Annotated in this window: 40 protein-coding genes, 4 tRNA genes and 2 pseudogenes (1 of these 46 running past the window's edge); 22 read left to right on the top strand and 24 right to left on the bottom strand. The window is 43.3% G+C overall.

Going from position 1 to position 57,671, the window contains the following annotated elements:
- The 5 genes from L4D76_RS12105 to L4D76_RS12125 all read right to left on the bottom strand — a co-directional run.
- Positions 1-220 (bottom strand): transposase (locus tag L4D76_RS12105; RefSeq protein ID WP_489686027.1); only part of this gene is annotated, 220 nt, incomplete at its 3' end.
- 354 nt (positions 221-574) lie between these two features.
- Positions 575-650: transfer RNA gene (locus tag L4D76_RS12110), tRNA-Asn, on the bottom strand.
- Between the two features lie 6 nt (positions 651-656).
- Positions 657-731: transfer RNA gene (locus tag L4D76_RS12115), tRNA-Gly, on the bottom strand.
- A gap of 8 nt (positions 732-739) precedes the next feature.
- A tRNA-Thr gene (locus L4D76_RS12120) sits at positions 740-815 on the bottom strand.
- Positions 816-859: 44 nt separating this feature from the next.
- Positions 860-950, bottom strand: a tRNA-Ser gene (locus L4D76_RS12125).
- Positions 951-1,518: 568 nt separating this feature from the next.
- On the opposite strand from L4D76_RS12125, the gene cspE reads away from it, so the two are divergent.
- Entirely contained in the window at positions 1,519-1,731 is a 213-nt protein-coding gene (gene cspE, locus L4D76_RS12130) for a transcription antiterminator/RNA stability regulator CspE (protein ID WP_428439671.1), read from the top strand.
- Between the two features lie 585 nt (positions 1,732-2,316).
- A pseudogene (locus L4D76_RS12135) lies at positions 2,317-2,484 on the top strand (transposase); the annotation flags it as partial.
- A gap of 53 nt (positions 2,485-2,537) precedes the next feature.
- Here L4D76_RS12135 and L4D76_RS12140 read toward each other — a convergent pair.
- Positions 2,538-2,867 carry a transcriptional regulator gene (locus L4D76_RS12140; RefSeq protein ID WP_428441159.1) on the bottom strand — a complete coding sequence of 110 codons (330 nt, stop codon included), beginning with the start codon at positions 2,865-2,867 and terminating at the stop codon, positions 2,538-2,540.
- A 229-nt stretch (positions 2,868-3,096) separates the two neighbouring features.
- Here L4D76_RS12140 and L4D76_RS12145 point away from each other — a divergent pair, with 229 nt between their 5' ends.
- From L4D76_RS12145 to L4D76_RS12155, 3 genes are all read left to right on the top strand, one after another.
- Positions 3,097-3,441: a hypothetical protein gene (locus L4D76_RS12145; RefSeq protein ID WP_428441160.1), complete on the top strand. Its 345-nt coding sequence runs from the start codon at positions 3,097-3,099 to the stop codon at positions 3,439-3,441.
- A 100-nt stretch (positions 3,442-3,541) separates the two neighbouring features.
- Positions 3,542-4,180, top strand: a complete 639-nt coding sequence (locus L4D76_RS12150) for an HAD hydrolase-like protein (protein ID WP_428441161.1) — start codon at positions 3,542-3,544, stop codon at positions 4,178-4,180.
- Positions 4,181-4,319: 139 nt separating this feature from the next.
- Positions 4,320-5,519, top strand: a complete 1,200-nt coding sequence (locus L4D76_RS12155) for a macro domain-containing protein (RefSeq protein ID WP_428441162.1) — start codon at positions 4,320-4,322, stop codon at positions 5,517-5,519.
- Between the two features lie 232 nt (positions 5,520-5,751).
- On the opposite strand, the gene L4D76_RS12160 is transcribed toward L4D76_RS12155, so the two are convergent.
- Entirely contained in the window at positions 5,752-6,993 is a 1,242-nt protein-coding gene (locus L4D76_RS12160) for a leucine-rich repeat-containing protein kinase family protein (RefSeq protein WP_428441266.1), read from the bottom strand.
- 442 nt (positions 6,994-7,435) lie between these two features.
- Between L4D76_RS12160 and L4D76_RS12165 the strand changes: the two genes are divergently transcribed.
- The 4 genes from L4D76_RS12165 (at position 7,436) to L4D76_RS12180 (ending at position 13,112) form a co-directional block, all read left to right on the top strand.
- The gene (locus tag L4D76_RS12165; protein ID WP_428441163.1) at positions 7,436-11,566 is read left to right on the top strand and encodes a hypothetical protein; all 4,131 of its coding nucleotides are present in this window, start codon (positions 7,436-7,438) and stop codon (positions 11,564-11,566) included.
- Positions 11,567-11,778: 212 nt separating this feature from the next.
- On the top strand, positions 11,779-12,093 hold the full coding sequence (locus L4D76_RS12170; RefSeq protein WP_428441164.1) for a hypothetical protein: 315 nt from the start codon (positions 11,779-11,781) through the stop codon (positions 12,091-12,093).
- A gap of 31 nt (positions 12,094-12,124) precedes the next feature.
- On the top strand, positions 12,125-12,562 hold the full coding sequence (locus tag L4D76_RS12175) for a hypothetical protein (protein WP_428441165.1): 438 nt from the start codon (positions 12,125-12,127) through the stop codon (positions 12,560-12,562).
- A 163-nt stretch (positions 12,563-12,725) separates the two neighbouring features.
- Complete coding sequence (locus L4D76_RS12180; protein ID WP_428441166.1) at positions 12,726-13,112, top strand: hypothetical protein; 387 nt, start codon at positions 12,726-12,728, stop codon at positions 13,110-13,112.
- Positions 13,113-13,237: 125 nt separating this feature from the next.
- On the opposite strand, the gene L4D76_RS12185 is transcribed toward L4D76_RS12180, so the two are convergent.
- Both L4D76_RS12185 and L4D76_RS12190 read right to left on the bottom strand, forming a co-directional pair.
- Complete coding sequence (locus L4D76_RS12185; RefSeq protein ID WP_428441167.1) at positions 13,238-13,588, bottom strand: hypothetical protein; 351 nt, start codon at positions 13,586-13,588, stop codon at positions 13,238-13,240.
- A 194-nt stretch (positions 13,589-13,782) separates the two neighbouring features.
- A complete protein-coding gene (locus tag L4D76_RS12190; RefSeq protein ID WP_428441168.1) occupies positions 13,783-14,466 on the bottom strand; it encodes a pseudouridine synthase in 684 nt (227 codons plus the stop codon).
- Between the two features lie 269 nt (positions 14,467-14,735).
- On the opposite strand from L4D76_RS12190, the gene L4D76_RS12195 reads away from it, so the two are divergent.
- Positions 14,736-15,389: a glutathione S-transferase gene (locus L4D76_RS12195; RefSeq protein WP_428441169.1), complete on the top strand. Its 654-nt coding sequence runs from the start codon at positions 14,736-14,738 to the stop codon at positions 15,387-15,389.
- A gap of 89 nt (positions 15,390-15,478) precedes the next feature.
- Here the strand turns inward: L4D76_RS12195 and L4D76_RS12200 are convergent, their stop codons facing one another.
- Together L4D76_RS12200 and L4D76_RS12205 are read right to left on the bottom strand one after the other, a co-directional pair.
- Complete coding sequence (locus L4D76_RS12200) at positions 15,479-15,868, bottom strand: VOC family protein (protein WP_428441267.1); 390 nt, start codon at positions 15,866-15,868, stop codon at positions 15,479-15,481.
- Between the two features lie 286 nt (positions 15,869-16,154).
- A complete protein-coding gene (locus L4D76_RS12205) occupies positions 16,155-18,506 on the bottom strand; it encodes an immune inhibitor A domain-containing protein (RefSeq protein ID WP_428441170.1) in 2,352 nt (783 codons plus the stop codon).
- Between the two features lie 769 nt (positions 18,507-19,275).
- On the opposite strand from L4D76_RS12205, the gene L4D76_RS12210 reads away from it, so the two are divergent.
- Complete coding sequence (locus L4D76_RS12210) at positions 19,276-20,214, top strand: HD-GYP domain-containing protein (RefSeq protein WP_428441171.1); 939 nt, start codon at positions 19,276-19,278, stop codon at positions 20,212-20,214.
- A 126-nt stretch (positions 20,215-20,340) separates the two neighbouring features.
- On the opposite strand, the gene L4D76_RS12215 is transcribed toward L4D76_RS12210, so the two are convergent.
- The 3 genes from L4D76_RS12215 to L4D76_RS12225 form a co-directional block, all read right to left on the bottom strand.
- The gene (locus L4D76_RS12215) at positions 20,341-21,447 is read right to left on the bottom strand and encodes a ParB/Srx family N-terminal domain-containing protein (RefSeq protein ID WP_428441172.1); all 1,107 of its coding nucleotides are present in this window, start codon (positions 21,445-21,447) and stop codon (positions 20,341-20,343) included.
- Positions 21,448-21,571: 124 nt separating this feature from the next.
- Positions 21,572-22,252, bottom strand: coding sequence for a DUF3334 family protein (locus L4D76_RS12220; protein ID WP_428441173.1), 681 nt, complete (start codon positions 22,250-22,252; stop codon positions 21,572-21,574).
- 178 nt (positions 22,253-22,430) lie between these two features.
- Positions 22,431-22,790 (bottom strand): glutathione S-transferase N-terminal domain-containing protein, encoded by a 360-nt coding sequence (locus tag L4D76_RS12225; protein ID WP_428441174.1) that lies wholly within the window; start codon positions 22,788-22,790, stop codon positions 22,431-22,433.
- Between the two features lie 734 nt (positions 22,791-23,524).
- Here L4D76_RS12225 and L4D76_RS12230 point away from each other — a divergent pair.
- The 3 genes from L4D76_RS12230 to L4D76_RS12240 all read left to right on the top strand — a co-directional run bounded on the left by L4D76_RS12230 (position 23,525) and on the right by L4D76_RS12240 (position 25,903).
- Positions 23,525-24,496 (top strand): response regulator, encoded by a 972-nt coding sequence (locus tag L4D76_RS12230; protein WP_428441268.1) that lies wholly within the window; start codon positions 23,525-23,527, stop codon positions 24,494-24,496.
- Entirely contained in the window at positions 24,493-25,473 is a 981-nt protein-coding gene (locus tag L4D76_RS12235; RefSeq protein ID WP_428441175.1) for a GGDEF domain-containing protein, read from the top strand. The genes L4D76_RS12230 and L4D76_RS12235 overlap by 4 nt, the downstream gene beginning before the upstream one ends.
- Before the next feature lie 85 nt (positions 25,474-25,558).
- Entirely contained in the window at positions 25,559-25,903 is a 345-nt protein-coding gene (locus tag L4D76_RS12240) for a DUF3802 family protein (protein ID WP_428441176.1), read from the top strand.
- 195 nt (positions 25,904-26,098) lie between these two features.
- On the opposite strand, the gene L4D76_RS12245 is transcribed toward L4D76_RS12240, so the two are convergent.
- From L4D76_RS12245 to L4D76_RS12255, 3 genes are read right to left on the bottom strand one after another with little or no spacing between them, the layout of a single operon-like run.
- On the bottom strand, positions 26,099-29,170 hold the full coding sequence (locus L4D76_RS12245) for an efflux RND transporter permease subunit (RefSeq protein ID WP_428441177.1): 3,072 nt from the start codon (positions 29,168-29,170) through the stop codon (positions 26,099-26,101).
- 3 nt (positions 29,171-29,173) lie between these two features.
- A complete protein-coding gene (locus L4D76_RS12250) occupies positions 29,174-30,253 on the bottom strand; it encodes an efflux RND transporter periplasmic adaptor subunit (protein ID WP_428441178.1) in 1,080 nt (359 codons plus the stop codon).
- A gap of 2 nt (positions 30,254-30,255) precedes the next feature.
- Complete coding sequence (locus L4D76_RS12255) at positions 30,256-31,323, bottom strand: efflux RND transporter periplasmic adaptor subunit (protein WP_428441179.1); 1,068 nt, start codon at positions 31,321-31,323, stop codon at positions 30,256-30,258.
- A gap of 552 nt (positions 31,324-31,875) precedes the next feature.
- Between L4D76_RS12255 and L4D76_RS12260 the strand changes: the two genes are divergently transcribed.
- From L4D76_RS12260 to L4D76_RS12275, 4 genes are all read left to right on the top strand, one after another.
- Positions 31,876-32,613 (top strand): tRNA-uridine aminocarboxypropyltransferase, encoded by a 738-nt coding sequence (locus tag L4D76_RS12260; protein ID WP_428441180.1) that lies wholly within the window; start codon positions 31,876-31,878, stop codon positions 32,611-32,613.
- Positions 32,614-32,950: 337 nt separating this feature from the next.
- Positions 32,951-33,862 (top strand): N-acetylglucosamine kinase, encoded by a 912-nt coding sequence (nagK, locus tag L4D76_RS12265; protein ID WP_428441181.1) that lies wholly within the window; start codon positions 32,951-32,953, stop codon positions 33,860-33,862.
- Between the two features lie 158 nt (positions 33,863-34,020).
- A complete protein-coding gene (locus L4D76_RS12270) occupies positions 34,021-35,262 on the top strand; it encodes a DEAD/DEAH box helicase (protein ID WP_428441182.1) in 1,242 nt (413 codons plus the stop codon).
- A 217-nt stretch (positions 35,263-35,479) separates the two neighbouring features.
- Positions 35,480-36,748 carry a GGDEF domain-containing protein gene (locus L4D76_RS12275; protein ID WP_428441183.1) on the top strand — a complete coding sequence of 423 codons (1,269 nt, stop codon included), beginning with the start codon at positions 35,480-35,482 and terminating at the stop codon, positions 36,746-36,748.
- A 77-nt stretch (positions 36,749-36,825) separates the two neighbouring features.
- On the opposite strand, the gene L4D76_RS12280 is transcribed toward L4D76_RS12275, so the two are convergent.
- Positions 36,826-37,908 carry a ketoacyl-ACP synthase III gene (locus L4D76_RS12280; protein ID WP_428441184.1) on the bottom strand — a complete coding sequence of 361 codons (1,083 nt, stop codon included), beginning with the start codon at positions 37,906-37,908 and terminating at the stop codon, positions 36,826-36,828.
- Between the two features lie 397 nt (positions 37,909-38,305).
- Between L4D76_RS12280 and L4D76_RS12285 the strand changes: the two genes are divergently transcribed.
- Positions 38,306-39,289, top strand: coding sequence for a Gfo/Idh/MocA family protein (locus L4D76_RS12285; protein ID WP_428441185.1), 984 nt, complete (start codon positions 38,306-38,308; stop codon positions 39,287-39,289).
- Between the two features lie 120 nt (positions 39,290-39,409).
- Here the strand turns inward: L4D76_RS12285 and L4D76_RS12290 are convergent, their stop codons facing one another.
- Both L4D76_RS12290 and L4D76_RS12295 read right to left on the bottom strand, forming a co-directional pair.
- Positions 39,410-40,780, bottom strand: a complete 1,371-nt coding sequence (locus L4D76_RS12290) for an SLC13 family permease (RefSeq protein ID WP_428441186.1) — start codon at positions 40,778-40,780, stop codon at positions 39,410-39,412.
- Positions 40,781-41,624: 844 nt separating this feature from the next.
- Positions 41,625-42,302 carry a SanA/YdcF family protein gene (locus L4D76_RS12295; protein WP_428441187.1) on the bottom strand — a complete coding sequence of 226 codons (678 nt, stop codon included), beginning with the start codon at positions 42,300-42,302 and terminating at the stop codon, positions 41,625-41,627.
- Positions 42,303-42,957: 655 nt separating this feature from the next.
- Here L4D76_RS12295 and L4D76_RS12300 point away from each other — a divergent pair.
- Positions 42,958-44,394, top strand: a pseudogene (locus L4D76_RS12300) (chitinase); the annotation flags it as partial.
- A gap of 102 nt (positions 44,395-44,496) precedes the next feature.
- Here L4D76_RS12300 and L4D76_RS12305 read toward each other — a convergent pair.
- Both L4D76_RS12305 and L4D76_RS12310 read right to left on the bottom strand, forming a co-directional pair.
- On the bottom strand, positions 44,497-46,185 hold the full coding sequence (locus L4D76_RS12305; RefSeq protein WP_428441188.1) for an NAD-dependent malic enzyme: 1,689 nt from the start codon (positions 46,183-46,185) through the stop codon (positions 44,497-44,499).
- Positions 46,186-46,479: 294 nt separating this feature from the next.
- Complete coding sequence (locus L4D76_RS12310) at positions 46,480-48,894, bottom strand: helicase-related protein (RefSeq protein ID WP_428441189.1); 2,415 nt, start codon at positions 48,892-48,894, stop codon at positions 46,480-46,482.
- Positions 48,895-49,113: 219 nt separating this feature from the next.
- Between L4D76_RS12310 and sbcD the strand changes: the two genes are divergently transcribed.
- Both sbcD and L4D76_RS12320 read left to right on the top strand, forming a co-directional pair.
- Positions 49,114-50,361, top strand: a complete 1,248-nt coding sequence (gene sbcD, locus L4D76_RS12315; RefSeq protein WP_428441190.1) for an exonuclease subunit SbcD — start codon at positions 49,114-49,116, stop codon at positions 50,359-50,361.
- On the top strand, positions 50,358-54,044 hold the full coding sequence (locus L4D76_RS12320; protein ID WP_428441191.1) for an SbcC/MukB-like Walker B domain-containing protein: 3,687 nt from the start codon (positions 50,358-50,360) through the stop codon (positions 54,042-54,044). The genes sbcD and L4D76_RS12320 overlap by 4 nt, the downstream gene beginning before the upstream one ends.
- A gap of 54 nt (positions 54,045-54,098) precedes the next feature.
- Here the strand turns inward: L4D76_RS12320 and L4D76_RS12325 are convergent, their stop codons facing one another.
- Both L4D76_RS12325 and L4D76_RS12330 read right to left on the bottom strand, forming a co-directional pair.
- Positions 54,099-55,931 (bottom strand): MutS-related protein, encoded by a 1,833-nt coding sequence (locus L4D76_RS12325; RefSeq protein ID WP_428441192.1) that lies wholly within the window; start codon positions 55,929-55,931, stop codon positions 54,099-54,101.
- A 222-nt stretch (positions 55,932-56,153) separates the two neighbouring features.
- On the bottom strand, positions 56,154-57,671 hold the 3' portion of the coding sequence (locus tag L4D76_RS12330) for a B12-binding domain-containing radical SAM protein (protein ID WP_428441193.1). 417 nt of this gene lie beyond the right edge of the window; 1,518 of the gene's 1,935 nt are visible here — the last part of the coding sequence; its start codon lies off the right edge, out of view — the gene reads right to left on this strand; it ends in the stop codon at positions 56,154-56,156.

Here is a 57,671-nt window from a genome sequence, read left to right on the forward strand (position 1 = left end):
GGTGGTAGTGGTTACTCATTACTGAGTAGGCACAAATATCAATGCAATAGATACTGCTGAGTTGTTTGATCTTCGCTTCAATCCACTCGCGACGGTGTTCAAAAGACGTTTCTGTTGCTTCATCGTAGCCACAGAGAAAGGTGCGCCGCACACAGCGTGAAACACAGTGGTAATAGGGTGTTGATTCCAGGCAAATCTGTTGTTTTCTGGCGGTGGTCATCAGTCACTCCTCGCTGGTTGAATAATGACCATAGCTTATGAATTGGGTTTGAAAAGGGGCTGAGGATCAGATTGGGATAAGTATTGTGGTACGGTGAAATTAACAGAATTGATGGTTTCTTAAGTGTGCCTGTCCTATATACAACGCTTGAAAGCCTTTGAAGGTAGCTCCTTTGCTATGACGCAAGTTGGTCAAACCGGTGGCTATGATTTCTCCTCAGGCTCTGTAACCGGTGGTATTGGCAGTCATTATCGCAATCACCGCTGATCTTCAGGGAGCGGGGTTTTAATGTTCAGAGGCAGTTTCAGGATAACAGGCACAAAAAAGCCGCTTAATAAGCAGCTTTTTTGTATTTGGCTCCCTCTGCTGGACTTGAACCAGCGACATACGGATTAACAGTCCGGCGTTCTACCAACTGAACTAAGAGGGAATTATTTGGAGCGGGCAGCGGGAATCGAACCCGCATCATCAGCTTGGAAGGCTGAGGTAATAGCCATTATACGATGCCCGCATAATAAATGGTGCCGACTACCGGAGTCGAACTGGTGACCTACTGATTACAAGTCAGTTGCTCTACCTACTGAGCTAAGTCGGCACACTTTATCTTTTTGTATTCACGCTTACGCCTAAATACGAATTTGGCGGAGAGATAGGGATTTGAACCCTAGATACGCTACAAACGTATGCCGGTTTTCAAGACCGGTGCTTTCAACCACTCAGCCATCTCTCCGAAGGCCGATAATAGTAGGGAACACCGATGGTAATGTAAAGATCAACCAAACTAATCGGTTAATATATAAGCGTATTTGACGCGATAGGCATAGACCGAACCAAATTTTGAGAGTGAGATCATAAATTGTTGGGGGTGGTATGAGGTATGTTTCACATGAGGATTTATAGTTCCAACTAATTTGCCCCTTTCCCCTTTTGAATGGGGCTTTTTTTTGCCTGATCAAACCTAAGTTACTGCGTAACAAATAGACCATTTAACGTAACGCGCATTTACCGCACCACAACGGAACGGAAATGGAACGGAAAGGTCGTCTCTGCCAGCCTTTCCGAAGACGGTCTGAAAATTAAGCTGTACAAAAAGTGTACAGCTGTTATTATCTCGCTCGCTCTGTTGTTCAGAGAGTTATTAAATGCAACATCAAGTACAAGTTAAACCTTCAGCTACATCTACGTTATCGTTTTGTACCTCAGTGTTTCCCTTATATTTACCGTAACATTAAATAATTCAACCGCTTAGCACGTCGCATTCTGGCGATTTATTTATTAWTTTTTATAAGGGRCAGCATATGTCTAATTCAAGTACTGGTATCGTAAAATGGTTCAACGAAGATAAAGGCTTTGGTTTTATCACTCAGGATAACGGCGGCGCTGACGTATTCGTTCATTTCCGMGCTATYGCTTCTGAAGGTTTTAAAACTCTAGCTGAAGGTCAAAAAGTTTCTTTTGACCTAGAGCAAGGCCAAAAAGGCCCTCAAGCAGCGAAYGTAGTTGCTTTATAATTARAAGACTTATCTTCTGAAAAAATGCTGGCTATGGCCGGCATTTTTTATATCTGTCGTTTAAGCATTAGTTCGGTACCCAATCAACATAACAGGCAAACAATGAATCACCGAAAGGTCGCCTCATGGCGGCCTTTCTTGTATCTATTCGAGAGTGATGTTCTTGTCACGGCGTCACGTTTTYCRGTCACCCRTAAGCCGTGGCCTAGTAGTGGTTACCCACCATTTCTGTGGATGTCGTGACATTTCTGGCAGAGCAACAGAGTGCTTATTTGYGTGACAAATGTCGCATATCCAGCACTCTTAACWGCAYTGTAASTGAAATWGGCTATATTTAATTCAGACTATTTTTAAATAGTTCTTTATATAAATTCTTCTACTATTTTTATTCTCAGGCTTACCCAGAGTGAAGGAGTCTATACTGCTACAGTTTTTATTCTCAGACTTACCCAGAGTAAAGGAGTCTATACTGCTACAGTTTTTTTTCTCAGGCTTACCCAGAGTAAAGGAGTCTATATAAGAGAGGCCGCCATTGGCGGCCTTTTTACGTTACAGGGTTATGATTTTGGTCACCTATAACATTGGCTGACAGGCCAACGAACCACAGCACATACGCGATGGGATTGTAAATACCATATTGTATTTATTCCCAAGGAAAGACAGAAAGTGATATTTGGTGCGATTAGAAAGCACCTTGGTGATGTCTTTCATGAATTAGCACTACGGCAAGGGATAGTTATCGAAGAGGCTCACTCGCGAGAAATGAAAATTTTTCGGGCCTCTTAGTCGCCACCACCAGAGGCTTATCAATTCGCTTGAATTGAAAAGAGTGCATCCTCAATAGATTCACTTCTGCATAAAGGGCACTTTCCTGGCTTCTTCAGACGCTCCCGCTTCTTAAAGACAAATCCACATTTTTTACATTGGTAAGGGGTGATAACCAGTTTCCTGTTATCCCTGTGAATTGTTTTTAAAATATACTCGAGGTTATCATAAACCTCTTTTTCCGAGATTTTAGCGGCAGTCGAAATCTCTTTGGCGGTGCAGGAACGTTCAGACAGCAAAGTTGTTATTTCCTTTCGTGTTGTCTCCTGTCTTTCAATGGGGATAAATAGAATTTTATCTTTATGCTTCATGACCATGCTCCTACTAAGGCTAATGAAAGTGTAGGTCAAAATGTCATTGCTTATCTTTCTTGTTCCAAATCACCAAATCACCAAATCACATTCTTTCATCTGCAGTCTTATATGCATCAAGTGGAATTCTTTGCTATAGATATAAAAGAGATGGCTGGAAAGACAAGATGGAAGTGCAAAGGTTATTGCTGTTACCTAAGGGCGGTAGTGTGTTTTAAATGAGGTGAAAATGGAAGTCATTAAACAAGCATTTATGCAGGAATACTTGTCCCAAGTCAGAAGTTTATATTCATCATTTGCTGATAGTTTGCTACTTGCACGTGGTAATTTAGCCGACATCGCTTTGGCTAAAAGAAAGCTAGAGTTAGGGCTAAATAAAGCAAGAAAGACATATTTGATGGCCATCGATGTGGTCTCGTCGATGGCTATTGAAGATATTATTGAAGATATTATTAATGAGAATGAGCTAGCATTGCCCACAGAAATTGAAGACATAGACCCAAAAATTAGATGCGTTCGCTGTGGTGAAAGATATGATCCAAAGGTTGGTCATTGCCCATGTGGAAGCTACTAGTATTCGATAAAGGTTGAATTGCGGCTAGCAAGGTCATCAAGGTAAAGTAAGGTGGTAGTAGCGCACACCTTATTACAGGTGTATGCCACTGGGAGGTTCAATGCATTTAGTCATGTTCGATATTGATGGGACACTTATCCAATCTTGTGAGTTAGATGCAATTTGTTTTTCTGACGCAGTAAATAGTATTGTAGGTATCGAAATTAAGAATAATTTATCTGATTACACAAATATCACTGTCTCGGGAATACTGGATGAGTTTATTGCGCAAGTAGGTTTAATGAACCAACGTGATGAAATTCATCATCGAGTTAAAGATGAATTTGTACGTAGAGTTAACTTAGAACTAAAAGTCACGCCTGTTCGTGAAATTGAAGGTGCTATATCATTCCTTAATCAGCTCAAATCTCGTCAAGATGTTGAAGTTTCAATAGCAACTGGCGGTTGGGAAGATAGTGCCCAATTGAAGTTGAAATCAGCAGGATTCGATATATCAGGTATCGCTTTTGCGTCGGCTTCAGATCACTTTCAACGAACAAAAATAATGCAAGTTTCTGAGTCTCGTTGTAAGTGCAAAAATTTCATATCAAAAACGTACTTTGGTGATGGAGTATGGGACAAGAAAGCTTGTATTGATCTTGCTTATAACTTTGTCTTAGTTGGTGAACGATTAGAACATAGTAAGCAGATTGATAATTTCTTAATACATCCTCAAATTATGTCACATATTGGAATATAACGATGAATCAAGGTGATGCGTTACACTCGGTAGTTTTATCTTGAATTAGGCTTTGTAATTACAGTGTTCAAATTAAGTTTGGTGGCCTCTCTGGTGATATCAAACATATCCAATTCAGTAGATTAGGTGATTAATCCGAATGAATAATATCTTTATCATTGAAGGAGATTTAACGAAAGCGAATGTCGATGCAATCGTAAATGCCGCTAATCCAATAATGATGGGAGGAGGCGGTGTTGATAGAGCAATTCATCGAGTTGCTGGGCCTGGCTTACGTGAAAAATGTTTCAAGGTTGAACCTGTTAATGGCATTCGCTGCCCAGTTGGAGAAGCTCGAATTACATCGGCAGGGAACCTGCCTTCAAAGTATGTAATTCATACCGTTGGGCCGAGATATAAACAAGTTGATAATCCTAGAGAATTACTTGAATCAGCTTATTTAAACTCGCTTCGGTTGGCTATTGAAAATCAATGTCAAACAGTAGCATTCCCCGCGATATCTTGTGGTGCGTACGGTTATCCTCATCAAGAGGCAGCAGAGGTCGCGCTTGGAGTATGTAGTCGCGATGAATTTAAAGCACTTAAAATTCACTTCTACCTAATCAGTAAACAGATGGTAGAAATATGGAGTGATGCAAAAAGTAACATGGATGAGGAATACACTGACCGAAACCTTGGGTGGAATATCAAAGTCAACCGAACAGAAGATTTCGTTTCGTACATCTATACAAACATCGATACTGGTGAAACCATCGAAGGTAGTTCACTTGTGTCGACGTTTGAGTTGCCATCGGAAACAATTCAAGAGCATATTGATGTACAGAATAGGCTCAAAGAAGAACGCAGTGCCGGTGTCGCGGGAAGCCAAATTAGCAGGCGCATCTTGGAGATGGTCGGAGAGTTGCACAAAAGAGGGTATGAATCTTTATACATTGATCCGACCATGGCACCGAGTGGATGTTATTGGCGTTACGAAATTGGCGTAATAGTCGAAGGCCTTTGGCCAAGTAGGGCTCTTGATATTAATGACAGAGAGATCTGCCCGATATCTGGGTCCATAGGTGGAGGCTATGATCAGGAAATTCCGTGGGGAAACCCGTCTGATTCGTTGTCAGAATTCATAGATGGTTTTCTCGCAACCTACCCACACATCTTAGAAAGAGCAAGAAATCCAAATGGTCCATACATCGAGTGGTATCAAGAAATGCTCCAAGCTACCGCCCCCGAAGGTCTGCTGATATTTTGCTCCGACTACGGCCCCTGTTATGAGTACGCTTACACTTGGGGAAAGCCAAGGGATTTCAAAATGCCCATGCCGCCAGGGTTCGTAGGGGACTAATGCCTAACAAGAGCATAATCGGCGGGAACAAACATCATTCGTTCCCCGCTTACATCTTGATTGCTTAGGAAAATAGGTTCTTCTGAGAGCCCTGTATCGCCTCACGAGTCCCACTCGCGTGAAATAAAAAATTTTCGGGATTCTTAGTCGCCACCACCAGAGGCTTGGTGTAAAAGAGTGATTAACAGGCACAGTTAGAGGGGTCTAACAATGCCTGTTTTCTACTGATGCTCTAATGAGTAATCTGCTGCTTGAGAAGGTTAAATTTCTTGCTGTGTTGATCTTCTTCGGCACAAATACTTAATAGGTCATCAATAAAATGATGAAGTGCTCGATGTTCAATCTGCTTTATTTGCTCTTGCTGTTCTTCAGTCAGCATGTGATACATCGTTGCTGCACCAAAGTCTCCGAAAATGATATTGGCTTCTTCATCAAACAGGGTGTTATGCGCGTATAAGTCGCCATGGCATACTTGGTTTGAATGTAAATGCGCAAATACATCTTCCATTTGAACAACGATTTTATCAATTTGTTCAATGGATAGAGTAAAGTCCTGTGGAAAGGTATCACGGGTGCAACTTTTAAAGCATGGTGGTAGCCCTAAGTTACTATAGTGAGGGGGTATCAAGTTCATGATTAACGCTAAATACCCTTTTTCATTCACTTGCGCCAAAGATTGTACTAGATTTGAATGATTGCCTACTTTCAAACATGCTTGCAATTCGTCTTCTGGATAACCATCGCTAGTGACCTCTCCTTTAAAGACTTTAACCGCAATATCATCAGGGAAGGTGGGTTGATGTTTATTCCAAGCAGCCTTTGAAATAACCCCTGACGCACCTTGCCCAAGTACTTTTTGTAACGTGAAGCTTGATGACGGTATTTCTGGGACTGACTGAATGCTGACATCTGACTGGCTAAATGGATTACCTGAAAACGCAAACCAAGCAAGTTTAGGTAAACCCAGTAATTGATCTGGGCACTCAGCCAGTTGGTTGGCTGAAATACGCACTAGCTCGAGGTTTGTAGACTGAGCCAAGGTTTGCGGTAGATGTGTTAAGCGATTGCCCGCTAATGCTAACTTTTGTAATCGTGGCCGTTCGCCCAAAGCGTCAGGCAAGGTTTCAATGTGGTTATCCGTTAAGATGAGCCAACGTAACTTTGGTGGTAATGAGTTTTCTGGAACCTGATTAATTTTATTTGATTTGAAACCCACCATTTCTAAGTTAGGGCATTGACCAAGCACTTCAGGTAGTGTCTCAAAGTGGTTGTTTGAGGCAAAAATAATTTTAAGTCTTTGAAGCTGCATTAGCTCTTTTGGCAATGAAGCTAATTGGTTGTTGGATATATCAAGAATTTCTAAGCTATCAGCCAGTGATAAAATTTCTAATGGGAATGACGTTAAGTTTTCAGATAATTTTAAGTGCTGAATGCCAGCTAATTCGCCAGATTTTAGCTGAGAAAGTGTCTGCAAAATAATGAATCCATAGTGAGAGTGATACAAAACGGCGGGTAGTCTACTAGAAAATTGAGCAAAAAGGGTAGTAGCAGGTAGATTGGTCATAGACAAAGTTATAATTATGCCGCACGTCGTAGAGAAGATGCTTGGTATGAGCAGAACCAGATCATTAGTCACCGTTTTATTCTTGGCAGAAAAAAGTAACGGCTTCATCGCACGAACCCTTGGGGATGTCGGTCGTGGATGTACTTGAACTTAATCCTGTGGAATCGCACTGGTTCGTGTTCTGCAATCGCGGTCGCAATAAGTTGATAAATAGCTGGAAACATTGTTTAAATAAGAAATTAAAATAGTAAAAGCCGCTGTTTTTACTATTCTTTTAGCATGCAAAAGGAACTTGATAAGCCCTCGGGCATTACCGCGAAAATCCAAGCTTATATATCTTGGCTGGTTCAAAATGTCAGCCAGGAAATTACAAATAAAGTCGAATCCCGCATTGCCGAAAAATACTAATAATCGGGGTATGAAAGTAATGATAAACATAAATCGATTCATGACCACCGTATTGTTGGCCTTTATTACGCTGTCTGCCTATGCGCAAGTCGATCCGGCGCCTCAGCAACTCAATGAGTGGCGTAATTGGGTGCTTCGCAATTCTAACGTCGGTTGTGTGCCACCGGTGGCTCAGGAAGGCAAGCGCGAATGTTATTTTACCGGTGACTTAGCTATTACTATTACGGGTCAGCAGGGTACATTTGAACTGCCCGTCACCGTCTATAAGGAAACGGCTGTCTCTCTTCCCGGCGGTCGAGTCTGGCCTTCAGATGTCACTGCAGGCGGGAAGCCCGTACCTGTGATACAGGTTCGCAATAAGCCCGTGGTTTATTTAGCGCCCGGTAGCCATATTCTGCGAGGGACATTGGATCTGCCGCCGGCCTCGAGTGATATTCAGCTGCCAGAGCGTTATGGGTTGCTTCGGGTCACCGTTGATGGCCGAAAGGTAGATCGGATAGAGATTGACAGCCTGGGGCGGTTCCGTTTTCGTCAATTGGCCCAAAGGGAGACGGGTGAGGCTGATACTGTCACTGCCACGGTGTTTAGAAAACTAAGCGACAGCATTCCCTTTGAAGTCGAGACACAGATCAAACTCCATGTCGGTGGTGATGCAAGAGAGGTGGTGCTTGGCCCCATTGTTTTTCAAGACCATCAACCGCTATTTCTAAGATCCAATCGACCGGCACGGTTAGAACCAGATGGCACACTGCGATTGCAGGTTGCGCGTGGAACCTGGGCAGTCAATATTCGCACTCGAGCTTCAGTGCCTGTCAACGCGCTTACTTTGCAGGCCGGTGACAAAATGCCCCTGGAGGAGCTTTGGGTCATCGAGCAGCATTCCGATCTAAGAAAGATCGAATGGTCAGGTCTACCACAGATTGATCCACAACAGACCGAGCTACCTGAAGCATGGCGGAAATTTCCTGCATTTGTGGCCAAAGTGGGGCAGACGCTAACGCTCAAAGAACTACAGCGTGGCGATCCCACCCCGGTGAGCAACCGTCTAAGCCTTAGCCGCGTGCTATGGCGCGACTTTGAAAATGGAGGATACTCGGTCAAAGATACCATTGTGGGTGAGATGCGCCGAGACTGGCGGCTCTCATTGGCAAGTCCGTTTGAACTTGGGCGGGCTCTGATCGGCGATGAACCGCAATTTATCACGCGTCTTGCCAATGGTGCGCGTGGTGTCGAGGTGCGTCAGTCATCGCTTAACTTTATTGGTGAAAGCCGTATTCCAACGGGCGGTGGAAAGCTGCCCGTATCGGGATGGGATACCGACTTTGAGAGTGTATCTGCGCAACTGTATTTGCCTCCTGGCTGGCGGGCGATCCACATCAGTGGCCCCGATTTTGTTTCGGCAACCTGGGTATCAAAGTGGAACCTGCTTAATGTCTTTCTCGCAGGATTGATAGCGCTCGCCTTTGGACGCATTTTTGGCTGGCTGTGGGGGGGAGTGGCAGCGGTCACTTTACTGGCAACTTTTCATTCGCCTCTGGCACCAGTATGGACGTGGGTGTTGCCGTTACTCGCCATTGGGCTTCTACGGTACTTTAAGCAAGGCCGGGCAAAGCGGATCCTTGAATTTTTTCAGCGCATCAGCCTGATGGTGCTGGGCCTGATGGTCATATTTTTTGCTGTGGATCAGGTTCGTGCGGGGCTCTACCCGCAGCTCAAGGAAACGGCTAGCGTAAGACCGTATGCCTCTCTTACAAAGGCTCCCAAGGTTATGAGCGAACGTGCAATAGATGAACTGCGTCAAGAAGACAGGCCTGCCGAATTAGAGCAAAGTAAGATATCCAAGTTCAAGCAAGAGCTTTATGACTCATCCCGTGATGAGCCCCGCAAGCAACGACTTCAGTACGATCCGGATGCCAAGATCCAAACAGGGGCGGGGTTGCCTAGCTGGACAGGGCGATATGTACAACTGAAATGGAGTGGGCCGGTGCGCTCGGATGAAACCTTCTCACTTGTCGTGGCAGGTCCGCTTGTCAATTTGCTCTGGGCGATCATTAACGTCATCTTAGTTTCTCTGCTGTTTGTAAGGCTACTGGGCGTCTTCGATTGGAAGGCTCGCCTTGGGGGCTGGAAGGCGACCGCGACTGTGTTGGTTATCGGTGTGCTTGCGAACGCGGGCGTCACGCCTTCTGTCGAGGCTGCACCTTTTCCTCCCAAAGATTTGCTCGGGGAGTACCAAAAACACTTAGAAAAACCACCTGCCTGTTCACCGCAATGCGCAACGATTAACCGGGTCGCGGTAAGGTTAATCGAACATCAGCTGCGTCTGGATCTTGCCTATCATGCCGAGGCTCCGGTTGCTGTGTCGATACCGCTCACCTTTACCGGCTGGCAACCGGATGCCGTAATCGTTAATGGACATCCGGCAAAGCAGTTGTGGCGGCAACAGGCGGATCAGCTCTGGCTGCCGCTCAAGAAAGGAGAGACGCACGTTCAGGTTATTGCCGATGTCAGTGCGCAAAAGAGCATCACATTACCCCTTTCAAGCTATGCACACAATGTATCTGTAAAAGCCAAAGGCTGGCAAGTGAGCGGCTATGAGAATGGCCAAGTGCTGGGAGGTAATTTACAGTTTGCGCGCCAGCAGCACGCAACCAAACAGGAACTGGCCCCCACAGAAATTCCAGCTTTTGCGATGGTTAACCGCCGTATCTCCCTTGGCCTTACCTGGGACATGCAAACATCGGTGGTGCGTTACTCGCATAATCAAGAGGCTATGCTGATTGAATACCCGCTATTACCCGGGGAAGAGGTGCTATCGCAAAACGTGCAGGTAAAGGATGGCATAGCGTGGATCAGACTTCCTGCCGGTATCAATTCGGCTAATTTTGTATCCCGCGTGGCGGTAATGCCAGCCTTAGTGCTTAAGGCCAGTGAGGGCGATTACGCCGAGACCTGGAGTGTTTCCCCGGGGCCGATTTGGCACATGGAACAGACGAGCGGGATTGCACCTGTACTGGTCGAGAATCGTACCTGGGGGCCGACTTGGCGGCCCTGGGCTGGTGAGACTGTTGTGCTGGATATCAAGCGACCGGAAGGCGTATCAGGGCCGACGCATACGGCACGTCAGGTCGACTATCGAGTGAAGACGGGGAGCAAACAGCAAACGCACAAGCTGACTCTTTCTATTACCAGCTCCCAAGGGGCGCGCCATACGATAGCCCTGCCTGAGAACAGTATTCCCCTGAAGGTTCAAGTTGATGGTCGGGCGATCCCGTTGGATGAATCAAAGTCCGAGATGGCGTTCCCGCTCACGCCGGGGGAGCAGGAGATCATATTGGAATGGCGTCAGGCGGAAGGGGGCGGTGCCTGGCTGAGTACCCCGGCAATCGACATTGGCATGCCAGTGGCCAATGTCCATATTAGCACCGCCGTACCCAGTGATCGGTGGGTATTATACCTCATGGGGCCACGTCTTGGTCCTGTGATACTGTTCTGGGGGGTATTTCTGCTGTTGCTGATATTTAGTGCTGCGCTTGGATGGCTCAAGATCCGCCCGCTAAAAACATGGCAATGGGCGATGTTGGTCATTGGGTTAGCGCCGGTGTCTATCATTGGGCTTGCCGTAGTGGCGACCTGGTTCTTTCTGCTTGCCCTGCGAGAGAGGGTAGATGTTGATAAGATCCGCCCGGTGTTTTTTAACATGGGGCAAATCGCCTTGACTTTAGCCACACTGGCGGCGGCGAGTGCCCTTTTTACTGCTGTACAAACAGGCCTTCTGGGTTATCCGGACATGATGGTGGAGGGCAATAGTAGTAGTCGCTGGGGTCTCCAGTGGTACGAAGACCGTATGGAGGGAACACTTCCGGTGGCTTCTGTATTCTCCTTCTCAATCTGGGTGTACCGTGCGGTGATGCTGCTCTGGGCGTTATGGCTTGCAAACTCAGTCTTGCGCTGGGCAAAGTGGTCGTGGGAGAGTTTTACGGCAGGAGGCGCTTGGAAACGAGCACCGAAGAAAGAAAAGGTGAATGTTCCAGACAAGAAGGCTGCGCCTGAGAAGCCGAATGATGACAAGTGAGCTCTACATTAGCTCAAAGGGTTAATGCATAGACTTTCTCAGCTAAAAAGCATTAGTTCTGAACTTGTTGAACATGCTTGCATCAATAGTGTATGTAGGCCAATTCAACAATTTGAAAACGGTGAAGAGGTAGAAAATTACAGTGGAGAAAAATCGTGTGAATGCCATCCGCACGGCTAAAATATTATCAGGAACGGAATAAGGTAAATGCTATGTCAGAAGATAATTTTGATTGGGTTTTGCGTGAAAAACAAAATATAGCTCAAGTCTTAGAGGAGATCGCCGCTGAAGTTCCGGACATTAAACACGATACAATTAGATTGTTATTGGACAATAACAAGCAGCACTTTACTGTTACCTCTTTCGTGTTGGATGCTGCTTATCACCCAGACAATCAACAAGCGCTGCTTACAAAAGATACAGCTACACACGTCGCCCTTCTGCACGATTTCACGGTTCCTATCTATGACGGCAATTGGAGTATGCGCCTGGCTGAAGACTTGATCTCAAAACTTGAACAGCTTTAAAACCAAGGAAAAAGGAAAGAAGGATTTCATTATGGGATTTGAACAACTGAGCCATGCAGAACGAATCGTATTAATTGGCTTGGTAAGGCGTGGCGGTTCAACCAGTGAAACTTTCAGCTATGGTTTTGTTACCGGTGATATGTCTGTGTTTAAAGGTTTTTACAAGAACCTGCATGAAGCATGGGGTCGACTTGATGCAGACCAGCAAGATGCGGTAATCGCCGCCCGTAAAGTGGCGAATATAGGGTGTCATTGTCCTGAGGTCGCTAGCGCTATTGTGCCAGAACGTGATGATTTTGTTCTTGAGTTCACTCGCTGGAAACGCAAGTTGATGTTAACGCAGTTAAAAGCGGAATGGTTTGAAGAAAACCCTAACGGTGGCGTGGGTGAAAACAATAAAGAGTTACCTGAAAACGTACTGGCTGATCATATTGAAAGCGTCGATGCTGAATTGATGACGTATTTCTAAAACAACGGAAAAATAAGATGAACTTGCCGGAGCCTTGTTCGGAGCATGGGCCATTGTTCCGAATTACGGTGGTCAGCCGTGACGCTGTTATAGTAAATAAGCGAAGAGCGACACGACAACTAGGCTTATAGTTAATGGAACAGCGTTTTTACAAGGATGCACGATGGAACAGCTGACAAAAGCAAAACAAGCAGATTTCGATCGGCGATTTCTGGCTGCCTATGCAGAGTATGCCGCCAACTTTACCCGCCCGGCCTTCTCGGCCGCCGAACTCAAACGCATCTTAAAAAAACATCAGTTGGTCCGTAACGGCAAGCTGATCAGCCATAAACAGTTTTCTACCCTGCTGATCCGCCACCGGTTGCTTTCCAGAGATGCCTGGCGCAACCAGATCACTGACGATCTATTTGATACGTTGTTAAAAGCCGGGATGAAAAAGACCAGGATCATCCGAATTCTGGCTGATACTCTTCACATCTCGTACTCCAAAGCACTGAGAAAGATTAGAAAGCACGGTCTGGTCGCTAAGCTCCGGAGCAAAAAAAACTGACAGCTGCGTTGCCTGCGTGGCCAATTTGCATATTGAGGTAAGTAGGCTGGCTATACAACAGGTTTGATTGGTCGGACAATCAGCTTAAAGCGTATGATCTGACATAGAGTTGCACGGTTACTACTCTAGAACACCATTGCATGGTCAACGAGAAATCTGCCATCTTTGTCCACAAGTACCATTTCGGCAACATATTTGCCTTTTGCTTTAGTAAAAGTCTGTTTCCACACGATCGCTGCTGAATCAGGACGCTTGAAGACTGCTGCGATTTCACGTTCTGTGAAAAACCCCTTTTCTTCTTGATACTGTTTACATATTTGTTGAAAATATTCTGTAGTTACAATACTTTTCATTCTGTCGGTAAAATCTTTTACGTGCTGCTCATAATCGATCTTTGTTGATGCATCCATCAAGTTATCCATTATCGGATTAGCAATATCTAAAATTGCCTGTTCTGACATATCAATGAAATTCATTTGTTCTCCATTTACTTTCTATAATGTGGTGTACGTTTTGCGTTATATAAGGATAATTTATAAGCTGTCATCACACTGATGACCAAACCAACAATGGCGAGTGTAACTTATCATCTTGGTCTTTTGGTATGCAACAATAACTATTTGATTTAATTAAAAAATAGTCGAAGTTTATGCATCATATCCTTTGCTGTTTAAAAGGACTTTACTTCATCGGCCGTTAGATAACGCCATTGACCGAGTTCAATATCTAAGCTTACTTCACCAATCTTTTCACGGTGTAATGACACAACCCGGTTACCAACCGCTGAAAACATACGTTTAACCTGATGATATTTGCCTTCAGTTATCGTTAAAAGAACTTCTTTGGGATTAACGACATCTAATTTGGCCGGTAAAGTAAGTTGTTTTTCACCCTGTAACTGAACGCCATTCTCGAACTTCATAGCAACGTCATCAGCGATAGAGTCGCGCAAACCAACACGGTAAACTTTTTCACACTTTTTATTCGGCGTGATTATATTGAACGACCAACGACCATCATCAGTTACCAACACCAATCCAGTGGTGTCAGCATCTAAACGACCTGCTATATGCAGTTCAGATCCGTTCTCGATATTTATATAATTGAATATAGATGGATAAACCTCATCTACGTTTGAACAAATGGTATCAAGAGGCTTATACATCATTATGTAACGCGAACTACGCGATGTCAGCTTTTCTCCATTGAGAGTAATGGTATTATTTTCATGAACTTGAGTTGCTTCGCTTTCAATCACATTACCATTGACTATTACATCTCCTGCATTAATCACCTGCGTTGCTTCAGATCTGGTTAACTTGGTACTTTTACAAATAAATTTATCAAGGCGCATTACAGACAGCATTAGTAATATGGATAAGGAATGTTATTATCCTTGCTCATCAGTAATAATCAATACAAAGAACTAACAGAGAACTGCGGACTCATCTAACCAGCCATAATCCTTAGTGGTTATTTGATGGCCTGTGCTGTCGACATAACTTCAAAGCGGCTTGACTGCTCCACCAATGCTACTATGCCCAATGGGTCTTCATTGTTTAGCTTTGACGCAAAATCGCGCTACTATAATTTTAGGTTAAAAGCGGTGTTTAGGTAAAACGTATGCCACTCCCGATACTTTATTCATTACGGCGATGTCCTTATTGCATGCGGGCGAGAGTAGGGTTGTTACTGGCAAAACAGCCTGTAATGTTGCGTGATATGGTTATGAGAAATGTACCTGCCGAGATGTTAGCAGCCTCACCAAAAGGGACGGTACCTGTATTAGTACTTGATAATTCGTCGGTGATAGATGAAAGCCTGGATATTATGATTTGGGCATTAAATAAACACGACCCCGATAATTTATTGCTCAGTGATCAATCTAATGCTTTTTCTGCGATGCTAGCCTTGATAAACCGCAATGATAATGAGTTTGTAGAATCGCTGGAGAAATATAAAGTTGCTGCTCGCTATCATGACATTGCCGAAGTCTATTATCGAGAGCAATGTGAGCTCTTTATTTACCACCTTGAGCAGTGCCTTACAGAGCATGATTTCTTTATGGGGATTAGTCCGAGTTTAGCTGACTACGCTCTCTTACCCTTTATTCGCCAATTTTCCCGTGTTGATCGCAAGTGGTACATTCAAGCACCATATCCGAACCTTCAACGCTGGCTAATTGCACATTATCAAAATCCATTATATTCGAAAGCCATGACCAAATACCCGCAGTGGTTAGATAACCATGAAGCCTTTTTATTTGAAAGTGAGTAATAACCTCACTATCAACAATTGGCTGAAAGAGTTGGCAATGACGGCATGTAACGCATTACCTTGATTGTTTTGATATGCAAATGTGAAGATTAAGCGGTAATTTCAATTCGATTACCCTCAGGATCCAAAACACAACTCTCGTAATACCCATCTCCTGTTTTTCTCGGGCCATCCAGCACTTCAAACCCATCTCTAGCTAATCGCTGAGTTAAACGATCAACTTTTTCTTCTGATCCAATAGAGAACGCTAGGTGAACAAAGCCTGTAATTTGATCATAAGCATTATTCTGATTCTGAGGGATTGTAGGTATATGCATAACCTCTAAGCGAGCACCGGAGTCGAAACTCAGAAAGTATGATGAAAAGTTTTTCGCCGGATTGAAATACTTTTCATTTGCTGTCGCGTTGAAGTATTTGATGTAAAACTCTTTCAATTTTTCTAAATCTTTAGCCCAAACAGCAATGTGTTCAATTTTCATCATGATCACTCAACTAATCTAACGTATTGGTGTTTAATCTACTTAAAAATCAAGAGATAAAAAACAGAAAATACATGGTGAAATTTTTTCCTCTTTACGGGTTGAGATGATGTGTTTTTGAAATAATAATCATGCTACCACCCTTAGGTATCTATCCTACATCCGAATTATTTATAATTTATTTAGATCGCTGTTTATTCAAGATTGGCGCGATGACAAAAAGCCGTTCATAGAAGTGAACGGCATTTGATTCTCGATAGTGTTAGCGCTCAATAATATGAATTAATTACCAAATTTTTGAAACGTTAACGGTAGCCGTATTTCCATCTTCTGACTGATCAGCGATTTGGAATAAGATACCATAATGTGGTGTCAGGCGGCCTGTCGCTGGTCGAAGTGGGTTAGAGTAGTCTTCCCAATCAATAAACATCGGGTTACCAACTACATAAGGATCTGAAAGTGTTCTTCCTTGTTTGTCGACAAGATTGATTTGTTGACCAGGCTTGCTATTGAAAGCAGCGTCACGGACTTGGAAACGTGATGTTGCAGGTGTGCCATCACTCCATATTTGAGGGTTACGATCGGCATCGACTACTCCTAGCCATCCTTCACCAGGATGAGACGCTACTCCGTTGTCGGTATGTGAGGTGTCTACATACCAAACGACCATGCCCTCATCAAAAGTCATAATATGATTATTACGATTAATTCTGCTCAAACCACGGTCTACACCTTTATGTTGACGCCATTCTAAGAGGTAGTAGTGCTCGTAATTAAAATTGCCGTCATTTAACTCGATACCCGCATAACTGACTTCCGGATGTTCGCTTTCCCCGTCGAGGGTTAATATGTTTTGACCATCGCTAGTGACACTAATGTTATCCATCCAGAAACCGTTTTTGATCAGACCTCCATCGGTTAGGTATTGGACGCTGACTTGTATTGGCTGGCCTGCAAAAGCGCTTAGATCAAATGTCGCATCGGTCCAACCGTTTGATTGGCCCGTAAAGCCAATCCCAAACCCAATTTCATTTGGGTCGTAAGTGGTGGTGATTGATCCCGCAATAGGCTGACCATTGACTAATACGCGACCATAGTCAAAATCATCTTCGATATCGTAGTGTATTTTGAATGACAGAGAAGCGTTAGCAGATGCCGTAAGATCAACATTAAAATGAAGTAAGTTATTGAGGTTGTTGCCTCTTGCGGAATAAAATGAGTTAGATCCAATTGGCTCGATTAAGTTAATAACTTTTGCCGGTAAATTGACTCGTAAGTAATCGTGATTTGGCCCTTTCATTGCGGCTTGATCGAGAACATAGGGAACAGAGCTAGTGGTTAATTCTGAAAATTCAATGGTTTTTCCTTGCAGCCAGTTGCCTCCCAAAGAATTTTGAAGGAATTGACGAGCCCAAGGGCTGAATCCTGTTGGTTCTGTTCCTGGGATCAGGCCGGCCCAAGAACCAGAAGACATAATTGACCAGTATGATACTGGCTCTCCAGGAGGTGAATCGTATTCATCTTTACCGTAGACGGTGTCATATTCGTCAGGTAAACCCAGGTCGTGTCCATATTCGTGTGCGGCAACACCTGCTGCGGCATCAATGGGTTGGATGGTGTAATCGTAGGCTGCCATTAAGCCTCCCCAAATTGGAACACTTGCTTGTGTTCCTTCGATGGCAAATACCCCACCAAGATTCCAACGGTGTGACCAAATTGCATCTGATCCCAGGTTTCCGCCGCCGGCTTCTTGCCCGACAGCAGAGTGGAAGATCATAATATGATCAACAAGGCCATCAGCTTCCCTATAATCGCCATCGCCATCTAAGTCATATCTGTCTTCTAGATCATAATCGGCAAGGTTGACATTAGGATCTGCTGCTGCAGCAACCAGCGCTTCGCGTACTAGAGCCCGAGCATTGATATCGTTGTTTGAACCTTGTTGTGCACCATAAAAAGCGGCAGGGTGCTGAGCCTTATACCAACCAGCAACGTCACCAACTTGTGTATATGAACCGCCGCTTTGTTGGTTATAAAATTGAACCATGGATATAAGGTTATTTCCGTTGCTGCCAATATATCCATTAGGGCCGAAAAGCATATCTTGATAGTGATTTGGTGTGTAGTCATCGTAGTAATTGGAAGTTTCACTAGACGTAACTTTATTGGCCGGATAATCCGGAAATTCAATGAGAATGGCTAAAATTTTATCTTGAGTAACGGGGCCCTCCCAAACATCTGTATAATCAGACTTCCCGTCTGCTTCCATTGGGTTAGATGCCTGTGCCTGATCACCTGACATCAGCTGAACTAAGCGCTCTTTCCGCTTTTGTTCAAATCGAGCAAGCTCACCTGGCTCTCCACTATGCGTATGATTTTCTGCGAGATATTGATGGAGAGCTTTAACAGCTTCGGTCTCATTGGCGTCTGTCGCAATTTGTCCGCCTTCTTTTAGCATACTGATAAGTTTGTCCTGGTTTACAATACCAAGATCCACAGAATGATTGTGTTTATGAGGTGCACTAATCGAGGAAGTAGAAATGCCTGCTAGCAGCACCCCCAGCGCCACTTTGTTGAAAGCGCTTTGTAAAAACCAAATTGAGTAGTCATTATGTAATCCTTTAACTAATGGAAGCATTCTCACGCTACATACCCATCAGCAAAGCTAATGTTTGTGATGATTGCGAGCGAATGCGATGTCGAAAATACGTGATAATGATTACTTGATAAAAACTAAGCTCTGGCTTTGCGATTGAGTGTGTAGTTTTAATAGATTGAATTGTATATTTGGTTATCTTAATTTCCAGATAATACTTTGGTATATCTGGAAATCGCAAAATGTTTCCCTGTATTAATAATGAGTTCACTAAATTAGTCTATGCGTAGTTGCATAATAAGTAGTCGTATATGTCAAATTATTATTGTTTGTATACACTAGTATCTTGATGGGTTTTAATATATTTGTCTGTTTTTGGAGGGGGAGGCAGTTAGGCTATTTTGTTGTAAAGTGAGTTGTTATTCATTGATCGTCAGCTAATAATGATTGGTGGCTCTATTGGAAGTAGGCATTTATTCTAAGGTTTTATTGATTTTTGGTCTAATGTCATAAAGACATTTCTTCGACGCATTCTACATTTTCTTATTAACGTAATGAAGAGTTGGTGCATCAGTTATTAGGCGATGTTTATGCCATTCTCTAAATAGAACCACTATTCACTCAAATGGCTGCCTTGCCTAAAAGCCCATGAATTCTCGCTGAACTCTGCATCTTGAGGTAGCTTGGGTATAATTCAATGATAGCTGGAAGGTTTGTTTGTTAGGGTAATCACAACGCAACGGTTGTAAATATTACCGTCTTGATATTAGCAATAATCAACACAGAGTAATGGAGTTATTTTGAAGATGTAATGGATATTCGCGCCAAGCATGGCAATTACGTCAATATGCCATGCTGTCATGATTTATGGACAGCGTGCATTGTTAAGCGTACAATATGCTGCTTTTTAAAGCACTATCTATTAGGAGACAGTAGCAAAGTGACATTGAAATCGCAGCACAGAATTGTATTTGTGTATCTTGTTCTGGGTTCACTGTGGATCTTTTTTTCTGACTTAGGTCTTGATCTTTTATTTGATTCTGATAAGGCTCTTACATCCGCGCAGAATATTAAGGGATGGTTTTTTATTGCTGTTACTGGGTTATTGCTGTTCATTTTTATTGAAAGAGATATTGAGGCCATAAATAAAAAAAATAATGAATTGGTTGAAAGCTATGAACAGACTTTGAGTGGGTGGGTTAAAGTTATGGATCTGCGACATAAGGAAATCAAAGATCACACTCAGCGCGTAACACAAATGACGATAGAATTAGCAAAACTAGCAGGTATCACTGCAGAAAACAGGCTTAATCATATTCAGTATGGTGCAACACTTCATGATATCGGAAAAATTGGAATTCCTGATGCTATATTGATCAAGCCGGAAAAGCTAGATGATGAAGAGTGGGAGCAGATGAAAAAGCACCCCGAGATAGGGTATGACATATTATCAAATATTGATTTTCTACAGCCTTGTCTTGATATTCCGTATTGCCATCATGAGAAGTGGGATGGCAGTGGCTATCCACAAGGCCTTAAAGAGAAAGAGATCCCAATTGCAGCGCGGATTTTTGCGGTAGTTGATGTTTGGGATGCTCTCATTCATCCACGAGTTTATAAATCTGCTTGGCAGGAAAAGGATGTACTGCAATATATTGAGGAACAGGCAGGAATGCATTTTGATCCAGAAATAGTACAGCTATTTCTCGGTAACTATGTACAACTAAAAAGATACGCAATAGTCAGCTAACAATGCGACACTGCCAATAGAGCGAAATGACATAAGTTCAGAGATGGAATAACAGTGAAGTATAGCAGTCTCTGTTGCTACTTCAGGTTGTTACGTTACAGTGTAACTGGCGAGATCTAGAAAAGGTTACTTCTTAATCTCTTCCTCGGTTGGGTTTGGTTTATCACTTTCTTTGCTGCTTTCTTCTGATAATTTTTTATTATCGTTCAATAAGCTTTTCGGAGTGGTCTTTTCTTTTTTGGCGAGCCGATAGGTCATCGCGTAGTGCCATTTTGATTTATTGTCAGTCAGCAAAGTTTCAAGTGCTTTGGTGTTGACCTGGCTCAACTGTCCCATTTCTTTGGCTGTTTTATTGGATTTCCCAATAATAGTATCCGATTTTAAATCGACCATCACGGTCGCCGCTTCAGTCAATGCCGTCGCATATTCATCCGGAATATTGAGGTCGTATTCAGATATGTTCATTTGTTGACGTAAAATTTGAGACCAGTAGAGTTCTAGAAAAGGGGTCTCATCTTTTGGCTTGGATTTCTTCGTTGGCTTAGGTGTATCGTAGCTAATTCCGTTGAGAAAATAGACTAAAGAAAGGTATTTATCATGTTTCAACTGCTTGGAGCCTAGATATTCAGGCAGTTTTTTGGGTTTGATTTTTTCGCCTTTACTGTCATAGAGCCATACCTCTTTATCATTAAGCATTTCGGGCCAAAAGTCATCACCAGACCCTAGTAGGTTGTATTCTACTTTAAGCATCACAGGTACGCTGGTACCACCATTAGGCATATCCCAAAAAGTTGATAAAATATGGTGGTTGCTTGTTAGATAGAGTACACCTTCTTCTGGGCCAACAACGATGGTTGACAGATCGTCAATGTGCTTGCCGGGTTTATCAATGCATTTATATGACTTTATATCGGTAGGGAGTGAATCTTCAGTCCATTTTTTCACACCTTTCGCACCATTGAGCCGGCAAAGATCATCGTACATATATTTAAGGTTTTCGGCATAACGACCCAGGTTTGAGAATTCTGCGTCATAGGCAAGCATTGACTGGGTGGGGAGGAGTTGATCAAGATTAACCGTGATGACATCGCCATGTTTAAGTTCTGAATAAGTGTTTTTTTCTGCCAATGCAGAGAATGAGATGAATACCGAAGGAATAATGACTGTTAAAAACGGTGCAACAGCCGAGAATAGCTGCGAACTCATCTTGGGCTTGTCACGTGGATTTTGCATTGTCAGACCTATTGAAGAGTATGGATTATTCAATAAAGTCTAGCAAAGCGAATCTTCTTTTGAGTATTAAATCGTGTATGGCGGGCAAAAATATGAGGCACATCAAGTGCCTCTTAACGATGAATTAAATACCCAGTTCATCAAGCAGATCTAAATCTACTTCTTGATTCGCTGCAGATTGTGCTGCGATGTTTTGTTGGCGCTTTGTTGCATTCTCGAAAATTGTGTCCGGATCAACTTCAGTATGTTGTTCAAATTCTTCAAGTTGAATGAATTCAGTTTTATCCATAGCCAGTTCGAGATAGAAAATGTGGTTCTTTTCAGTTGTAAAGCTGACGCGTCGTGCCTGTGGACGATCTAAGTTAGTATCAACGGATAACAGAATTTGCTTATTTAAAGCCAGCATTTTTGGTTGATTTTGAGAGATCGAAATATTCAATTCGCGGCGTATCTTGCTGGTGAAATCACCAACAACCTGGTTCATTAATTCGCCAAGTACATCAGCAACTTCATCAGAAGTATGGTGAATTGCTAACTCTTCTTCTGAGATCCCCATTTTCAACATGTATTCTTGGTAAAGCTCAAGTGCAGCCTGTTGAGAAAAGTTACTTACTACAAGGCCTGTGAAACCACCATCAAATAGTACAAAACAGCCAATATCAGGTTTCAGGCTGGTTTTGTTGATTTTCTGAACCATAGCAGAATAGTTAATTTGGCTATCGGTTGCTTTTGATAAAACATTTGAAAAGGACTGGCAAAGTTTTAGCAGGATATCGTCTGTGGTAATGGTTTTGGTTCGTTTCATTCATTGTCCCGTGTCAGCGTGCAGCTAACTTAAGCGTTGGTGTAAAACTAGCTAGTCATAAAGTTAGAAACAGTTTGTCACTAAACAGCATGAATTGCACCGCTATAAATTGAAGTAGTAGAGATGGCTCACTGATTTGACGCTTGTACCTTACTCTTCAGGAGTTACCTGGTGAGCGTTAGGCAAAGCGTTTTTCTAAATATGTAATGATGTCATTGGATTCATACATCCACTGAACCTCGCCGTTTTCTTCTTCAATACGCAGACAAGGTACTTTACGTTTACCGCCATCATTGAGCAGTTCTTGTTCCCATGGCGAAACCTTTGCGTCGCGAGTTTCTAATGGCAGATTCAGACGTTTCGCTGTTCGACGTACTTTTACGCAAAACGGGCAAGCCGCAAATTGGTATAACTTTAGCTTCGATACGGTCTGGTCAACCGTTTCCTGTTCTTCGCTTTCTCGCTTCATTGCTGATGGAGAAAAAATAAAATTAAGGAGCAAGATCAGGCGTCCTAAGGACCAGCGGATGACTTTCATTGAAGGCTTTTCCTATTAATTGTTGTGTATACCCAAACCACTTCAAGATGCTCGTTTCAGCGAGAATGACAGGGCTGGTAGGCAAGGCGCTGATTTAAAAACATAGTGGCTCTACGTTAAAAAGCAGCAACACAGCATACCAGCCCTGTCAACTCGCCCTTCGGGAGTGATTCAGCAAGCCGATTTCTGCGTCAAATGACGTTGAAATGGGCCACCATTCCTACCGTCATTTTCCTTAAACTAGGCTTGCTGATGTCACTCTGAATCCTGCATCTTGAAGTAGTTTGGGTATATGAGCAAGAAGAGTGTATTACATCTGCTTAAGCTTGATAACAGCAACTTTACAGCGATTTTATTTTTTTTAAAAGATGACATAAAACGGCGTTTAATTGGGTCAGAAGGCGAAATAAGACATTAATCTTATAGGCTAACACTAATGATTTGAGGAATGCTTCAACTGTGTGGCAGGGTACATAAGAACAAACCGCTGGCTGAGATAACGAAAATAGAGATGACATATCGTTAGCAAGTGTTGTCATAGATGTATCAAAGTGGATGAAAAACAACATATTTCATCAGGTATTTATAAAAAATTATAATACGTAGAACAGGAAAAGAAGATCTATGTCACTTATTCAATAATTTTCATACGTAGTGATTATGAATGATGGTTCAATCGATTATTATAAGAGTTTTTACGATATGACATCCAGAGGCGCACTCGGCTAGTGATAATTACTAAGAACATACTCATCTGTGATGACTCAAGATTAGTGCACAAAGCAATTTTACGTTTGTTACCTGAAGACGGCGGACTGAACCTGCATTATGCCGAAGACGGTAAGGCGGGGCTTGAGTGTTTGAGTCAGAATAATATTGATGTGATGTTTTTAGATCTGACGATGCCAGTAATGGACGGGTTTGAAGTATTAAGATCATTGCCTGTACGTGATTATGATACGAAAATTATAATTTTATCCGCCGATGTGCAAAAACAGGCTATTGAACGCTGTATCGAACTTGGCGCTGATCATTTTTTAGCGAAACCTTTTGATCCCGAACAATTCACGACGTTACTTGCAGAGCTCGGTATTAATACCCGTTCGTCGGATCTACCCGTACATTTAGTAGAGCAAAATCTTGATTATATAAGCATCTTTAAAGAAGTTGCTAACGTGGCTTTAGGACGTGGAGCCGCGATCATTTCTGATCATTTCGGGGAATTTATTAAGATGCCATTACCCAATGTTGCCCATATGGGAGCAGGGGAGTTGGCGATGGCCATTACCGATATTAAGAACAATGGTAATTCGATTGCGATTGCACAGCGCTTTGTTGGTGGGGGGATTCACGGTGAAGCACTGGTTTGTTTACGGGGTAAAGACATAGACGTCTTTGGTGAGCGTTTAGGTTTTAGTCAGATGGATGAGCACAAGAGCGAAATTGTAATAGATATAGCAAATTTAATGGTGTCATCGTTTCTTGTTGCACTTTCTGAGCAAATGAGCATCCCCTTTTCAGTTCGTCAACCTATTGTTCTGGAAGAATATATGGTATGGAATAAAACTGATAATGTCACTTCTGATCTCTTCACTGTGGAGTATACGTATCACGCTGAATCGTTAGATCTCGAATGTGATGTGTTGTTTTTAATGGATAGTGGCTCAACACAAGTCATAAGCAAAATTATGGATACACTACATTGAATCAAATCACGTTAGCAGATTTTCACCTTACAATGCAGGTGATGGACAACATCGATGCAGGGGTGGTTATTTTAGACAAAAACTACACTGTATTGGCGTGGAATACGTTTATGCAGGCTTATAGTGGCATATCCTCTGAACGTATTATGGGGCAGAATCTTTTTGATACGGTGAAAGATTTACCTGAAGAGTGGTTGAAAAATAAGATTGAATCCACGTTCAAGCTCAGAATGCGATCATTTACATCTTGGGAAGATCGACCTTCAATTTTTAACTTTTCTAATTTTAGCCCGGTATCTGGTGGCTCTGAGCTCATGTATCAAAACATGACACTTACCCCACTGAAGTCACTGAACGGTGACATGTCCCATATCTGTCTGACGGTTACTGATGTCTCTGATATTGCCAAAAACAAAACCCATCTGCGTGAATCAAACAAACAATTGACCCATTTGAGTATGACCGATCGTCTTACTCAACTGTTTAATCGCGGACACTGGGAAGGCTGCCTTGCAGAGGAATTCGAACGTTGCCGCCAGACCCAGATCCCATCGACTCTGGTAATGTTTGATATTGACCATTTTAAAAAAGTAAATGATACCTACGGTCATATCGCAGGTGATGGTGTTATTCGTATCATATCCAGTATATTAAGAAGAACTAAACGTCAGAGTGATATCTCTGGGCGTTATGGTGGTGAAGAGTTTGGGGTCATCCTGCCTAGCACGACGGCAGATATGGGGCTGTACTTTACCGAACGCCTACGTCGGCGAGTGGAACAAGCCAGTGTCTCTGTTGATGTTAGAAGCATTAATGTAACGATCAGCCTCGGTGTGTGTGAGTGGTATCCTGGCCTGCGTAGTTATGAAGAATGGCTGGAGCAAGCAGATCAGGCGTTATATCAGTCAAAGCAGTCTGGTCGTAATCAAACCTCTCTCTATGAGCAAATTGTCAACCTAGAAAAAGATACTGGCTAATAGTAAATTCCGTGCATTAGGGCATTGTAATTCTAATCATTAGCCTTACAATTGATAAAATTATAAGTACTATGAATGAATCATTATGGTTGTTGAATCTGAAGGTTATCACGCGCTGATTGAATATTTTACCGAGCACCTTTCGCTGTTTGAAAGGGTGAGTTCTGATGTATCTACAGATACCGTTGAAGATGTTGTGACCGATATGATTGCAACGAACTTAATGGCAGTGTTCTCTCAAAATCCTGACTTAGAATCAGATTTTCGCTTTATGCTGATGCGAGAAGCGGACGCGGTGGTTGATGATCTGAGTGAAGTATTAGCCGGCGCATGGCGTCGGTGTCCGACGAACGAACAGATTGCCTTCTTAGAAGACTATATTGGGTTGGTAAAAAATCTGTTTGATAGTGCGATCGGTCTGCACGATTAATAGCCCGATGAATATATCAGTGATAAAGACGGCTTAGGTCGTCTTTTTTATTTTTGTCGTTTGGATACTTTTTGACCGCCTATTCGCGACAAAAACAAGGACTACACGTCTTTCACTGCGGGTGAGGTGAGTTCGAATAAAAATCCCCGAAGCATCAAGTGCGTTCGGGGATTGGTATCTAGCGACGAGTCAAAATTAGAACTCTTTGTAACTACGGTACTTAATACTAAAGAAGATCGTATAGAGCACTGGCACAATGAGCAGAGTCAGTATGGTTGCAACACCTAAACCAAACATGATCACCGCGGCCATCGATTCGAAGAAAGCATCCGTAACCAGTGGCAACATGCCTAAAATCGTCGTGATCGCCGCCATGCAGACAGGACGTACACGACTTACCGTTGATTCAAATACCGCCTGAAACGGTTCTTTGCCACTTGAAATATCAAGATTTATCTGATCGAGCAGGACAATACCATTTTTAAGCAACATACCAGACAGACTTAGCATCGCAAGCAATGCCATAAAACCAAACGGCGTTCCCATCACCAGCAGACCCATAGTGATGCCTATCATGGCTAGCGGTACGCAGCACCAGATAACCAGAGGCTTTCGTATCGAGTTAAACAGGAACACGGTGATCAGGAACATCATCATAAAGCCCATCGGCAATGAAGCAAACAGCGCGGCACTTGCATCACCAGACGACTCATATTCCCCCCCCCAGCTCAGCTCGTAACCAGGTGGAAGTTTTATCGCTTCTACCTGAGGGCGCACCTTCGCAAATAGCTCAGCAGGCAAAATGTCATATTCAAAATCAGCATCGGCAAATACGGTTAAGGTACGTTTCCGATCGCGACGCTGAATAATTTGATCTTCAAATTTAACATCAAAGCCATTTATCACTTGCTGCATCGGTACATAGACCGATAGTGCCGGGCTCCAGATCCGCAGGCTATCGATAGACTCGATATCGACCCGTTCTTCATCTGGCAAACGCGTTACGATAGGCAAGAGTTTAGTGCCTTCACGATATAGCCCGGTTTGTTGCCCCGCAAACGCATGATTCAGGGTATGATCGATATCCGCCTTATCGATACCTAAGCGCCGAGCCTGAGTTTCATTAAACTTAGGTTCAATAAATTTAGCCCTTTCCCGCCAATCGTGACGCACGTTCACCGTGCCCGGGGTGGCATTAAATATCGCCATCACTTCAACGGCAATATCGCGCAGTACATCGGGATCGGCACCTTGGATCCTTGCCTCAATTTTAGCGTCCGTTGCCGGACCTATTTCCAGTCGCTTGAACTTAAACTGGGCTTGCGGGAAGTCAGCCTCGATTTGATGACGATACGCCGACATCACAGGGCCAAGCGTATCAAACTCTGATGTGCGTATTGCTATCTGAGCAAAAGCGGCATAACTTTTCTGTGGCTCATAGGTCAGCATAAACCGCTGAAAACCTTTACCGACACTGGATGAAATAAATTCAACATTATCCAGTTTGCTTGCCGTTTGCTCCATACCCGCAACGGCTTCACGGGTTTCACGAATATCCGTTCCCTCCGGCAGCCAGACATCCACCAGGAAGATTGGTGTCGTTGAAGGCGGGAAGAAAGACTGTTTTACATAACCGAAGCCCAGAATTGAGATGGCAAAAGCTACCACAACAGCAATTACCGATACCCAGCGGAATCTCATGCAGACATCAAGCAAGACTTTATAGCCGACAAAGAAAGCACCTTTATAGGGATCACTTTCTTCGTCACCGCTCTGCGCTTCTCCCTCTTTGCCAAAAAAGAGCTGGGCAAAAAACGGGGTTAAGGTAATTGCGGTTACCCAAGATAAGATCAGGGAAAATAGCAGAACCCAGAACAAAGAGCCGGCAAATTCACCCGTAGAGTCAGGTGAAAGACCAATAGGCGCAAAGGCTGTAATAGCGACAATCGTTGCACCAAACAGCGGCCACATCGTCTGACCAACAATGGCTTTTGCCGCTTCAAGCGTGGATTGACCACGCTGGCGCCCCATCAGGATCCCTTCAACAACCACGATGGCATTATCGACCAGCATCCCCAATGCAATAATGAGTGCACCGAGGGATATACGCTGCAGCTCTATTTCTGCCTGAAGCATCAGGATAAATGTGCCTAAGCAGGTCAAAAAGAGAATTAATCCAATCAGGATACCACTCTTTATTCCCATAAATATCAGCAGCACAACAATAACAATCACGACAGCAGCTAACAGGTTCAAAACAAAATCACGAACCGAGTTATCAACTTCCACCGGCTGGTTATACATAAACTCCATAGTCATACCAGCAGGGCGGGCAAAATCAATATCTGCTAATTTATCGTTAACCGCTTTACCTACCGCGACAACGTTAACACCCTGGGTAAACGAGATGCCGATATTGATAGCCTGGCTCTGGTTAAAAGTAACGAGGTGATCGGGTATTTCCTGAAATCCACGGTGGATAGTTGCGACATCTTTTAGGTAGATAAGCTTATCTTTTGATGTGCCGGGAATGATAAGGTCGCCTAACTCTTCGACAGATTGAAAAGCGCCTGTCGGACGCAGGCTTAAGTTCTCACCGGCAATACGAATATTGCCTGAGTCAACCACCATATTCTGGGAGTTAAGTAGATTGTTAATAAGGGTTGGATCGATTTGGAACGAAGCCAGTTTATTTAAAGATATTTCAATAAATACCTGCTCTTGCTGCTGTCCCGCCAGCGTGACTTTACTGACGCCAGGAACCAGCTCCAATTCACGTTTCACATAATCGACATAATCCAACAGATCTTTGTAGCTGTAATCATCGCCACTGGCCATCAGCATGACGCCATAAACATCACCAAAGTCGTCATTAACCAATGGTGTATAAACCCCAGGCGGCAACTGGCTCGTCATGTCTCCCACTTTACGTCGCAGCTCATCCCAGATTTGAGGTAACTCATCCGGACCATAAGTGTTTTTCATGGTCACAGTGATTTGAGACATGCCGGGTGTGCTAATGGAGACAATATCATCCACATAAGACAGAGCCTGAATCGCCTTCTCAATAGGGTAGGTGACCTCTTCCTCGACTTCTGTAGCGGTAGCCCCTGGATAAATCGTCACGACAACGGCATCTTTAATGGTAAAAGGCGGATCTTCCAGCTGGCCCAAACCTAAAAATGACATTCCCCCGCCAATCAGCAGGATCAGAGTAAACATCCAGCTTATGATGCTGTTTTTTACAAAATAACTTGCAATATTCATCGGTTATCCTTCTATCCGTTCGACTTTCTGGCCTTCGGTCAAACGTGAAGCTCCGTCAGATATGATCACTTCTCCGTCCTGCAAACCTGCTGTAATTTCTATCATATCGCCCACAAGGGTACCTAAACGGACCTCTCGGCGAGTTACTGTCTGGCTATCACTTTGATATACCCAGACATTGGCAATTTGCTTATCTAGCGACAGTCCATCTTGCATCAGTACCGCATTAACAGGTACCAGGTACTCGCGACTGTAGGTGTAAGTCACATCCCCCAAATCAACATTTACTCTGGCTGGCATACCTTCAAGCACCTTGTGCTCAGGGTCAAAATCAACTGCCAAAGTGGCGATATAGCTGTGAGTCACGGGATCCTTGGTCATATTCAATTCCAAAGGTCTACCTTCAAACGTGATATCGGGATAGGCTTCAAACGTCACATCAAAAAAACGCCTTCCTTGTCTTTTCTCCTCCCGTATCGCGACGGCAAGGATCATATCGGGTACTTGTACATCCACTTCGATCAAGTCAATTTTGTGCATGCTCAAAACAGAAACACCCGGCTGGATATTTTCAAAAGCATCGAGGAACACATCGCCAACAATACCGTCAAAGGGCGCCCTTAACTCGGTATACTCCAGCGCAAGTTCAGCCATTCGGAACTCAGCCTTAGCCACCAAATACTCAGCACGCATCTTGTCGTATTCAGACTGAGGCATCAGTTTTTGCTTCAGCAACGACTTGCCACGCCGGTACTGGTTATAGGTCTGCTCCTTTCTGGCACGGCGATCATTGAGCGCAATTTCATAGTCACTCTTATCTAAAACCGCTAACAAGTCGCCTTTTTTAACAAGCGCCCCTTTAGAGACAGGGATCTCCGCAATTTTTCCGTCAACACGAAAAGAGAGCTCCGCCAGATCATGCGCTTTCGCGACACCATTAAATACGCGCCCTACCTCGTTCTTAGGTTCCGGAAGCTGGAATACCTCAACGCGAGCAATTTTTGTTTCAAATTCAACTTCATCACTGCACCCCAGCAGGGCGGTGCAACTCAATAACGTTATCGCTAAAAATTTCATCTTCATGGCTACAGCCCCCGCTCTTTAACCCAACGCACAGCGGTTTGGCCATCTTCCAATTCAGCTGCACCGGTCGTCACTAGCCAGTCACCATCTTGTAAGCCTTCGACTAATCGACCGTCAGCAAGCTCTACCGTTACTTTTTCCAGTTTGCTGCTATCAGGTAACCAACGAAAAACAAAATTCTGACCATTGTCCTGGACTAAAGCGCCCGCAGGGATTTCAGGTGACTTACTATTGGCTGGAGCAGGTATCAGTATTTTCACTTTTGCATTCATACCAGACAAAACATTTACCTGCTCAGGAACCGGCAAAGTGACAACAACGGTATAGCTTGCTGTTGATGGATCCGCGACTGTGCTCAGTTCTTTAAGGTGAGCTTCAAACCACTGATCTTTTCCCTCAAAATTAATCTCAGCTTTGGGTGTGCCTTCTCCTTGCTTTTGTACACGTTGCAACGCACCTATATATTGCTCAGCCAACTGAAAGCTGACATCAATGGAGGATTCCGTTTGAATTCCCAATACCTGCTGCTTTTCGCTGACAAACTCAAACTCTTCAGAGTAACGAGCCGAGATAGCACCGTCATAAGGTGCCAGCAACTTGGTGTAGTCGCGATCGTTACTCGTCTTATCTAACGCAGATCGAGCGGTAGCGAGTAGGCTCTTAGACTTATCAAAATCATTTCGGGAGATAAAACCTTTACCCACCAGCTGCTTAGCTCTTTTATAAAGAACTCGAGCTAATTCATATTGTGCTTTTGCAACCTGATATGCCTGCTCGTACATAGCAGGATCTAAAGTTGCCAACAGATCACCTGCCTTAACTTCAGCCCCGGGTCGAACCAATATTTCGTTCACTTCACCCGCAACGCGAAAAGAAAGTATCGCTTGATCTGACGCCTGTATCTCTCCCGGTAATATTCGCTCTTTTTGACTATCACCAATTTGGATCTGCATCAGCTTCACCGGCCTTGGGTAATCAGGCTTGCTCTCGACCTCTTTTTCACTCCCGCAGGCAGTAAGAAAAAGCAGTCCGGCTGTCAGCAAGCAAGCCCTGATATAACGCGATTTCATATTTAAAATATACCTTTTAGCGATTGTGACAATATTGTAGTGGACAACTGATTCTTCTGTGTCGAGTTAGTCCTAAATGACTACGTAACAAATGATTTTTATGAGATGGGCATATGCCACACCAACTCTGTATAGTTACGTTGTCCGCTTCCATACAGACATTTCCCTTTCACACACTATCAACTTTATACCAGTTGCATATAAAGTGCTTTGTTATTTATATCCAATACAAAAAAAAGCTGAGCAAATTGCTCAGCTAAGGAAGGATTTCAAAATAATAACAAACATAAACAATTAGCAGTGGTTCAGCGTTAATCCATTGATCAAAAGCATAACTCTAATACATTGAATCGATGCTGAATGCTAAGTGATATGCCATAAAACACGTATTATCTTGTTGCTGATTGTAAAAAAGATAGCAACGACGTTCGACAAGTCTCAGATCGCGTTTGAATCGACACACATTATTTTCCCGCAGAATGCGACTTTTGATTGCAACAAAATCACGCGCCAGTAAAATGCTGGCGTTTTGTTATTAGATAATGAGCCGCTATGCGCATTCACGCTGTACATGATTTATATGAAGAACGACTTGCTCGTTCAACCCGACCATTTCGAGCGCGAGGCTGCAAAGTAGAGCGTTGTCGTCATTGTATGTTACGTACCCATCTCTGCATCTGTAGTGAAAAACCAGCAGTTAACTCTGATGCTGCTTTTTTGTTGGTGATGTTTGATGATGAGATTCTAAAACCGAGTAATACGGGACGACTCATTGCAGATCTGTTTGAAGACACGTTTGCTTATATCTGGTCTCGTACCGAGCCCAATCAGGCAATGCTGGAGCTGCTCAATGATCCGCAGTGGCAGCCTTATGTGGTTTTTCCCGCCGAATATGCCGCACCTGAGCGAATAGCGACTCACGTTGAGCTGGACGAGGGCAAACGTCCGCTATTTATCATGCTCGATGGCAGCTGGGCAGAAGCAAAGAAAATGTTTCGTAAAAGTCCGTATCTGGATCGATTTCCGGTGCTGTCGATTAGCCCGGAAAAGCCTTCGCGCTACAAAGTAAGGGAAGCGTCAAAAGAGAATCAGCTTGGTACCGCCGAGGTTGCAGCTCGTATTATTGATTTGTTTGGTGAAAGCGATAATGCAGAAATTCTTGATCTTTGGTTTGATGTGTTCCGTGAAAACTATATGACCGGAAAAATGAACCGTCTGTTACCTGCTGATTCAGCAATTAACATACTGAAAGATAAATTGGCAACAAATCTCGAATCCACGGCGGCCTGAACCGAATTCTGCATTGAAGTTACTGGATATAACCACAAAGAAATGGATTTCTTTGGTAAAAATACAAGCTGAAAATGAGTGCAATACGGCATGAAATGCAACACTTTGCTGTTTCTTTCAGCAAACGCGAGCGGCTACCGTAAAATCGCACACTAAATTAGCCATTGGTCACAGTCTGTAGGTGTAGAAGTGTGGATAATTTTTTCAGTTTTGTTGGCTAAAAACTTTCTGCTATTTCGCTCAATAACAATTTTTGTTCTTGAACGAAATAGTTGCAGTGAACAGCGACGATCAAGTTTTGAATGAAAGGTTTTATTTTAAATTTAGGGAGTGAAAGATGTACTACGGCTTTGATGTAGGCGGAACCAAGATTGAATTTGGTGCATTTAATGAAAAACTTGAGCGTGTAGCAACAGAGCGTGTAGCAACACCTGGTGATAATTACGATAAACTGGTTGATACTATTGTTGATATCATCCAAAAAGCCGATCAGAAATTTGGCTGCGAAGGGTTTGTCGGTATCGGTATTCCTGGAATAGAAGATGCCCGTGATGGTTCGGTATTAACCACCAACATTCCTGCTGCAAAAGGGCGCTTCCTACGTAAAGATCTAGAAGAAAAGCTAGGTCGCAGCGTGGCTATCGATAACGATGCAAATTGTTTTGCGCTGTCTGAAGCATGGGACGAATCGCTGCAAGGTGAAAAATCAGTATTAGGTTTGATCCTGGGTACGGGTTTTGGTGGCGGCTTAGTGTTTGATGGCAAAGTGTTTTCGGGCATGAACCACGTTGCCGGTGAACTGGGCCATACGCGTATGCCTATCGATGCATGGTTCCACTTAGGTGAAAAGGCCCCGCTATTTAGCTGTGGCTGTGACAATAAAGGTTGTATCGATAACTACTTGTCTGGTCGTGGTTTTGAGCAGCTTTATGCTCACTATTATGGTGAAAAGCTGAAAGCGATTGAGATCATCAAGCTTCATGCTGAAGGTGAAGAAAAAGCCGTCGAGCATGTTGAACGCTTTATGGAATTGCTGGCAATTTGTTTTGCCAATCTGTTTACCGGTTTAGACCCGCACGTTGTTGTATTAGGTGGCGGTTTATCCAACTTTGAGCTTATTTACGAAGAGCTACCTAAGCGTATACCTAAACATCTACTCTCTGTTTCGCGTGTACCGAAGATTGTTAAAGCAAAACACGGTGATGCGGGCGGTGTTCGCGGAGCAGCTTTCCTGAATATTCAGAAGTAACCAATACCAATTGGTATAATCACTGCTTCACCGATAAAAAGCACCGGAACGGTGCTTTTTTTGTATCTGAAGATTTCATCACATTCATTAAATGTGATTGGTCAAAACATATCTGCTAGAATTCGCGCTCTTTACCGTTTCATTTGTAGGAAAAAATAATGTCATTCCAAGCATTAGGCCTGAATAGCCAGTTAGTCGATGCCGTCACTGAGCTAGGTTTTAATACGCCAACGCCCGTTCAGCAACAAGCCATACCACAAGTGTTGGAAGGGCATGACATTATGGCCGGTGCACAAACAGGAACCGGTAAAACGGCTGCATTTGCTTTACCCATGCTGCATCGTTTGCTGGCAACTAATGATACAGAAAAAAAAGCCAATGCCATTCGAGCCTTAGTTCTAACGCCAACCCGTGAATTAGCACAGCAAGTATACGATAGCGTAGTTTCTTATAGTAAAAATGTACCGGTAAACGTGGCAGTTGCTTACGGTGGTACCAGCATGGGTGTTCAGGTTAAGGCGCTGAAAGCGGGTGTTGATATTCTGATTGCTACCCCGGGTCGTTTATTGGATCACGCTTTTGTCGGCACGGTTGATCTGTCCCGTGTTGAGTGTTTAGTACTTGATGAAGCCGATCGTATGTTAGACATGGGTTTTCTCGTAGACATAAAACGTATTATGAAGCGAATGCCTGCGCAGCGTCAGACTCTGTTTTTCTCTGCGACTTTCTCAAAACAAGTTAAGACGCTTGCATACACGATCCTTAACGAGCCTAAATTGATTGAAGTAACGCCGGCTAACAGTGCTGCAGATAGTGTTGAGCAAATAGTGTACCCGGTCGATAAACATCGCAAGCGTGAATTACTGTCACACTTGATCGGAGCCAGAAACTGGCATCAGGTACTGATTTTCACCAAAACAAAGCAAGGTTCAGATACGCTGGCGAAAGAGCTCTCTTTAGATGGAATTAAAGCGGTTTCAATTAACGGCGATAAGAGTCAGGGCGCCAGACAGCGTGCGTTGTCAGAATTCAAAGATGGAAAGGTCAGAGCGTTAGTTGCAACAGATGTTGCAGCTCGAGGGCTTGATATTGAACAGCTTGGCTTTGTGGTCAATTATGATATGCCTTTTAAAGCTGAGGACTATGTCCATCGTATCGGTCGAACGGGCCGTGCAGGCTTGACGGGGCGTGCTATTTCATTAATGAGCCATGATGAAGAGTGGGCACTGCGAGCGATTGAAGAACTACTCGATAACCGATTACCTCAGGAATGGTTAGAAGGTTACGAACCGGATCCAACGCAGGCACCAACGGATAATCGTCGTAGCTCAATATTAGAGAAGCGCAGGGCCAAAGCAAAAAGTAAAATCCATAAGAATCGTGGTCGCCGGTTGCGCTAATTGTTGGCTATTTTCAATCTAACTTCGTTGTCAGATATTAAGTAGGCTAACTACATGGCAGATTTTCCGCCTTGTTAGCTGAAAAAGCACTCATCAGCAGTAATTATGTTGATAGATAAACGGACCCTAGTTTAGCTAGGGTTTACTGAAAGTTATTTATTTTATTAGTGATTAAATAGAGGCGAGAGGAGTGATGATACTTACACGGTGTCTTCGTTTGGCAACATACTTTCTCATTTTTTTTACTGCTGCGACTTCTCTTTGGTATTGGCTGGGCGGTGCAGAAAAAGAGTTAGTGATTTCCCCCCAGAACGCCTCCTTTAAGATTGTTGATGATACCAGTCAGGGAGGAACGACAAAGTCTGAGCTGAATTTTGGCGATCAATCATTAACGCTGACCTGTCAGATTGAGAAAACGGCTCAATGGCCATTTTGCGAAATAGCAATTGTTTTATCAGAAACCAATGAAGGGATTGATCTCCAGAAATACCATTCAATCGGTATCGATGTTGATTACGATAGCCCGGTAGAGAATGAACGCTTGCGTGTTTATCTTAGAAATTATGATTCTTCCTACTCAGAAGAAAGTGATCCGGTTTCGTTAAAGTTTAATGCGATTGAGTATACGCCAGATCAAAAATCGGGTTTGTCGGTTATTCCGTTAAGGGCATTTCAGGTTTTGTCATGGTGGATTGCCGAATATCAGGTGCCAATAGAAAAGTCTGGCGCGCAATTTGATAACGTCACGTTCATAGAAATTGCAACGGGGAGTTATGTAAAAGAAGCAACATACACGATTAAGCTTAACAAGTTAGTTTTTTATGGTGAGTGGATTTCAGAGTCAAACCTGATGAAGTTCCTTGTTGTTCTTTGGGTCAGTGTTGCGATTGTGTTCTTATGTATAGAACAGTGGCAATTACGTCGTTATTTGGTGGCGACTGAAGAAAGAGCTTCAATGTTACGTCATGCTAATCGAAATCTTTATGAAAAAAGCCAGATTTTTGAAGACCTTGCTTACAATGATACGTTAACAGGAGTTAGAAATCGAAATGGTATCAATGAGTGGTTAGAACAGATCACTGAATATTCGAAAGATAATGATCAACCATTCTCAATTATCTATCTGGATATCGATCACTTTAAAGCTATTAATGATTCTTTCGGACACCAGGAAGGGGACGAGACTCTGAAAGTTTTCGCTGAATTGATTTCTAAGCGAATTCGCAAATCCGACGTATTCGTGCGGTGGGGTGGTGAAGAGTTTATTATTTTCTGTCCGATCACAACGCTGGCTGGCGCTGTTGAACTCAGCCAATTAATACGTTCGATTGTTGAATCTTATCGATGGGCAGAGGGAAAAGTGATTACCTGTAGTGTAGGTGTTGCCGAGCTGGGTGATGAAGATCTTGAATCTTTAATAGCAAGAGCGGATAAAGCACTTTATAAGGCCAAACAGCTGGGAAGAAACCGGGTTGAGGTTGCCTGATCTATTTTTTAATTAAGTGAATAGATGAAGAGCCAGTCAAACAAACTGGCTCTTTTGTATGAAATGAAAGACGATGATTATCTCTCTTTTTGAGTAATGCAGTGCTCAATGGCGTTTTGGAGTAACTCTTTGGCTGATTGTTCACATACCGGTAATTCAATGTCGGATTGATAGACTGGTGTGGTACGTTCTCCCCACTGAATTACCGTGGCACCCCAGGTCAGTCCGGCCCCAAATGCTGCTGATAATATTTTGCTATTAGGTTTAATACAGCCTTCTTCGACAGCTTCACAAAGTGCAATTGGCACCGTGGCAGCTGATGTATTGCCATATTTTTGAATATTAATAAATGCTTTATCCAGTGGGATCTTAGCGTGTTCGCACAGTGCTTCGATAATACGCCTATTCGCCTGATGTGGAATAACGATGTCAATATCACTACTGTTAAGCTGAGCGCGGTCAAGTACGGTATTGGCAGCCGATCCCATGCCCCGAACCGCACGACGGAAAATATCACGGCCGACAAAGTGGAAATCAAAATGTCCGGCTTCAGGATTAAACCGGTCCATTCCCGTACCAAATTCAGGAATGGCTAAGACATCCCGCCCTTTAGGATCACAACCTAATTGCGCCTGTAGTACGCCAACCGGCTTTTCACTTTTACTTAATACAACGGCACCCGCACCATCACCGAATAACACTGCGGTGTCGCGTTTGCTCCAATCTAAATACCAGGATAAACGTTCTGCACCAATGACCAAAGCATGTTGGTAGTTACCCGCCTGGATCATACGAGTGGCGGTTTCAAGACCATAAAGAAAGCCGGTACAAGCTGCATTCATATCGAATGCCGCGGCTCTGCTTGCACCTAGGTCAAGTTGAACCTTTGAGGCAATATTAGGGATTAATGTATCCGGTGAGCAGGTTGCGACAATAATAAGATCAAGTTCGTCAGCATCAATACCAGCAGCGGCTAAGGCGCGGGCACCTGCAATTTCGGCTAGTTTCGAGGTGTTAACATGGCTGATATGGCGTGATTCAATCCCCGTGCGGGTTTGAATCCACTCATCAGAGGTATCGACAAAAGTACTCAGCTCGTCATTTGTTAAAACGGCCGGAGGTAGACATTTTCCCCAGCCAGTGATTTCAGCGTAATACATTCTATTCTATTCTCTTCACTATTGTTCATGGGCTAATGCAGCACAGTTCTAGGACGGTACTAACAGACATATTATGAGGCAGAACGCGGTAAGTAATCTGCTAAATGCTTTATGTTGATAGCCGGGTTGCGCTTGTAACTTCATACTTTGTAACTTCATACATAGTACTGCAGTCAAATTCTGGTGTAATGCTAATATCAGCCGGTAAATCATATACCCAAACCACCTCAAGATGTGAGATTCAGAGCTTCTTCTGGGAACTCAGTTCGAACGAAATGTATAGGAATGGTTGCCTTGACTGAAAGCCGGTGAATTCTCGCTGAATATATTAATTTACCTTCAGTTCGTTACGTGGATAATGACAAAACATCAGTTTGTTTAGCAAGTAGGGAATACAATGATACGTTTTGGTGTAATTGGTACCAATTGGATTACCGAAAAATTCATAGAAGGTGCTCACGCCTCTCAAAAGCTGCAACTAACAGCAGTGTTTTCCCGTCAGTTAGATCGAGCAACAGAGTTTGCCACCAAGTACAACATCACAAACTGCTTTGATAGCCTGGAAGAGATGGCTGCCAGTGATACTATTGACGCAGTATACATCGCAAGTCCTAATTCACTTCATGCCTCGCAAGCTAAGTTGTTCATTGAGCACGGCAAACATGTTATCGGAGAGAAGCCGTTAGCCTCGAATATCCATGAAGTTGAAAATATTATTTCATTGGCGCAAGAAAAAGGGGTTGTGTTATTTGAAGCATTAAAAACAAGCTATACCCCGAATTTTAAGGTGATCCGAGAAGCGCTTCCTAAGCTGGGTAGGTTGAGAAAAGTACATTTCACCTACTGCCAGTATTCTTCCCGTTATCTCAGGTTCCTTAATGGCGAAAATCCCAATACATTTAATCCCGAATTTTCAAACGGGTCATTAATGGATATAGGTATCTACCCGTTGAGTGCGGCCATTGCCTTATTTGGCGAGCCAAACAGCTTTACGGCTCAGGGAATAATGCTTCACTCAGGTGTTGATGCGCATGGTACTTTAGTGCTTCATTATAATGATTTTGACGCAGTTATAACCCACTCGAAAGTTAGTAATGGCTATGTTCCGAGTGAACTGCAAGGTGAACAAGGTACATTGCTGGTTCATGCTATTTCAGAGTGTGAGTCGGTTGAATTGCACCGAACTGGTGAACCGCCAGTGACGTTGTCACAAGTGCAGAGTGACAATACTATGATCTATGAAGCGGAGGAGTTTGCGCGATTAATTGAACAGCAGCGAACCATGCATCCAGGCCTGGCGCGAACGCAAATTGTAAGTGCGATAATTACCCGAGCCCGTGAAATTATAGGTGTTCGTTATCCTGCTGACGAAATTGTTTGAGTAGGCTGCTATACCAATTTATGTGATGAACATAACTCGGATTGAGATAAGCTAAAAAGGTGGCCAGTAAGGCCACCTGAGTAGGGAACGTAGTACTCATTATTATATTTATCTAAGTGCTCACCAGAACATCCAGGCAAACAGCGTAAGTGCAATAATACAGGCAATGTTGAGGTAAATACCGACTCTCATCATCTCGCTCTGTTTAATGTGGCCAGAACTAAAGACGATAGCGTTAGGCGGCGTTGCCACTGGCAGCATGAATGCACAAGAAGCGGCGACCGCAATCAGAGCTGACAGGATCACAGGTGATACCCCCAGAGCTTCAGCCACTGTTGCAAATACCGGCACAAGCAGAGCTGCACTTGCTGTGTTGCTCGCGAACTCAGTTAAGAACACCACGAAACCGGCAACAACTAAGATAGTGAAGAACAAACCAGCTTGTTCAAGGAATCCACTCAGGCTGTGAGCCAGGAATACACTGGTGCCTGTTGCTTTAAGAATGTTACTCAGGCAGATACCACCACCGAATAACAGCAACACACCCCAGTCAGTCGATTTTTCAATATCTTTCCACGAGACCACACGGGAAGCACCTAGAAGTACAACAGCAAGCAAAGCGACTATGGTATCGAATTTACTGAACCCACCCAGAAATGCATTAACGGGCTTGCTGAAAATCCACAAGAAAACGGTTAAGGAAAAGATAGCCAGGGTAATCAGCTTGCCGTTATCCCACTGAACTGGTTTATGATCAAGCTCGAAAGTATGCTTTAAATTTGGTTTTACGATGGCATACAACAATGCAACGGTGATAGGAAGCAGGGTAAGTGCAACGGGAACACCAAAGGCCATCCATTCAGTAAAGCTTAAGCCAACTTCAGCGGCTGCTATCGCATTTGGCGGGCTACCAACAACGGTTGCAATACCACCAATACTTGCACAATAAGCAATACCTAAAAGTACAAACACATAGGTGCTTCGCTCATTCTTGGCATTGACTTTATTTAGAATACCTAACACAAGTGGCAACATCATCGCAGTGGTTGCGGTGTTACTGATCCACATTGAAAGGCCTGCGGTTACACCAAAAAGCATAAATACGGCAACAGACATTCTTCCTTTGGCGATAAGCAGTACTTTGTCTGCAATCGCTTTATCAAGTTCTTGCTTATGTAGTGCTGCCGCTAAAGCAAAGCCACCTAAAAACAGGAAGATAATGGGGTTTGCAAAGTTGCTTAGTGCTTGTGGGGTTTGGAATATTCCAAAACCGACAGCTAGTAAGGGAACGATGATCGCTGTGATACTGACGTGTACCGCTTCAGTCAGCCACAAGACAGCAACAAAGGCCAATATACTCAGACCGACTACAACATTTTTATCAAAGGGCAGGGTATTTAGCAGAATGGCAAACAACATAATATCAGCCAGGAATATCATGCTATTTCTATTAAGTAGCCACTTTTTCAGTGTCAGGGTTAAGGCTGTCATATACTTTCCTTCCAATGGGTTATGTCGTGTATAAAACGGACCACAACGTTATCTTTGCCACGGATGTTACATGTTATTGCTGCGATGTTAATGATTGAATGGTGATTTGTTGCCTGCGTGGTGGGGTTATTGTGGGAATTGTGAGGTGATTGTTGCGTAATGTGTGGAGATCTACCCGTTGAGTGCTTTATCAACATAGGATGTCATAAGGTATTATCAATGCAGACAGGCTTTTTATTCTTTAAGATATAATTAGATTGGTTGTCTTCATTGTTTCATGCTGACTATTAACATTCCTTAATAATAAATCCTTTATTTTCATATTTACTGTTTGAATGATAAGGAAATAAATTGTTACAGCTTATCGATTTATAATTACAAAAAAAACATTGGTCAGAAAGGCGGTAAATGGAATACACAGAGCGTGACTATTGTCACATAAATTGGTTTGGATGATAAAATCGATGGATATGAACCAAGTACCTTTTGTATTATAACGTTGATGGAAAATATAACAAAAACATCAATTTAACGGATTATACCTAAGGCTAGGTTATTATGAGTTCTAAGGATGCCCCAATGCGTAAGCGTGTTCACGCTGACGTACAGGCACATATCAAAGCAGTTCGGGAAAAATTTCTACAGGAATTTCCAGATAAAGAAGATAAATTAGAGTATGCTAATGCATAAATGATTATTCGTTTTTGTCATTAATATGCGAATAATGAATATTGTTTTTAATTAAAAATAGCCAATATAATTGCGTATTGGCTATTTTTTAATTGCTGTCTGATATTCATCGGGATAATTGTCCCAACTGGTATTAAATATCACTAAATAAATGTTAATTAATTGGTTCTGGCCCTTCAAGTTCTAACTGTAATGTTTCAATTGGCTCTTTTGGGCCAAGAAAGCGCGGCTTAACGTCTAAGATGTAGAGATCAATGACCGCTTTAACTCTTGCCAGTACTTCTCGAAGGCGAATTTTTAACCCAGCAATACCTTTAGGTTCTGGGGCGGCCAGGCAGATGGCATCTATGTCGTTGTTTTGGGCAATGAATAACGCCCGCTCACAGTGAAATTTCTGAGAAATGATCAAAAAGTGGTCCGCATCAAAAATAGTTTTTGCTCTTACTATTGAATCAAGAGTCCTGAATCCTGCGTAATCCAACACAATATCCTGTTCAGGAATGCCAGCTCTCAACAAGTCTCTTTTCATTGTCCAGGGCTCGTTATATGAACGGTGAGCATTGTCGCCGCTAAGCAAAAAAACTTTAATTTTGTCTTGCTTATATAGCTCCAGAGCCGCTGTCATACGGTAGGTATAATACGGGTTCAAAGACTTGGCTATATACTTGCTTGTGCCTAATACAAGCCCGATGGAGCGAGCTGGAATCGATGAGATATCACTAAAAATACGATCAGATGTTTGAGCTGAAACCCACCGATCAATGACTAAGGTCATTCCCAATAAAACGATACAGAGAACTGCAAAAATGCGTAGCGAAGAGAGCAGTTTCATAATCATCCTAATCTATAACAGAGAAGGTAATACTACCTTAATCAATTGTTAAAATACTGTTGCTAATAATGCGTTGAATTATATCGTATTTATTTGTTACTGGCTACATCAAGGCGCGTGGTGAGCCGTTTCTAAGTGCATCTATTCATTTCTCCACGAAACAGAAAGAAAGCCATGAAGCATCCAAATACAGTATGTTTTAATACGCTTGATATGCATCGCATATATTAAAACATCTCTCTCTAGCGTTTATCAGGTTTTCCATCTGAAATCATCTTCTTATTAAAGAGTTAAGCGACAAAACACCACGGAAATTAACAGTTAGTATAATTAAATTCTAAAAATACAAACCCTAAAGATAATTCAGTAAAAAGATAGTATTGGGCTAATTACAGAACACATTTTATAGTGACACCACAGCGCCAGTTAGTGAATAAAGCCATACAAATTAATAATTTGAAATTATTCCATTCACCAATAGCTGCGTGATAACTGCAATGTAAACGTCATATTCCTTAGTTTGCCGAATACCTTTGGGCTATCTCCCTCTAATGATAAAGAGACTGTTCAAAGCGCAGTATTAACAGGCTTCTGGAAGATATGCAGTCATAAAAGAACAAACCAATAATCTATACACCTACAAGGAGTCTCTTACATGTTTAAACTAAGACTACTGTCGACACTTATCGGCTGTGGCATTGCAGCGAACAGCTTTGCGATGAATCCCCAACCTGACCCGCAAAACCCTACCGGTTACATTGTTTCGCGTGTTGAGTTGAAAGCAGCAGAAGACGCGCAAACCGCTAACCCAATGTACGCCGTCTGGGCAAAAGCGCTCGAAACGCGTCCAAATATCATCGTTGACGTCATTGAGCCAAAAGCGGCAACCAACCCAGAAAACGTCAAACGGGTAGAAAAAGTTTTCCCACAAGATCAATGGGACTTCCTGACCCAAATGGCAAAAGAAAAAGCGCCTGAGTACACTTATACTCGCTTCTTGCGCGCCATTGGTAAGTTCCCGGCATTCTGTGGTGAATACACCGACGATCGTAAAAGTGAATCAGATGCAATCTGTAAAAAATCGATCATTACTGCATTTGCCCATTTCTCACAAGAGACTGGCGGCCACATTTCTAAAGAAAACATTTGGGATAACCCACTGCTTCTTGAAGAATGGCAGCAAGCCCTAGTACACGTGCGTGAAATGGGCTGGTCTGAAGGCCAGGAAGGTTACACCACAGGTTGTGGACAAGATGATTGGCAGAATAAACGCTGGCCATGTGCTGCAGGGCAAGGCTATTTTGGCCGTGGCGCCAAGCAATTGTCTTATCACTTCAACTATGGTGCTTTCTCAGAAGTGATGTACGATGGCGATGCCTCTGTACTGTTGAATAACCCTGGCTTGGTTGCTGATTCATGGCTGAACCTTGCTTCTGCAATCTGGTTTTTCCTTACGCCGCAAGCGCCTAAGCCCGCGATGCTGCATGTGATTGACCGTACATGGACCCCTTCACAGCGTGAAATCGATGCAGGTATCGGCTACGGTTTTGGTACCACCATTAACGTGATCAACGGTGGTATCGAGTGTGGTGAGCAAAACAAAACTAAAGGCCAACCTGTTAACCGTATTCGTTACTGGGAAGGCTTAGCTGCTCACTACAATATTCCTGTTGAGTTGGATGAGGAAAACACCTGCTGGCAGCAAACGCCATATGGCAGCCTGAACCTGAATGGTGCAACAGACGTACTGTACACGAACTGGGATGGCAACTGGAAAAATCACGCTGACCGCCCAGGTGGCGCGTCGTTTGAGTGTGAACTGGTTGGTTTCCAAACGGCTTACTCAGCTCTGGTTCCAGGTGACTACGAGAAATGTGTAACCAACTTCTATGGCTCTCATGCCAACTGGCCAGAAGTGCGTGTAGTCGAAAAAATCGACATTATTGACGTTGATCCAAATGGCTGGAAGGCAAACGCAGTTTATAACACTGGTGAGCGTGTTGTAGTTAATGGTGTGACGTATGAAGCTAAGTCCTGGACACAGGGCGATGACCCAGAGCTAAGCGGTCAGTGGGGACCTTGGAAAATAGTTTAGTTTAAACTTTTTCCTTAATAAATAGCCGCCATCCTAGAAGGCGGCCCAAGTAGTATTCAAAGCCCGCAGGGTAGAGCGGGCTTTGACTATTGAGCTGAATCAGAACGAAGTACGTTTGTAACGGCGATACTTAGACTGCCAGAAGTTCGCGTCGATCTTCTCCATGATGCGCTCATCGGTGTTTTTCGGTGCCTTATGTTGTTCAACCGCTTTCTTGGCAACGGCAAACGCGATTTTGCGAGATACTTTCTGAATATCTTCCAGTGGCGGTAGCAGTGCACCTTGACCATTGATGGCTAATGGAGAACATTCTGCCAGAGCACGGCTACTTTCCATCAGCATTTCATCAGTAACACGATGAGCACCAACAGCGAGCACACCCAGACCGATACCTGGGAAAATGTAGCTGTTGTTACACTGAGCAATAGGGAAGGTTTTACCATTGTGGAGCACGGGATCAAATGGCGAACCTGTCGCAACCAATGCATTACCATCTGTCCAACGGATGATATCAGCAGGCGTTGCTTCAACACGGCTGGTTGGATTCGACAATGGGAACACGATTGGACGTTCACAATGTTTATGCATTTCACGGATGACGTCTTCGCTAAATAAGCCCGGAACTCCAGAAACACCAATTAATACGGTTGGCTTAGCATTACGCATCACATCCAGCAGTGAGACATTGTTATCTAAAGTGTCCCATTCGGCTAATGAAGCGCGCTTTTGTACGAGCTTCTGCTGGAAGTTGAGCAGATTCGGCATATCGTCGATTAGCAGACCCCAACGGTCAACCATGTAAACCTGACCACGCGCCTGCTGTTCAGAAATACCTTCCGACACCATCTGAGCAATAATTGCTTCGGCAATACCACAACCGGCAGAGCCTGCACCCAGAAAAGAGATGCGTTGTTCAGACAACTTGCTGCCTGCCGCTTTACAGGCTGCAAGTAAAGAGCCCACGGTCACAGCAGCTGTACCCTGAATATCATCGTTGAAGCAACACACTTTATCTTTGTATCGCTCAAGCACTGGCATCGCATTTTTCTGAGCAAAGTCTTCAAACTGGATCAATGCTTCAGGCCAGCGCTGTTTTACGGCCTGAATAAATTCATCAACAAAGTTTTCGTATTCCTGACCGGTAATACGAGGATGACGCCAGCCCATATACATAGGATCAGACAGACGTTGAGGGTTGTTTGTACCGACATCCAGTACTACTGGTAGCGTGTAAGCCGGGCTTATACCACCACAAGCGGTATACAGAGATAGCTTACCAATTGGAATGCCCATGCCGCCGATGCCCTGGTCACCCAGACCAAGAATACGTTCACCGTCGGTCACCACAATAACTTTGACGTTATGACGTGACGCATTGTTCAGCATGTCTTCGATGCGATCACGGTTTGGATATGAAATGAACAAACCACGGCCACGACGATAAATATTCGAGAAGTTTTCACAAGCCGCACCTACTGTAGGGGTGTAGATGATTGGCATCATTTCAGTGATATGATTTTCTACCAGGCGATAGAACAGGGTTTCATTGGTATCCTGGATGTTACGCAGGTAGATGTGCTTAGCAATATCATTATCGTATTTTTGGTATTGCTGATAAGCACGGTCGGTTTGTTCTTCAATGGTTTCAATCGCTTCAGGAAGAAGACCTTCCAGGTTAAAGAACATACGCTCTTCAACAGAGAATGCACTACCTTTGTTTAACAGAGGTGTTTCAAGCAGAGCGGGGCCTGCATAGGGAATATATAAAGGTCTTTTATTTTTGTTCATGCAATAGACTCTGTTTTTTCGTCGTAGAAGAGGAAATGAAAATAGCGCGATACTTTCATTTGAGGCGCTAATCCTAGACCTTCAAAGCACTTAATTCAAAGGGGAAAAGGGATATTTTCGAGAATAAGATCATGTTTTCAACATTTAATGTAGATCTTAGTCGCCTTTACTAGCTATAGGTTGGAAGTATTATGCTGTTTTTGATAAATCCATGGTCGAGTATGCTAAATAAGCAAACCAAAGTCGTATATTTTAACGTGGCTATTCTATTGCGAATTAAACGAGTACTTCGTCTTATTTCACATCGATAACCCGACTGGCTTTTTTATATTGAATTTTCCACCCAGGCCAGCGCGGTAGTTCCCAGCGTTTCGGGTCATTTTTGCGATTGCCGCTAGCGTAAACAACATAAACCCGCTTTCGAGCAACGTCATATTTAACCGTCAGGTTCAGCTCGGCAAGCGTGAGTTTACGAGGAAACTCTTCATTGAAGCTGTCTGCTTCCCATTCAGGAATACCCGCAAAGACAAAATCATCATTGTCAAACAGCATAATATCATCGACAGACTCAATCCCCAGAGCATCAATCTGTTCTGTTAGCCAGCTGATTAATTCGGCTGGATCTGAACGTTCAGACATTCCCTGCGCATTACGTCCTAATGCTAAAAAGAGGTTCCATTGCGTTATTTCATGTTTGATCTTTTCAGCTAATCCTTCCAGCAGCTGATTATCTAGGATCATTTCAACAATAGACTGACTGACTAGTTTGCCAACAGGCTCTTGTTTTATTACCTCAATCACCCGGCCAGCGTAACACCGTTTCATGACCGACAGACATTGGCCATCAACGATCTGGCTTTCAGCCAGTTCTAACTCTCCAAAATCGAGTTCAATAAGCTGACTGAATTTTACCGGTGCAATGCAAGTGCCTAATGACAGTGTTTGTTTTACGCCTCTGCCTGGCATGCTGTATTGATCAAAAATGATAGCCGCTTCAGCACTTTCACTATATCGGCTGTCACGTCCTACTGTGGCTTCGCTGATGCCATTTCCTAATGCCTGGCGACGTTTCTCTCGCCTGACAAAGACCAGTTCAGGTGCAGTTTGCATTACGGCATTAAGCCAGCTGTCACGTTTAATGGCAGTGGCAACACTTAGCTGAGGTAACATCATGGCTGACCGGATTTGGGCGGCCATCATGCGTGCTTCGGTAAGCAAATCGTTATCGACGAGAAGACAATCAGGTATCTCACCACGGATGAGCTTGATCAGCGTCGTTGCGTCACAATGATGCTTTTCCCATTGCCGAAGTTGTTCAAGAGCTTCTTCGTTTTTCGGCGGTTGATATAACCGTTGCGGTATAGAAAGCGCTGCAGCCAGATCGACCATGGCCTCCTGGCTGGCCTTATCCGGCATGGCTGTGATCAGGTGAGCAAACAGTGAATCGATGGGTAAGGGATAGATGCGCTTTCCGTGTTCAGTGATCTCACCATCGTTACTAATGGCCTGCATCTGACGCAGTTTCGCGATTGCCTGGCTCAGTGTTTTCTCCGGTAAAGGGTCGATAAAAGCCAAGTCATTGAGGCGATAGCCACAACAGGCTGAAGCCAGCATTGGCTCAACCAGCTCTTCACGGTGCAGTTCGGGTGGGGTAAGAAGCTCTAACGGGGCGGCACTACCGTACAGGCGAATACATAACCCCGGCGCAATACGTCCGGCGCGGCCTTTACGTTGTTCTGCACTGGCGCGCGAAATGGCATGCAGGCCCAGCACCGTCCGGCCATTACGTTGGTGAGTACGTCGTTCGAGACCTGAATCAATGATCACTGTTACACCGGGGATCGTCAGGGATGTCTCCGCGACATTCGTTGCCAGAATAATCCTTCTATGATCACTCTCATTTAACGCCTGGTGCCGATCGGTATCAGAGACAGATGCATGAAGCGGAATGACCTCAGCATCGAGATGTTTGAGCATGCTCATACACTGGCTGATCTCTTTTCGTCCCGGCAGGAAAACGAGAATATCGCCTTCTATTCGTTCAAAAACACCTTCTACCGCGGTTCTGATTTTACTGTCGAGATGACGACTATCGGGGCTATGGCGGGGATCACTGGCTTGGTGCTCGACGGCGACTGGAAAACACCGGCCTTCGGCTTTGATCTGTTTAGCTCCCAGATAATCAGCCAAACGCTGGCTGTCCAGTGTTGCAGAAGTGGCAATTAAACGATGTGTATTATGTTGTTTCAGCAATGCCATCAATAAGTCTGTGTCCCAGCGGCGCAGATGCATTTCATCGATAATGATGATATCGAAGTTGGCCAGCTGATCTTCGCTCATCCAGCGCAGAGCGACGCCCGGAGTAACAAAAACAACATTCGTCTGATCATCTAAGTGAGATTTAAACCGAATAGCATAACCGATACTCTGACCAATTATTTCTTTAGCCTGCTCAGCCAGAAATTCTGCTAACGAGGTACATGCAATGCGGCGTGGTTGGATCACTAAGACACGACCTTGCTCAGCGGCCCATAAAGGCAGACGCGTTGACTTGCCTGAGCCCGTTTCTGCTTCGACTACCAGATGATGTTCAGCAAGCAGATCAAGAAACACAGGTTTAATAGGATCAATCGGTAACAGCACTGGCGTATAAATCCACACAACGAGAAGTGAGCCTAGTTTACCCGGGATTGCCAGTTGAAAGCACATTTGATGGTGTCAAATGCTTAATATATCGGCATGAAAGCCAGGAATTGGTATAAACTATTGGGCTTTAATGTATTAACATCATCAGCTGGAAACCCTAACTTGTGATCAGGTTTTAAAAATCAACTGGTTAAATTCAATGTCACAGCTATACCTTGCTAAGGGCGATATAATCTCCCAACATGTAGCAAGCGTTTTTATTTGATTCTAGAGCACTCCATCATGCGAATTTTGCACACCTCTGATTGGCACCTTGGCCAGCATTTTATTACCAAAAGCCGGGCGCCTGAGCATCATGCCTTTATTACCTGGTTATTAGAACAAATTGTTCAACACCAGATCGATGCCGTGATCATTGCTGGCGATGTGTTTGATACCGGTGCGCCACCCAGTTATGCCCGTGAGCTGTATAACCGATTTGTGGTTGAAATGAACAAACTGGGTTGTCAGTTAGTTGTGTTAGGGGGAAATCATGATTCGGTTTCAACCTTAGATGAATCTAAAGGGCTGCTGGCGTATTTAAACACACAGGTCATTGCCAAAGTTCAGCGCGATCTCGATGCACAAATAATTGTGCTCAATAACCAGCAAGGTGAAGCCGGGGCTGTGCTGTGTGCTATACCGTTTATTCGGCCGCGGGATGTGATGATCAGTCAGGCAGGAGAAACAGGTGCCGAGAAACAGCAAGCATTAGTAAAAGCCATCAGCGATCATTATCAAGAGCTTTATCAACGCGCTGATCAGAAAAGAAGTGAGTTTACTCAGCCCCTGCCTATTATCGCTACCGGCCATTTAACTGCAATGGGAGTGAAAAGCTCAGATTCAGTGCGGGATATTTATATCGGCACGTTAGAAGCTTTTCCTGCCAGTGCATTTCCACCGGCCGACTATATCGCGCTAGGTCATATTCATCGTCCGCAAGTCGTCGCGAAATCAGATCATATCCGCTACTGCGGTTCACCAATTCCGCTCAGTTTTGATGAGCTGGGCAGTCCGAAACAGGTGCTGGTGGCTGAATTCACTGACGGGAAACTGGCTAAGTTAGACGCATTGGAAGTTCCCCTGTTTCAGCCTATGCAGGTGATTAAAGGCGATCTGGATAGTATTGAAACTCAATTGAATACACTGGCGGGCTACGATGGGGAGTTGCCGATTTGGCTCTACATTGAAGTTGAGACCCAGGATTACCTGAATGATCTGCAGCAACGCATTCAGGCGATGACAGCAGAGTTGAATGTGGAAGTGTTACAACTGCGCCGCTCACGCACCAATCGTCAGGCTCAGATTGAAGGTCAGGAAAAAGAAATGTTAGCCGAGTTAACTCCTCAGGATGTATTTGAACGGCGGTTAGCCCAAGAGCAATTTGATACCGAACAAGACCAGCAGCGTATCAGACGTATTCGTCAGACTTTTTGTGACATTGTGGAAGAAGTGACTGAACCCGCCAGTGATCTAGAGGGTAAAGCATGAAAATTCTGAGTTTACGTTTTAAGAATATCAACTCGCTGAAAGGTGAGTGGAAAATTGATTTTACCCAGGCACCTTTTTCTGACAATGGTTTGTTTGCGATCACCGGCCCCACCGGTGCCGGTAAAACCACTATTTTAGATGCTATCTGCCTTGCTCTCTATCACCGTACGCCAAGACTGAATAACATTTCAAAAGTTACGAATGAATTAATGACACGTGGTACCGCTGATTGCCTGGCTGAAGTGGAATTTGAAGTTAAAGGAAAGGGATACCGGGCATTTTGGAGCCAGCGCCGTTCAAGAGATAAGATCGATGGCAACTTACAAGAAGCCWAAGTAGAGCTGGCCACTATCGATGACGGTAAAATTCTCGCTTCGCAAGTGAAGAAAAAAGCCCAATTGATAGAATCGTTCAGCGGGCTGGATTTTGCGCGATTTACCAAATCTATGCTGCTTTCCCAAGGTCAGTTTGCCGCGTTTTTGAATGCGGATGCCAACGATCGTGCCGAATTGCTGGAAGAGCTTACCGGTACTGAAGTGTATGGCTTAATTTCAGAAAAGGTTCACGAGCATTTCACCACCACCAAAAACGAACTGGCACAACTGAAAGCGAAAGCCGATGGGGTCGAGCTGTTGACCGCAGAGCAGTTGGAAGCGCTGTTAGAACAACAAATTCAATTGTCGGGTCAGGAACAAGATGCAGAGAAAACACAGCAGCAGTTACAAGCCCACCAACAGTGGTGGGAAAAGGTAATTGCGGCCACAAAAGCGGTTGAACAGGCTAAAAGCAATTTAAGTCAGGCCCGGCTGCAGCAACAGCAAGAACAAGCGGGCTTAGATCGTTTAGCGCAAAGTGAGCCGGCAGAAAAGATGCGCACTCAATTTACCTTGCATCAGGCGGCGACGGAAAAAGCAGCCCGGGCGAAAGGTGAACTTGAACGGTTAACACTGGTATTGCAGCAAGCGAGTGAGAAAGCTGAACAGGCAAAGCAGCAGTATGAGCAGGCCAGTGATCGGTTCTCGCAAGCGAAGCAGGCACAGCAACAGCTGGACACTTTACTGAATGAGAAAATTGTTCCGCTTGATGCTGAATGCAAACAAAGTGCTGATGAACTGGCCAAGATCCAGACTCAGCAACAGGCTCAGGAAGAACAAAGTAAGCAGGTGGCTGCCCAGTTACAACTGCATCAAGATCAGACACTGCAGCATAAAACGAAACTTACTGAAGTGGCGTCGTATCTGACGCAGCACAGCAACGAAGCGGCCTTGGCCGAACAACTACCACTCTGGCAAGCACAGTTTACCCGTTTGGGGCAGTTGGCCAAAGGTAAAACCGAGCTTGAGCAACGCCGTGCCCGAATTGATAAAGAGACCACGCAGCTGGTGGAAACTCAGCAGCAGTATCAACAAACATTAGCCAGTAAAACTCAGCAGGTTGAGCAGAGTAAGGCTAAATTAATTTCTGTCGAACATGCAGTATCTCAAGCCTTAAAAGGCAGCGATGAAAGTAAAATAGAACAGGAACACCGCTTATTGGCAGAGCAACACGGGCTGCGGCTAGAGTTGCAGGCGGCGGCACAACAGGCTCAAAAGTGTCATCGCGAACAAGAGCAACGTTTAGCAAGACAGACACAATTAACCGCGTCCAGCCAACTATTGGATAAGCAGGTTGAAACCTTGCGAGGGCAGTATAAAGACAAGCGAGCGCACCTCAAAGATCTCGATAAGCTGATCGAACAGGAAAAGCGCATTGCGGATTTAACTGAAGAGCGCGTTAAGCTGCAACCGAATGAACCCTGCCCGTTGTGTGGTTCGAAAGAGCACCCGTTGGTGGAAAGCTATCAAGCCTTAAATGTATCGGAGACCGATCAGCGTCGTCAGCAGGTTCTGATTGAGTTAGAAACGATTGAACAAGGCGCCAGTAAGCTCAAAGAGCAGCTGAATAAAGAGCAGGTTGAGTTGAGCGAACTGGCCAAGCGACTTGAACAGCTCACGGCAGAACAGACCGAACTGCAGCAAAAGTGGCAGCAGCTTTGCGGATCATTGCAAATTGAACTGGCAATCACCGAACAGGAACCGCTATCGGCTTACCTTAATACCGTTCAACAACAGCAGAAAAGCTTATCAGCACAGCTTGAGCAGGTGAAACAGCTTAATCTGCAGAAAGTGACGGCTCAACAAGCCGTCGTCAATGCAGAGCAGGCTGAAAAAGAGGTAAAACATCACATTGAATTAAATACCCAGCAGGGTGAAAACCTTGGTAAGGCGATCTTGCAAGTCAGCACCGAACTGGAGCAACTTGGTCAGGAATGGCAACTACTGGATGATAAGTTAAAAGCGCAGCTGGCAGAATTAGATATCGCGTTACCAGAGTCCGATCAGATTGAAACCTGGTTAGACCAAAAACAGCAAGCGGCAGCAAGCTGGCAACAGGCAGAAAAACAGCATCAGTCATGTCAGGAAGCATTGAAGGCTCTGGAGATTGAAACGACGAACCTGCTTGAAAAACAGCAAGAGCTCGGTAAGCAGTTGCAAAATCTGTCGTCACAGCAGCAGAGCGTAACGACACAATTGAATGATAAACAGCAGCTCAGGATCGAACTGTTTGGAGAAAAATCGGTAACGGATGAGCGTCATAATGCGCAGCAGCTGACGCAACACAGTGACAGTGAACATCAGCAAGCACAAACCGCTCATCAGGCGGCGGATCAGGCGTTGCAAAATCTGACAGGGCAATACGGTGCTGCTGAACAAAATCATCGCGCTCTTGCTCAAGAAGCGCAAGCTCAACAGCAGAAGTGGCAGACACAATTGGCATCGAGTCCGTTTGCGACGCATCAGGTTTTTGAGGCTGCTTTGTTAGCTGAAGAAGAGCATGCACGTCTGGTTAGCTTAAAGCAACAGATCCTGGAACAGCTGGCTCGAACTCAGGCGCTGAAAGAGCAGGCAGAAGATGCTTTCGCTAAGCTGCATGCTAAAGCAGAGCAGCAAGAACTGGCAGCAACCTCATTAGAACAAGTGGCCGAACAGCTTGATACCATTAGCACGAAGCTGAAAGAGATCACCCATCGACAAGGTGAAATCAAACGCAGCCTGGATGACGATAGTCAGCGACGTAGCAACCAAAAATCCCTGTTTGCACAGATTGAGCAGTGGCAAGAAAAATACGACGACATTGCGTATTTGCATGCATTGATTGGTTCGCAAAAAGGAGACAAGTTCCGCCGTTTTGCCCAAGGACTAACGCTTGACCATTTGGTTTATCTGGCGAACCGACAGCTTGATCGCCTACACGGTCGCTACTTACTGCAACGTAAACAAAGCGAAGCGCTTGAGCTTCAGGTGCTTGATACCTGGCAGGGGGATACCGTGCGAGATACCAAGACGCTCTCTGGTGGTGAAAGTTTTCTGGTCAGTCTTGCCTTAGCGCTGGCATTGTCTGATTTAGTCAGCCACAAGACCAGCATTGACTCTCTGTTTCTTGATGAAGGTTTTGGTACCTTAGACAGCGAAACCTTAGACACTGCCCTTGATGCCCTTGATAGCTTAAATGCTTCAGGAAAAATGATTGGTGTGATCAGCCACATTGAAGCAATGAAAGAGCGGATCCCGGTACAAATTCAGGTTAAAAAAATGAATGGGCTGGGGGTTAGTCGATTGGAAGAGCAGTATTGTGTCAGGTAGGTGATTGGATGGGGGAGGTACGATTTATGCGAAAGACTTCTCCCCCCCCTACATTTACCTGGATTTCTCTCTGGCATTAGAGGCGGGTAGCCTTATACTCTCTGTCGGGATACCTATCATTCTCATAATAAATATGGCATTACTTGTCTTAGATGGACCAGGATATATTTTATAGTCAAACTTAATTTTATCGTCTATATAATGTTCGCGAAAATGATGGTTCGAAAAAGGCTGTTCTTTATCTTTTTCTAGCGAACATAATTCCAAATCATGAGTAGAAATCATTCCTAAGCTATTATGCTGATTCAACTGCTTTAATACGATAAGAGCACCATCTATCCTATCTTTAGAATTTGTCCCACTGAATATTTCATCTATTAAAAAGAATGTTTTATTTATGCTGATAGAATTTAACATTGCTTTTATTCGCAACAGCTCAGAGTAAAAAGTTGAAATATTTTTACTGACATTATCCTTTGTTCTCATTGATGTAATTATATCAAACCGACCACAGGATAAACTTTCAGCACAGACAGGAGCACCAGCATAAGCCAGTAATAGGTTTGTTGCAATAGTACGCAAAAACGTGCTTTTCCCCGACATGTTTGAACCAGAAATAATAGCAATGCGATTTGTATCATTCAAAATGAAATCATTGCCAATGTTATTCTTGTTGGAAATTAAAGGATGCATAATATTGTGAGCATTAACTGCCATAGAGTCGTTTACATTTGGCATATTCCAAGAAGGATTCTCAAATGACAATATTGCCAGAGAAGAGAGTGCTTCAATTTCACTGGTGACATCAAACCATTTTGGAATAAATTGGCCATATGAAATCTTCCATTTTGTAGCAGATATGGCACAATTAACATCCCATAATGAGAAGATATTAACCAGGAAATGTACCATTTGGTTGTATCGTAGATCTGACCTTTGTAAAATATTATTTAATGACATCAGAGCTAATGATGAGCTTATAGAGTTGTTATTTAAAAGTCTGGATTGCAGATTATTAATGAGGTCTGATTCAAATTGTTCCGATTCAATCAGTTTAAAAAGCTTTGAGTAGGCTTGCAATGAGATAATTTTATTATCTAAAATAGTAAAAAGGTTAATGGATTTTTTATAGAAAGAAAGAAAGATTATGGTTTGAATAGAGTACAAAGCAAGAGGTAAAACAACGGTTTGATAGATTAAAGCATCTATAATAAGAGTGGTAAATGATATGTAAGGTAATGTTTTTATTATAAGTTCTAACTTGTAAGGAATGATGCGCGGAGTACTATTTTTAAACCAATCAATAATTTTAGTCGGGTTGTTGTCTTTAATTTTCAGCGCAGAAGCTTCAAAGTTTTGCCTGAAGTCTATCTTTTTTGACAGCTCAGTTACAGCCTGTTGTGTGTTATTTATATCTGATGAACCGTTACGTAGTTTTGAGGCAAGTCTTTGTCGACCATGATAAGTATGAGAGGTGTTAATAAATTGAAAAATTGAAGACTGCCCAAATACGTCAAGATCAAAAGAATTGCGATGTCCTTCATCAATGAACTCATTTCCAATGTCGTGAAATGTACACCACTTATCATCAATACGATCAATGCCTTTTTTATTAATAGATATGAGACGTTGTAATTGTTCAATTCGTTGAAACAACTTAGTATGCTTTGTAACTAAGAAAATAAAAACAGACAAGCCAATCAATAATGAAGGATATATAAGAACGTCATTGTCTGATTTAGTAAAGAAGATAATGAGGAGCACAGTAACAATCACGATTAAAAGTCGAAAGTAACTTATCATCGAGGCAGTCGATTCTTTTTCTTTAAGCTCCTTAGATAAGTATTGTACCCGTTCAATATATTCTTTTCTAACATTCTTGTTCATAGTTTATCTCATTTTCTAGAGGCCTGTTAACGTCTAATCGTTGTTACATGAATGATGCTGATAACATAAGTATGTCTATGTGACGTTACGAATATTATCATAGTGGCAGGCAATGACCGATAATTACCTAGCCCATTAGTTAATGATCCGCGCAAATATTGTGGACTACGTCCGATAAATATGTACGCGGATAACCGTCTATTCACAGGTGTTTGATTACAATCAGCGATATATCTGAGCCTTAATAGAGGATGATTGTCGATTATTCAAACGCTGAAATATTTTTAAGAAGAAAGGATACTTTTCAAAGTATAGATATGCTTTTACAATCATTATTTCCAATATTCCTCCTCCTGATTGATAGGGGTTTTGTTTTATTTGTGCATAATGTTCCTTATATAGCAGCTCCCAAGGGCTATCTCCCATGGAAAACCATAACAATTGATTAGTTTGGCTCGGCACAAATATTGATGTTAATTCTTCAGCGATATCATCAATCTCTTTTTCAAAAGTGACATTTGATACATCATTACCATTACTTGTTTTATAAGGAAGATTGATCATATTGAAATTGCTTTCGGAATCATCTATATATTCAACATTATAAAGCTTAGGCCTCTTATGTACATCTGATCCATAGTTTAAGTTGAAAATATTAAATGTCACAAAAAAAGGCATATTTTTGAGGTGTTTTTTAACTTTTTTAAAGAAATCTAAAGTTAATATTCTATCTTCTTTTGTTTCAAGGGGGAAACCAAATAATAAACAAAAATGCAAACCTATACCAATTTTATTGCATTCTGTTAGAAGGTTCTCAATTTGCATGATATATTGTTCTGGAGATTTACATTTCTTCATCTTTTTCAATAAAGCTGGAGAAGCGCTTTCCATGCCTATCCACATTTCACGACAACCAGCTTTGAACATTTTTTGAAGAAGCTCACTAGAAAAACCAGAATCAATACGAGTTCGGATAGACCATGTGAACTTGTTATTGTTGCTTAAAATAATATCACAAAACTCTGAGATGTATTCAGGTTTAATTGCTTCGTCAAGTAGGAAAAAATGTTGTGTGTTGTACTCTGTACCATATCTTACTAATCTGTCATAAAAAAACTGAGAATCGAGTTTTGTAGATTTATTTTTGAAATGATTAATATTACAAAACGCACATTTACTCCAGAAACATCGATTACTAATTTTATCAACAAATACCATGTGGGGAGTGTAATACTCCGTTAGATTCATATCGTGATAATCAGGGAATAATTGACTTTCATTAATAACTTCAATTATATTACTCGAAACAGATGTAACATTATCATGTCTTACAGCTAGTGAGTCATATTCTTCAGCTGATTGTACTGTGCTAGGAATATTCTGATAAAATCGAATAATTTCCGTATCATGACGAGATAAAAATATACTATCGAATTCAAAGAATAGTTGTGGATTTTTATCCATTCTATGAGCGACCCTGGCAAAACTCATTTCGTCGAAACCATGGCCAGTGAAATTCAAATGGATATGAGGGAAATGTTCTTTTATTAGCTTGTTTATTGTTAAAACAGGCAAAATTTCCCAAGGGAATGTTATGTCAATGCCAATAACATCAGGTTGTTGTTCTTCTAAAACGGGTATGATTTTTGAGTGAAAAAGCTTAATAAAAGGGTTTCTCTCATGATCGATGCTGAGCTTATATATTGCATCCATATCATTAACATTAAATCCAATATCTGG

Origin of the sequence: Photobacterium sagamiensis, assembly GCF_050337085.1 — a bacterium.
GTDB lineage: Bacteria > Pseudomonadota > Gammaproteobacteria > Enterobacterales > Vibrionaceae > Photobacterium > Photobacterium sagamiensis.

Coding starts and splice junctions, on each gene's coding strand:
- L4D76_RS12140 (WP_428441159.1), bottom strand. CDS start 2,867: ATGAAGCATAAAGATAAAATTCTATTTATCCCCATTGAAAGACAGGAG.
- L4D76_RS12145 (WP_428441160.1), top strand. CDS start 3,097: ATGGAAGTCATTAAACAAGCATTTATGCAGGAATACTTGTCCCAAGTC.
- L4D76_RS12150 (WP_428441161.1), top strand. CDS start 3,542: ATGCATTTAGTCATGTTCGATATTGATGGGACACTTATCCAATCTTGT.
- L4D76_RS12155 (WP_428441162.1), top strand. CDS start 4,320: ATGAATAATATCTTTATCATTGAAGGAGATTTAACGAAAGCGAATGTC.
- L4D76_RS12165 (WP_428441163.1), top strand. CDS start 7,436: ATGTCAGCCAGGAAATTACAAATAAAGTCGAATCCCGCATTGCCGAAA.
- L4D76_RS12170 (WP_428441164.1), top strand. CDS start 11,779: ATGTCAGAAGATAATTTTGATTGGGTTTTGCGTGAAAAACAAAATATA.
- L4D76_RS12175 (WP_428441165.1), top strand. CDS start 12,125: ATGGGATTTGAACAACTGAGCCATGCAGAACGAATCGTATTAATTGGC.
- L4D76_RS12180 (WP_428441166.1), top strand. CDS start 12,726: ATGGAACAGCTGACAAAAGCAAAACAAGCAGATTTCGATCGGCGATTT.
- L4D76_RS12185 (WP_428441167.1), bottom strand. CDS start 13,588: ATGAATTTCATTGATATGTCAGAACAGGCAATTTTAGATATTGCTAAT.
- L4D76_RS12190 (WP_428441168.1), bottom strand. CDS start 14,466: ATGCGCCTTGATAAATTTATTTGTAAAAGTACCAAGTTAACCAGATCT.
- L4D76_RS12195 (WP_428441169.1), top strand. CDS start 14,736: ATGCCACTCCCGATACTTTATTCATTACGGCGATGTCCTTATTGCATG.
- L4D76_RS12200 (WP_428441267.1), bottom strand. CDS start 15,868: ATGAAAATTGAACACATTGCTGTTTGGGCTAAAGATTTAGAAAAATTG.
- L4D76_RS12205 (WP_428441170.1), bottom strand. CDS start 18,506: ATGCTTCCATTAGTTAAAGGATTACATAATGACTACTCAATTTGGTTT.
- L4D76_RS12210 (WP_428441171.1), top strand. CDS start 19,276: ATGGATATTCGCGCCAAGCATGGCAATTACGTCAATATGCCATGCTGT.
- L4D76_RS12215 (WP_428441172.1), bottom strand. CDS start 21,447: ATGCAAAATCCACGTGACAAGCCCAAGATGAGTTCGCAGCTATTCTCG.
- L4D76_RS12220 (WP_428441173.1), bottom strand. CDS start 22,252: ATGAAACGAACCAAAACCATTACCACAGACGATATCCTGCTAAAACTT.
- L4D76_RS12225 (WP_428441174.1), bottom strand. CDS start 22,790: ATGAAAGTCATCCGCTGGTCCTTAGGACGCCTGATCTTGCTCCTTAAT.
- L4D76_RS12240 (WP_428441176.1), top strand. CDS start 25,559: ATGGTTGTTGAATCTGAAGGTTATCACGCGCTGATTGAATATTTTACC.
- L4D76_RS12245 (WP_428441177.1), bottom strand. CDS start 29,170: ATGAATATTGCAAGTTATTTTGTAAAAAACAGCATCATAAGCTGGATG.
- L4D76_RS12250 (WP_428441178.1), bottom strand. CDS start 30,253: ATGAAGATGAAATTTTTAGCGATAACGTTATTGAGTTGCACCGCCCTG.
- L4D76_RS12255 (WP_428441179.1), bottom strand. CDS start 31,323: ATGAAATCGCGTTATATCAGGGCTTGCTTGCTGACAGCCGGACTGCTT.
- L4D76_RS12260 (WP_428441180.1), top strand. CDS start 31,876: ATGCGCATTCACGCTGTACATGATTTATATGAAGAACGACTTGCTCGT.
- nagK (WP_428441181.1), top strand. CDS start 32,951: ATGTACTACGGCTTTGATGTAGGCGGAACCAAGATTGAATTTGGTGCA.
- L4D76_RS12270 (WP_428441182.1), top strand. CDS start 34,021: ATGTCATTCCAAGCATTAGGCCTGAATAGCCAGTTAGTCGATGCCGTC.
- L4D76_RS12280 (WP_428441184.1), bottom strand. CDS start 37,908: ATGTATTACGCTGAAATCACTGGCTGGGGAAAATGTCTACCTCCGGCC.
- L4D76_RS12285 (WP_428441185.1), top strand. CDS start 38,306: ATGATACGTTTTGGTGTAATTGGTACCAATTGGATTACCGAAAAATTC.
- L4D76_RS12290 (WP_428441186.1), bottom strand. CDS start 40,780: ATGACAGCCTTAACCCTGACACTGAAAAAGTGGCTACTTAATAGAAAT.
- L4D76_RS12295 (WP_428441187.1), bottom strand. CDS start 42,302: ATGAAACTGCTCTCTTCGCTACGCATTTTTGCAGTTCTCTGTATCGTT.
- L4D76_RS12305 (WP_428441188.1), bottom strand. CDS start 46,185: ATGAACAAAAATAAAAGACCTTTATATATTCCCTATGCAGGCCCCGCT.
- L4D76_RS12310 (WP_428441189.1), bottom strand. CDS start 48,894: ATGTGCTTTCAACTGGCAATCCCGGGTAAACTAGGCTCACTTCTCGTT.
- sbcD (WP_428441190.1), top strand. CDS start 49,114: ATGCGAATTTTGCACACCTCTGATTGGCACCTTGGCCAGCATTTTATT.
- L4D76_RS12325 (WP_428441192.1), bottom strand. CDS start 55,931: ATGAACAAGAATGTTAGAAAAGAATATATTGAACGGGTACAATACTTA.